General features: G+C 49.8%; 30 protein-coding genes (2 of these 30 running past the window's edge). 25 read left to right on the top strand and 5 right to left on the bottom strand.

Annotated features, from left to right (window positions below; all coding sequences use genetic code 11):
• From P9H32_RS02840 to P9H32_RS02855, 4 genes are all read left to right on the top strand, one after another.
• On the top strand, positions 1 to 3,165 hold the 3' portion of the coding sequence (locus tag P9H32_RS02840) for a WD40/YVTN/BNR-like repeat-containing protein (protein WP_322607351.1). It extends 360 nt beyond the left edge of the window; 3,165 of the gene's 3,525 nt are visible here — the last part of the coding sequence; its start codon lies beyond the left edge, outside the window; the stop codon is at positions 3,163 to 3,165.
• Between the two features lie 85 nt (positions 3,166 to 3,250).
• Entirely contained in the window at positions 3,251 to 4,801 is a 1,551-nt protein-coding gene (locus P9H32_RS02845; RefSeq protein WP_322607352.1) for a sialate O-acetylesterase, read from the top strand.
• A gap of 15 nt (positions 4,802 to 4,816) precedes the next feature.
• On the top strand, positions 4,817 to 7,432 hold the full coding sequence (locus tag P9H32_RS02850) for a VPS10 domain-containing protein (protein ID WP_322607353.1): 2,616 nt from the start codon (positions 4,817 to 4,819) through the stop codon (positions 7,430 to 7,432).
• Positions 7,432 to 8,628: a right-handed parallel beta-helix repeat-containing protein gene (locus P9H32_RS02855; RefSeq protein ID WP_322607354.1), complete on the top strand. Its 1,197-nt coding sequence runs from the start codon at positions 7,432 to 7,434 to the stop codon at positions 8,626 to 8,628. The genes P9H32_RS02850 and P9H32_RS02855 overlap by 1 nt, the downstream gene beginning before the upstream one ends.
• Before the next feature lie 178 nt (positions 8,629 to 8,806).
• Here P9H32_RS02855 and P9H32_RS02860 read toward each other — a convergent pair whose 3' ends face one another.
• Both P9H32_RS02860 and P9H32_RS02865 read right to left on the bottom strand, forming a co-directional pair.
• Positions 8,807 to 9,442 (bottom strand): response regulator transcription factor, encoded by a 636-nt coding sequence (locus P9H32_RS02860; RefSeq protein WP_322607355.1) that lies wholly within the window; start codon positions 9,440 to 9,442, stop codon positions 8,807 to 8,809.
• Positions 9,439 to 11,370 carry a sensor histidine kinase gene (locus P9H32_RS02865; RefSeq protein WP_322607356.1) on the bottom strand — a complete coding sequence of 644 codons (1,932 nt, stop codon included), beginning with the start codon at positions 11,368 to 11,370 and terminating at the stop codon, positions 9,439 to 9,441. The genes P9H32_RS02860 and P9H32_RS02865 overlap by 4 nt, the downstream gene beginning before the upstream one ends.
• A 304-nt stretch (positions 11,371 to 11,674) precedes the next feature.
• Here P9H32_RS02865 and P9H32_RS02870 point away from each other — a divergent pair, with 304 nt between their 5' ends.
• On the top strand, positions 11,675 to 14,053 hold the full coding sequence (locus tag P9H32_RS02870) for a glycoside hydrolase family protein (RefSeq protein WP_322607357.1): 2,379 nt from the start codon (positions 11,675 to 11,677) through the stop codon (positions 14,051 to 14,053).
• A 23-nt stretch (positions 14,054 to 14,076) separates the two neighbouring features.
• Entirely contained in the window at positions 14,077 to 16,506 is a 2,430-nt protein-coding gene (locus tag P9H32_RS02875; RefSeq protein ID WP_322607358.1) for a DUF5703 domain-containing protein, read from the top strand.
• Between the two features lie 20 nt (positions 16,507 to 16,526).
• Here P9H32_RS02875 and P9H32_RS02880 read toward each other — a convergent pair whose 3' ends face one another.
• Positions 16,527 to 17,351 (bottom strand): AraC family transcriptional regulator, encoded by an 825-nt coding sequence (locus P9H32_RS02880; protein WP_322607359.1) that lies wholly within the window; start codon positions 17,349 to 17,351, stop codon positions 16,527 to 16,529.
• A 137-nt stretch (positions 17,352 to 17,488) separates the two neighbouring features.
• Here P9H32_RS02880 and P9H32_RS02885 point away from each other — a divergent pair, with 137 nt between their 5' ends.
• The 6 genes from P9H32_RS02885 to P9H32_RS02910 all read left to right on the top strand — a co-directional run bounded on the left by P9H32_RS02885 (position 17,489) and on the right by P9H32_RS02910 (position 28,121).
• Positions 17,489 to 18,985, top strand: coding sequence for an alpha-L-fucosidase (locus P9H32_RS02885; protein ID WP_322607360.1), 1,497 nt, complete (start codon positions 17,489 to 17,491; stop codon positions 18,983 to 18,985).
• 275 nt (positions 18,986 to 19,260) lie between these two features.
• Complete coding sequence (locus tag P9H32_RS02890) at positions 19,261 to 21,111, top strand: sulfatase-like hydrolase/transferase (protein ID WP_322607361.1); 1,851 nt, start codon at positions 19,261 to 19,263, stop codon at positions 21,109 to 21,111.
• A gap of 9 nt (positions 21,112 to 21,120) precedes the next feature.
• Positions 21,121 to 22,782 (top strand): sulfatase-like hydrolase/transferase, encoded by a 1,662-nt coding sequence (locus tag P9H32_RS02895; RefSeq protein WP_322607362.1) that lies wholly within the window; start codon positions 21,121 to 21,123, stop codon positions 22,780 to 22,782.
• Positions 22,783 to 22,804: 22 nt separating this feature from the next.
• The gene (locus tag P9H32_RS02900; protein ID WP_322607363.1) at positions 22,805 to 24,625 is read left to right on the top strand and encodes a sulfatase-like hydrolase/transferase; all 1,821 of its coding nucleotides are present in this window, start codon (positions 22,805 to 22,807) and stop codon (positions 24,623 to 24,625) included.
• 149 nt (positions 24,626 to 24,774) lie between these two features.
• Positions 24,775 to 26,592 (top strand): sulfatase-like hydrolase/transferase, encoded by a 1,818-nt coding sequence (locus P9H32_RS02905; RefSeq protein ID WP_322607364.1) that lies wholly within the window; start codon positions 24,775 to 24,777, stop codon positions 26,590 to 26,592.
• A 23-nt stretch (positions 26,593 to 26,615) separates the two neighbouring features.
• Positions 26,616 to 28,121, top strand: a complete 1,506-nt coding sequence (locus tag P9H32_RS02910; RefSeq protein ID WP_322607365.1) for a sulfatase family protein — start codon at positions 26,616 to 26,618, stop codon at positions 28,119 to 28,121.
• Between the two features lie 95 nt (positions 28,122 to 28,216).
• On the opposite strand, the gene P9H32_RS02915 is transcribed toward P9H32_RS02910, so the two are convergent.
• Positions 28,217 to 28,861 (bottom strand): response regulator transcription factor, encoded by a 645-nt coding sequence (locus P9H32_RS02915; protein WP_322607366.1) that lies wholly within the window; start codon positions 28,859 to 28,861, stop codon positions 28,217 to 28,219.
• Complete coding sequence (locus tag P9H32_RS02920) at positions 28,858 to 30,843, bottom strand: sensor histidine kinase (protein ID WP_322607367.1); 1,986 nt, start codon at positions 30,841 to 30,843, stop codon at positions 28,858 to 28,860. The genes P9H32_RS02915 and P9H32_RS02920 overlap by 4 nt, the downstream gene beginning before the upstream one ends.
• 196 nt (positions 30,844 to 31,039) lie before the next feature.
• On the opposite strand from P9H32_RS02920, the gene P9H32_RS02925 reads away from it, so the two are divergent.
• From P9H32_RS02925 to P9H32_RS02985, 13 genes are all read left to right on the top strand, one after another.
• Positions 31,040 to 33,004: a hypothetical protein gene (locus tag P9H32_RS02925; RefSeq protein WP_322607368.1), complete on the top strand. Its 1,965-nt coding sequence runs from the start codon at positions 31,040 to 31,042 to the stop codon at positions 33,002 to 33,004.
• A 103-nt stretch (positions 33,005 to 33,107) separates the two neighbouring features.
• Positions 33,108 to 35,123, top strand: coding sequence for a glycoside hydrolase family 127 protein (locus P9H32_RS02930; RefSeq protein WP_322607369.1), 2,016 nt, complete (start codon positions 33,108 to 33,110; stop codon positions 35,121 to 35,123).
• Positions 35,124 to 35,185: 62 nt separating this feature from the next.
• Positions 35,186 to 36,709, top strand: a complete 1,524-nt coding sequence (locus P9H32_RS02935) for a sulfatase family protein (protein WP_322607370.1) — start codon at positions 35,186 to 35,188, stop codon at positions 36,707 to 36,709.
• A gap of 39 nt (positions 36,710 to 36,748) precedes the next feature.
• Positions 36,749 to 38,872 (top strand): hypothetical protein, encoded by a 2,124-nt coding sequence (locus P9H32_RS02940; protein ID WP_322607371.1) that lies wholly within the window; start codon positions 36,749 to 36,751, stop codon positions 38,870 to 38,872.
• Positions 38,873 to 39,008: 136 nt separating this feature from the next.
• The gene (locus tag P9H32_RS02945) at positions 39,009 to 40,445 is read left to right on the top strand and encodes a Gfo/Idh/MocA family oxidoreductase (protein WP_322607372.1); all 1,437 of its coding nucleotides are present in this window, start codon (positions 39,009 to 39,011) and stop codon (positions 40,443 to 40,445) included.
• A 272-nt stretch (positions 40,446 to 40,717) separates the two neighbouring features.
• Positions 40,718 to 41,530 (top strand): 3-keto-disaccharide hydrolase, encoded by an 813-nt coding sequence (locus P9H32_RS02950; protein WP_322607373.1) that lies wholly within the window; start codon positions 40,718 to 40,720, stop codon positions 41,528 to 41,530.
• Between the two features lie 272 nt (positions 41,531 to 41,802).
• A complete protein-coding gene (locus P9H32_RS02955; protein WP_322607374.1) occupies positions 41,803 to 43,662 on the top strand; it encodes a glycoside hydrolase family 2 protein in 1,860 nt (619 codons plus the stop codon).
• A 172-nt stretch (positions 43,663 to 43,834) separates the two neighbouring features.
• Positions 43,835 to 45,676, top strand: a complete 1,842-nt coding sequence (locus P9H32_RS02960) for a sulfatase-like hydrolase/transferase (RefSeq protein WP_322607375.1) — start codon at positions 43,835 to 43,837, stop codon at positions 45,674 to 45,676.
• Positions 45,677 to 45,686: 10 nt separating this feature from the next.
• Positions 45,687 to 47,123, top strand: a complete 1,437-nt coding sequence (locus P9H32_RS02965) for a sulfatase-like hydrolase/transferase (protein WP_322607376.1) — start codon at positions 45,687 to 45,689, stop codon at positions 47,121 to 47,123.
• A 142-nt stretch (positions 47,124 to 47,265) separates the two neighbouring features.
• A complete protein-coding gene (locus P9H32_RS02970; protein WP_322607377.1) occupies positions 47,266 to 51,084 on the top strand; it encodes a VPS10 domain-containing protein in 3,819 nt (1,272 codons plus the stop codon).
• A gap of 152 nt (positions 51,085 to 51,236) precedes the next feature.
• Positions 51,237 to 54,740 (top strand): VPS10 domain-containing protein, encoded by a 3,504-nt coding sequence (locus P9H32_RS02975; protein WP_322607378.1) that lies wholly within the window; start codon positions 51,237 to 51,239, stop codon positions 54,738 to 54,740.
• Positions 54,741 to 54,816: 76 nt separating this feature from the next.
• Positions 54,817 to 56,757 (top strand): hypothetical protein, encoded by a 1,941-nt coding sequence (locus tag P9H32_RS02980; RefSeq protein ID WP_322607379.1) that lies wholly within the window; start codon positions 54,817 to 54,819, stop codon positions 56,755 to 56,757.
• Positions 56,758 to 57,032: 275 nt separating this feature from the next.
• Positions 57,033 to 57,671, top strand: the start of a protein-coding gene (locus P9H32_RS02985; RefSeq protein WP_322607380.1) for a hypothetical protein. Its footprint extends 1,272 nt past the window's final position; only the first 639 of its 1,911 coding nucleotides appear in the window; it begins with the start codon at positions 57,033 to 57,035; its stop codon lies off the right edge, out of view.

The raw sequence follows: 57,671 nt of genomic DNA on the forward strand, positions 1-57,671 counted from the left end.
TCTACGGCGGTTGGCGATATCCGGCCGAAATTTACCTTAAACGGTACGGCGGCGGCAGATCTGACCGACGCAAGTATGGCAGTGCGTACTGCCGGGCAGTATCATATTGAATATTCCGGATTGATTTCGGATTTTCTGAATACGGATGTGAATGCGGCAAGACCGTTTATCGGTATCGATCAGGGCGGCACAGCACTCAGTGATTATCTATATGTGGATAATATCTATTTTGAAATCGGAACTTCGGCAGCAACGCCGGAAACATCACCTATTGATCCGGCATGGTTTGCCGATCTCAAAAGCGGGCGTGTGGAGTCCAGCCCGTTAGTGCAGTGGCAGCATTTCGGTCCGGGAATGTCCGGTTATATCGATATGTTCTGGATTAATAACGGCGATCCGAATGCCATGTATGATTCGCTGGATATGGGCAACAGTCAGGTGACGCTTAATGGCGGTAAGTTTTGGCGGAGTATGCGCGATTCTGATGGCTGCGGTTATCATCCCGACTACTTCGTAGCGATGGATTTTTCGTTTACGGATCCTGATTTCGGTTTGGCCGTGCGGCGTAATGTGAAAACCAACCGGGGCGAGCTGTTCCAGAGTACGGACCGCGGTGCATCCTGGACCTTTTTATGCGAGCCGATCCCCGGCAGTGATAAACGGCATAATGTAATTGCAGTTGATCCTTCCAACGATAACAACTGGTATATCGGCGCCGGTGGGGGTGCCTTCATTAAAGATGCGCATTACACGAAAAGCGGAATTACGAATACCTCGCCGTGGAAGACCTATATGTCTGAGGGGTTCATTATGTACTCGAAAGATCGCGGTACAAACTGGACTCAGGTCTCATCTCCTTTTCCGACAGATTCGAGTTTCAGCCGGATCATTGTCGACCCGCGCGATTCCAATAAAGTGTATGCCTCCTGTCAGCATGGGGTGTATAGAAGTTCAGACGGAGGGCTGAGCTGGTCAAAAGTTCCGGGGAATGGTCTTCCTTACAATCAGCCACGCTATATGGATTCGTATTTTGATCCGGAAGCCAACGGTGGAGCCGGGGAGTTTCTGCTCTATATTGTAGAAATCACGCACTATGATCCGGTCGGGAGCGAGATTGTGACATCGGGCGGTGTTTATCGCACGGCCGACGGAGGAGATTACTGGGAAAATTTAACGGGTGATCTGGCCATTGATTTTACACAGATTTCCCGGTTTGGATGGGATTATCACAACCGGTTTTATCGGGCGGTGGCTTTCTGGATGGAAACAACCGCATCGGATATCAGCAATAATTATAATCTTCCGGCATCCACCTTCAGCCAGTTTCATCAGATTGCCGTGGACCCGACTCAGAAAGACCGGGTGTATCTGGTTCATAATTTCAAGCATGACTACGCTTTTCCTCCGGGAAATATCTGGATGACGGAAAACGGGGGAACCAACTGGTTTGCAGCTGCACGTGAGGGGCCGTACTGGATTAACGGTTTGGATGATGACTATTGGAATTCCCGGGCGGTTCAGCCGTTGGGGATGAATACAACTATGGCACATGTTGACCGGGACCACCGATTATATGATGCCATTACGGTTGGTCCGCGTTTTATAAAGGTGAATCAGCTGGGCCATGTCTATACGGCATTTGCTCAGCAGGTCATGCGCTCCACCGACAACGGTGCAACGTGGATTCAGGTGGATGATGACGAAACGTCACCGGGAAGCGGGCACTGGGTCGGTCGGGGAAACAGCAACCTTCCGGGAGAATCGATCTGTTTGCAAACCGGGACACCGGGAACCTATCTTTGGGGCAGCGGTGAACATGGACTCTGGCGTAATACGCATGACGGAGATCTGGTTTATCCGGGAGCCATTGCGGTGAAACAGTTAACGGGGCAAAGCATTGATAAAGACGATCCGACCTCTATTGCAACGATTGCTGTGGATCCGAATGACACCAATAAAATTTACACGCTCCAGTTCCGGCAGGATAAAAGGAACCATCTGCGCCATTCATCCGATGGCGGTGAAACGTGGATGACTCTTTCCCAGCCGTTGCCGGATATCGATATTCGCTCCAGATCCCTGATGGTGGATCATCAAAATTCCGATATCCTCTATTTTACAATACCGTACAGCATCTGGCAGCCGTATGGAGGAGCCGGTAAATACCGGGGAAACGGTTCCGCGGATATGGAGGTTTACGGGGTGTATAAATCAATAGACGGCGGGGTGACCTGGACAAATCCAAACAGCGGCCTGCCTTCCGGTTCCAGTGTCTGGAAACTGTTCATGGATCCGGTGGATTCCCGGATCATTTATGCCGCTTTGGCCTATACGCATACCGGAACGTCTGGCGGACTGTATAAAACTGACGATGGTGCGGCAAACTGGTTCCCCATGACCGTGCCGGCCGGGGTAACGTGTGTGAACGATGTGATGGTTCATAAAACTACCGGAGATCTCTATATCGCATGCGGCCGACGAGAAGGGGATGGCTCAACCGGAGGGGCCTATGTGAGCCGTGATGGCGGGGAAACATGGGTCCTTATTTTTGATTTTCCGAATGTCCGGGGTGTGAATGTCTGTGCTGCAAATGATCAGGTTATTGCTGTGATTGCAGGTGAAGATGATGATGTAAATGATTTAAATCCCGGGGCCTATGTGACGGTTGATGGAGGACATAACTGGCATAAGATCAACCGGCGTCACGGCCAGCCGGAAAAAATACGGGAACTTCAGGTGGATCCCTACGATGAAACGATTCTCTGGTGTTGTCTGTCCGGAACCGGCTTCTGGAAAGCGGATATCTCCGGACTGACGACCGGCGTGGCAAAACCCTTTTTCTGGGACTGGATGGAGGAGCATGGTCTGGCAGATCGAACAGGCAATGCAGATGGTGATGTGATGAGCAATATTGAGGAGTACATTGCGGATACAGATCCGAACAATATGCAGGAATACTTTGCTGGTGAACCGGTCGCCGGCGGTGTCGGTGTTCAATTCCGCTCCGTGCTCAGTCGAAACTACAGCGTGGAGAAAACGGATAATCTTACCGGAGACTGGTTCGTCTGGACCAATGGAGTGGCCGGCACGGGTTCGCTCGTCGAACTGACCGATCCTGAAGGCACAAGCAATGTGTTCTATCGGGTAAAGGTTCAGATGAACTAGCCTTTTGCAGGGCAGATTAGATGTCCTGTTTTTCGGCTGATAAGCGTTTGATTGGCCGTATATAAAGAACAATAAATGAAAGTGGATGATGAAAACCGTTAAAATCATATCGTTGTTGGCTCTGGCCTGTATGGCTGCGGGCGCCGAGGTGGTGCTGCCGAATATTTTCAGTGATTATATGCTGCTGCAGCAGCAACAGAAAAATCCGGTCTGGGGCATGGCTGATCCGGGCGAGCGGGTTACCGTTGAATTTGCCGGGCAGAAGAAAACGGCTGTGGCGGATGAAGAAGGGCGCTGGAAGGTTGAACTCGACCCTTTGGAGGCCAGTTTTGAAGGCCGAAGCATGAAAATTTATTCATTCGGTAAGCTTCAATCAGAAATCTGCAACATTCTGGTTGGAGAGGTCTGGATGTGTTCCGGTCAATCGAACATGGCGTGGTCGATGAATGCGATCAACGATTATGATATGGAGGTTGCGACGGCGAACTATCCGAACATTCGTCTGCTGGCCGTTCCAAGGGTTGGAACGCAGGAGCCGCAGTTTAATATTGAGGCCGCCTGGACCGAATGTACGCCGGAAACCGTGAAGAATTTTTCGGCACCGGGATTCCTGTTCGGGCGGAAGCTGCATCATGCATTGAAGGTGCCGGTGGGGCTGATTTATAATGCCTGGGGCGGTTCTGATCTGGAAGCCTGGCTTCCAATTCATGTGCTTGAGGAAGCCGGACAGGATGAATATCTGGCGGAATGGAATACCTATCTTTCGCGGTATTCTGATGAATATCTGGAAAAACAGAAAATTGAATACAAACAGTGGGTAGCAGACGGAAAGCCCGGGAAAAAACGGTTCGAACCGCGGGATGTGCGCATCGGACAGAAAAGACCTGCAAATATTTATAATGGGGTTCTTCATCCGACCATTGGATATGGGATTAAAGGGGTGATCTGGTGCCAGGGTGAAAGCAATATCGGACGCGCTTATGAATATCGCTCGCTCTTTCCTCTATTGATTACCACGTGGCGGGAATGGTGGGATAATGATGATCTGCCGTTTTACTGGATTCAACTGGCGGACCATAATTATGAGAAGCCGGAACCCGGCGAAAGCTACTGGGCTGAACTGCGCGAGGCGCAGACCATAACGCTGAAACTTCCGCATACCGGAGAGGCGGTGGTGATCGATCTGGGGGAAGCGCGGGATATTCATTATCGGGACAAGCAGACTGCGGCGGCCCGCTTGGTGCGCCATGCGTTGGGCAAAGATTATGGATTTAATATTGCGACCGAAAGTCCGCGTTTCCAATCCTTGGAAATTAAAGGAGATAAAGCGGTGGTAACGTTTGATCATGTGGCCACGCATCTGTACGCCTTTGATGTGCCCGAAGTGAAAGGGTTCGCTGTTGCAGGTGCGGATAAAAAGTTTTATTGGGCTGAGGCAAAGATTATCGGAAAAAATAAAGTGGAGGTTTGGTCGGACCAGGTTCCTGAACCGGTTGCGGTACGCTATGGCTGGGCGGATAATCCGGTGGTTAATCTTTATGACCGGAACAGTCTGCCGGTTACGCCATTCCGTTCCGATGACTGGCCGGTGGGAACAATGGGTAAAAAGACGCTGTATCGTCTGATGCCTGAATAAAATCGAGGTTTATGTATGACGATCAAACCGTGGTTTCTAGTACTGCTTCCGCTGGTTGCCTACGCAACTCCGGATTCTGATTTTTTTGAGCGTATCCGGACGGAGCGGGTGGAATCCGATCCTTCCGTGGTCTGGAAAAATTTCGGACCCGGGATGTCGGGTTACTGTGAGAATTTCTGGTGTCATCCAACGGATACCAACGTCATGTTTATGGGTCCTGATATGCACGTCAGTTACGGGACGTGGGATGGCGGTAACTCATGGCATACGTTGAAGGATTCGGACGGTTTGGGGCTGGAGATGAAGCGGGTGCTGGACGTTGAGTTTTCCCGGCAGAATCCTGATTTCGGTATGGCGATTGATTGGAATGGATGGGTGTATGAAACCATCGATCGCGGTCGAAACTGGACGAAAAGATCTGAACTCAGCCGTAGTTGGAAAGAGGTGGGTATTGACCCGAATGATCCGGAATCCTTTTCCAAAGGCTGGTATTATGAACAGATGGGAACACGGCTGAGTGAGCTTGCGGTGGATCCTTCAAATGATAATATCTGGTACATTGGTGCCGGTGATTTCCGGAACATTAAAGCCAATCATAAATCGGCGGCCAATCTCCATGGCACTCGATTTGATTATGCTGATTATGGCTATATCTGCAAATCGACGGATCGCGGTAAAACGTGGCGGAAAATCCGAAACGGTTTGCCGGTGGATCTGGATGTTGCCCGTATTATTGTGCACCCGGAAAACAGTCAGCATATTATTATGGCTACGAGTCATGGAATAATGCTCAGCAGGGATGGAGGCCTGACCTGGACCAACAGGACCGATGGACTGCCGAATAATCTGCCGAAAGACCTGACCTCTTTTTATGATAAAGCTACCGGAACATTTGTGCTTTATCTGGTTGAACAGACGGTTTATTTGCCGAAAGAGAACGGCATTGAATCGGTTGGCGGAGTTTTTAAAAGTACTGACGGCGGGGTCAGCTGGATCAATATCAGCGGCAATCTGTTTCTCGATTTGAATGCGGTAGATAGCCCGTGGGAGAATGACCGGTTTTATAAAACGGTGGCTCATTGGCTTGGACTATCCAAAGCGGAGGCGATGAAGCGGTTCAATGTGCTGCCGAAACGGGCATTGCCTACGTTTAACCGTATTGTGGTAAATCCGAATAAGGCGGATGAGATTTATTTGACCTATAACAGGAAGCATGATCGGACATTCGGTCCCGGGGATGTCTGGCGTACGCTGGATGGCGGCCGTACGTGGAGTGTGGTTGCCCGGTATGGGGCTTATTGGAAGAGCGGGCGCGGGGCTGCATATTGGAAGTCCCGCAACAATCCCGTTGGAACCAATGTAACATTTGCGCACCTGCAATCCTATATGGATACGAATCCGGGATATTCAGGGAACCGTATGATGAGCATTAATGCTGCCGGTGAATTATTCATCGGGCTCGATCAACAGACGCTTAAGTCGACCGATAAAGGGGAATCCTGGAAACAGGTGGATGATTTTGAAACGGCACCGGGAAGTGAAAAATGGATCGGGCGCGGCGGGAGTAATCTGCCGGGCCGTTTCATGCTGCTGGAAACCGGGATTCCGGAGCGGAAGCTGTTGTGCAGCGGTGAACATGGATTATGGCAGACCACGAAGCTGGAAAACTGGCCGGATAAATCTGCGGTGGCGGTTGAGCAGATTGAAGGTCAGATTCATCTGGATGGTGCACATTCCATTTCCACCGTTGCTGTGCATCCCAACAATCCCGATATGATCTATTTTCTAAGTTGGCGGCAGGAGCACCGGGGTAAGCTGCGCCGTTCTACCGATGGCGGGAAAACATGGAAGAATATTTCGACGATCTTTGAGGCGGATAACGGCATCTGGGAAAATGTGGCTTCGCAGAATTCATTGATTATTGATCCACAGAATCCGGACAATATGTATTTCTGTTCGACATATCAGCGTATTGCTGAAATTCATAACGGTCCGGGAGTTGAGCTGACTGAAGGCGGCTATGGTTTTTATCGATCGTTTGATGGCGGTTATACCTGGGCGTTGAGTAATACCGGATTGCCTGAGGGTGCAAGCGTACGACGAATTGCCATGCACCCGGACAACCCGGCGGTTTTCTATGCCGCGCTTAATCATGACCATGGTGGGCTTTATGTTTCTCATGACCGGGGAAGTCATTGGGAGCCGCTACCTGTTCCTGCTGTAATCCGGGCGGTGAATCATGTGTTTATTGATCGCAATACGAAGCATCTGTTTATTGCTGCGGGCCGGAATAACGGAAGTTATGAAGAGGGCGGCGTATGGCGCAGTGTGGACGATGGAAAAAGCTGGGAGCAGATTTTCAAGGCTCCGTTTGTCTGGCAGGTGGAAACGTCGCCGGTTAATCCGGATCGGATGGTGATCAGTGTGGCCGGTCAGATTGTGCGTCGGTCACACGAGTTTATGAATCCGGGAATCTACCTCTCAAACGATGCGGGAAAATGTTGGAAAAAAATCAATCGGGGGCTTGGTCAGCCCGATAAAATTGTGGATGTGAAACCGGATCCTTACGATGAATCTGTACTCTGGTGTGCATCGTGGGGCTGCGGCTGGTTTAAGGCGGAAATTAAATAATGATGAAGTCGGTGAAAATAATCGCAGCGGGTCTTTCAATGGTATTGGCCGCGGTAGGGGGAACCCGGGATATGGCACAGGAAACCTATTTGAATATCAGGAGTTTCGGGGCGAAGGGGGACGGAAAAACAGATGATACGCCTGCGCTCAATGCGGCGATGAAAGCGGCGGCAGATGGAAATGGTGTGGTTTATTTTCCGGCCGGAACGTATATGATACATCCGGTTAAGGTGCCGTCGCATATTGCGCTGAAAGGGGACTCCAACTGGGCCTATGAAAATAAGACGGGAAACGATCCGGACTTTGAGGGGCGTACAACCTTAAAAGCCTTGTCCGGTAATGCCCGCGCACTGCTCGATTGTCATGATTCGCGCGGAACCCGAATCATCGGTCTGACGCTGGATGGCAACAGACAGGGTGAGGCCATGCACGGTATTTATGCCCGTCACACGGGGTGCGAACTGCATCTTGTGGTGGAGGACTGTCGGATTAACCACTTTACGGGGGCGGGGATTCGTTTGGAAAAAGCCTGGGTTTTTGCAATCCGCCGATGCCTGATTATGTGGAACGGGCAGCACGGTATTGACTGCACCGGCGGCTACGACGGCTGGGTTATGGATACGATGCTGACGGCCAATACGGGTGCCGGATTTTATGCCTGCGGCGAGGCGCCTGAAGGCCTGAGTGAGCAGGAGAAAAAGGAGATAGGATTTTTCGGCTGTGCGTCGGTGGCGCTTACTGCAAACCGGATCGAATGGAATACCGAGGGTGGAATTATGATTTCGAATTCAAATTCCATGCAGGTGAACGGGTGTTCGATTGATCACAATTTCGGGCCGGGTATTAAAATGATTCATTCAATCGCCAATACAATCACGGGCTGTAAAATCCGGACAAACGGAGTGGATGCTGAGGGGCTGAACAGTTCGCAGATCTGGCTGGAGGATGCGCAGGGTGCCGTGGTTACCGGGAACAATCTCTGGGGCTGGTTCGGGCGGAAAGAACATGATTATAAAGATGCGGATCCAAAATATGGAATGATTGTGAAAAATCTGTCCGGCAGTGTGATTGCCAATAACGCGATGTTTGAGAGCTCAAGTCTTGCTGGAATTCATGATTTAGGCGGACATGATGATGCCACGGCAATTAAGAATAATGCCTATGTTAAACCGCAGGTCGGACTAAAGAAAAAATGATCAGCCAAAGCCTCCTTGGAGACCTGTTTCTGGTTCTTTATTTATCCTGCCGCATGGCAGACTGAGACCGGTGGGGGTGGCCGGCACTTAAATTTGGATTTTGTGCATGGTGTGCATGATTATAAAACGACCGGAGATCGGAAATACCTCCGTTTTTTCGCAAGCGGGGTTGGATGGTTTACTCTTCCAACCGGAGGAGACCCTGTTTACAGGCGATGACAACGGCCTGGGTGCGGTCCTGAGCACCGAGCTTTTCACGAATGTGGACAATGTGCATCTTTACGGTGGGCAGGGAAATATTCAGTGCATCGACGATTTCCTGATTGCTTCGGCCTTCAGCAAGTTGTTTCAGAACATCGCGTTCGCGCGGGGTCAACTCCGGTTTTTCTTTTCTGCGCTCAATTTTTCGAAGCATTCCGGCCGGGAAATAGGTTCCTCCGCGGGCCACTTCATGAATAGCTTCCATCAACTCATCCACTTCACTGGCTTTTTTGGTCAGATAGCCGCGCACTCCGGCCTGTACGGCATTCCAGATATCCTCTTCCGATTCGAAAACTGAAAAGAAAATAATTTTTGCTTCGGGATCCTCCTTCAAAATCCGCCGGGAACAATCCACACCGCTTTCGTACGGCATCTGGTAGTCCATAATAACAAGGTCCGGCCGGAGCGCGAGGTACATGTCAAAGGCCTCTGCTCCGTTGCTCGCTGCACCGACCGGGGTGACGCCAGGTTCAACGGTCATGGTTTGCGATAAACCGATTCGCATCATGGCGTTATCATCGACAATCAAAACGGAAATTTGCGGTTCACTCATGACAGGTTCCATTGTTTGGATGACGGCAGGCTGATTTCAATGCTCGTTCCGGTTCCGGGGGTACTGCGGATTGTCAATTTTGCGCGAAGGCGGGCGGCCCGTTCGTGCATGCCCTGAATGCCGAAACGGTTTGTATTTTGGGTGACATCAAAGCCGCAGCCATCATCCTGAATCCATAGACGCAATTCATCGGGTTTAAATGATAACAGAATTTGAACCTGCTTCGGAGCGCCATGACGCAAGGCATTCGTTGCAGCCTCTCGTGCAATCAATAGAAGATTACGTTCTGCTTCCGCTTTCAGTCTGAACGGAAGGCCTTCTGCAGAAAAACGGACCGCAGCTTCGCTCTCTTCATTCAGAGCGAGGGTCATATCCATGAGGGCTTCGGACAGGGTCATGGTTTCTAAAATTCCGCCACGGAGATCATGGATCGCACTTCTGGACTCGGCGCTGCAGTGTTCCAGCATGTGCTGTGCAAGCTCAAGGGTTTGCCGAAGGACTTCGGTGTCGACCGGGTCGGTGGTTTCCAGCATACGTTGTCCGCTGCGCATTTGAAGTGCGGCACCAACCAGTCCCTGATCGAGATTATCGTGCAGTTCCCGTGCAATGCGCTGGCGTTCATCCATTACCGCGGCTTTCTGAATCTGTTGAGATATGATTCGGGTCTGGCGGCTGACGGTGCGGCGCAGGAGCGATACCCAGAGGAGGCAGAAGCCGGCCAGCACAAAAACAGATAGCGATAAAGCGACTAACTTTTGTGTGGTCCACCAGGGGGCTTTTTTTAAGATGATGACGTCATCGGCATTTCTGAGTTGAAGAGAAAAATGATCGGCCAATACGCGCCACTGTTCTTCAGGATGCTGTTTCAGTAGGCATATGCCGGTAAGCATCAGTGTTGCCCCGGGCTTTACTGCTGATCCGACGGTATAACGGGCAGGCAGGATGGCTTCGAAGCGATAGTTGCCGGATCGGCACAGCAGGGTGGTCTGCTGCATATTCTGATCAGAAGGGCGCTTGATATCCAGTAGCCGGGCATGAAGAGAAACCAGCTCTGCGTTGTATTTATCGCTGAGCTCCTGCTCGAGTTTCATGGTTTTGGGTTGGGGAGAATCCGTCGATGTCTGTTCAACCTCAAGGGTGCGTGCACGGAAGGCCGGTCCGATCGGCTTCGGCCAGACATAGCCTTCCAGCAGCACCCGGTCTCCAACGCGTACATCAGGATCCGATAAGAGGCTGGCCTGCAGGCTGGCCTGTTCACCGCGAAGGGTAAGCGTGCGGCCGAGGACTGACGTTACGGTTCCATGGATGCGCACCGGATTGTTGTTGTTGAAACCGATGCGCATGAGTTCATGGATGGGGATGATGGCGGTTCCTTTCTCCGGTTTCAGTTGATCGGAAAGAATGAAATCATCCGCCGAATTGACAAAAAAGACGCGCCCGGCAACCTGTCGGTTCTCATTATAAAGCGTGCCGACGACGGCATTGAACGAAACCTGCTGAAGCATTTTGTCGGATAGTTTTTCTTCCGTTTCAGGGGAGTACGGCATCTGCAGGGCATAGCGCAGGTTGTCCTGTTCCAGTTCGATGACAATATTTTCAGTAACGACGATGGTCCGTTTCATGGAAATCAACCGTCCGCTGACCGATACCCAGTCGCAATCAATGACAGTGGAATAGAGTTCTTTTGATGAAAAGGGTCGGGCATTAGGTAACGGTTTTCTGCCCGTGATTTCGATGGTTTCCGCATAAATGGAGGGGGCAAATCCTCCCGGAGTGGAATAGCCCTGAATGCGAACGATTTGCCCCGGAACAATCTTTTGCAGTGTTTTTTTATGCTGAGGCGCATTCACATAGATTCCCTCGCGGCCGTCGAAGAGAAAAAGGCCGTTGCCCATATGATTCCGGGTCACTTGGGCTTCAATGTTCACGGGTTGCTTCCGGGCCGCGGTTTCCGGGCTCAGGTGTTTGATTGCGGAGATGGTCTTAAGCGGGGAGGTCGCATAGGCTATGCCGGCGAAACACACAAATGCGATAATGGCGAAGGTCTTGAGGATTCCCGAAATTGTCAGCGATCTATTCACAGCAACTATATTTGCGGAATGCAAATTCAGATACAAGTTTTCAGATGATGATCCCGCCGTAAAGGATACATCCTTTAGGATACTAGAATTGCGGTTTGACTGAATCTAGTTTGTTCCTTTGCTTGGATCAAATAAGTACAGGACGGACGAGATGAAAAATAAACTAATTTTAGGGCTGTTGTGCGGAGCTGCGCTGGGCGGGGCTTCGCGAGCGAATGTAACTCTGGTCGGCAGTGATATTCCGAACAGGAGCGTGATGGATGGCGATTTTGAGTCCTTTCGCGCAAACTGGCGGTGGCCGGAGCCGTCGTCCGACTGGGTCGTTGAAATCGTAAAAGGCGGTGGAAGGGCCGGTTTTGCAGAGCGGTCTATGATGATAAACGGTCCTCTGGAAGCCACGTTTGAAAGTCGGGTGCTGGATCATACCGCGGTCAAATCGCTGAATAAAGAGGATGTGCTGCACTGGCGTTTTTCATCGAATACGGAATATCCCTGTGACGGCCGGGTTACGTTGGCGTTGGTTTTCGGAGATGATGAACGGGTGGTTGCGTCGCGGGTGAAGGTGCCGAACGGACCGGATGAACCGAAGACCTATGAAGGGTTTTATACGCTGACTGCGGCGGATGCCCGGCAGGGAATGCCCCGGCTGAAATTCACACTGGAATCGACACATGGTATTATTGTGTATGTTCACTGGGTGGATCTGAAACTCCTGAAATCCGAACCTGTTCAATTGGCGGCCAATGCGGTTGCAGAAGGGATTGAACTGTCGTGGAACCGCCCGGTTTTTTCTTCCGGTGTTACGATATACCGAAGCGAAAATGAACGGGCCGGATTTACGAAAGTCGCTGAAGATATTGAAGGTACGCACTGGACCGATTCCTCGATTATCAACGGCAGGGAATATTTTTATGTGCTGAAACGGGGAGATGCCGTTGCGGAGATTTCCAGTGTTCGGAAAATAGATTCAGTTCCCCCCGCCGCCCCCTTAGATCTTAAGGCTTTTGGTGAAGACTGGGTGGTGAACCTGTATTGGAAAACGAACGATCGTGATATTGCTTTTTACCGGGTTTATCGTGATACCGGCGATGGGCTGCAGTGTATTGCGCAGCATGTCGGAGGGGAACATTTTGAAGATATGCTGCCGGAGAAGGGCGCTGAAAACCGTTATGCAGTGAAAGCGGTGGATCACAGTGGTAATGAAGGTCCGTTCTCAGGAATTGTTTCGGCACATGTTAAAGCTGTCCGGGGCGCTTCGTTCAGTGATCTGATTCTGAAAATGCCCATTCATAAACAGTTGCGTAATGATGTTTGGGGTGCGGATAATGTGCGTCCGCGCGATCCGGATAACGGAATAGAGGATTCGTTCTGGAGTTACTGGGGCGGCAAGGCGATTGAAGAAAACGGGAAATACCATCTGAATGTGGTGCGCTGGCAGGAAGGACATCGTAAAGGGCATTGGGCTTGGCCGGAATCTACTGTGGCCTATGCGGTTTCCGACCATCCGGCAGGGCCGTATGAGGTGGTTCGGGATCGGTCGTATGACTATAAAAAAGGACTGGGTCATAATGCCAATATCATTCCGCTGAATGACGGCACCTATGCGATGTATGCACTGGTTGACTGGAAGCCGACGATCTTTACGTCGGTATCGATGGCCGGTCCCTGGAAACTGCTGGGGGAAATGAAGGTGAATGTTCCTGCAAATTATAAGAACGCCTATCGGCTGCAACGGAATCTTTCCGGCGTTCAGTGTGATGACGGAAGCTTTCTCTTTGTCACTAAGGCGGGTGCGATGATTCGCAGTACGCAGGGCATTCTGGGTCCTTATGATGTGGTAAGCGGGATTACGCAGGAGAATGAGACGATTCCTCAGAAATATCGGCATTCAAATTATGAAGATCCGACCATGTGGTATGACGGGGTGCAGTATCATATGATGATTAATGCCTTCCTGGATTACCGTGCTGTCTATCTGCGCTCGCCGGACGGGATTCACTGGAAGTATGAAGACGGCCTGGCTTATACGCCGACCTGTACGGTCTATGAAGATGGAACCCGCACATTCTGGTATAAAGTGGAACGGCCGAATGTGATTCAGGATGAATATGGCCGGGCCACTCACCTCCAATTGGCGGCAATCGATGTGCCGAAAGCGGATGATTACGGAAACGACCGCCATAGCTCAAAGCATCTGATTATTCCGCTGACGGTTTATAAACGTTTGACGATGCTGAATAAAGAGCCGGTAAACGCAGAAACAAAAGAGGTTCGTGTGCTGATGCATTCTGAAGAAGGCTTCGATGCCAGGACCGACCTCGATTTTAAATCGCTTCGCTTCGGAGCTTCGGAAGCGGTTAATTTCGGGGGCGGAGCAAAATTGAAACGAACGCTGAAACATAAAGACGGGCTGATACTGATCTTCGGGGAAGGTAATGAAATCAGCGATAAAAACTTTGTTGGAAAACTGATTGGTCAAACCAAAGAAAGCAAGCTGGTCGTCGGCTATTCGAAGCTGGTTTCGGAATAGCTGTAAATAAAATGGTAATGGTTATGAGGTTTTTCGGGGCTCTTATCGGTGTGCTGATCAGTAGTTCGGCGAGGGCGAATTTGGAGTGGCTGGACGAGTTTAATGTGGTGTGGGACTCGCAGAGTGCAAATTCGGGCGAGTCGATGCCGTGTGGCGGCGGGGATATCGGGCTTAATGTCTGGGTGGAGGATGGCGATCTGCTTTTTTATATTGAGCGCAGTGGCAATATTGATGAAAACGATCAGTTGCTGAAAACCGGCAGGGTTCGGATTCAGATGGAGCCGAATCCTTTTTCCGCTGACGGGAAAGATCTTTCATTCAGACAGGAGCTGGATCTGAAAACGGGCAGTGTACTGATTACCGGCAGGTCGGATGAGAACAACGCGGATATCCGGGTATGGGTGGAGGTGTGTCGCCCGGTCGTTCATGTCGAGCTGGATACGGAAAAGAAGTCTGAAATCACGGCATCGTTTGAGTCGTGGCGGAATCAGAAACAGCTCATTCCGAAAGGAGACGGGCGGGATTATAATCGCTGGGCGATGTATGGATACTGTACGTATAACGGTGACGTATTCTCCTATCCGGATCAGGTGGATTTTGCTGAGGGCGGGGTATTGTTTTTTCATCAGAACTGCGGTGATGATCTGATTGAAAAAGAAATTGCACTTCAGCGTCTGGACGGGGTTATCGATCAGATGTATCTGCCGACGAAGAACCGTATTTTCGGCGGGGTGATGCTGGGGAATAATCTGGCTTCATCAGATGTTACGGGCGGGAGCTATGTCTTTACGCCTTATAAGGCGTGGAATCTGAAGAGTGTCAAGCCGGTGAGGCAGCATCATATCCGGTTAGTTCTGCATACCGAACAGACTGAACATCGGGACAAATGGATGGCCGGTCTCCGGAAAAGCACGGCGGAGGTTTCCGGGGTCTGGGAGAGGAATGTTCAGTGGTGGAGGGATTTCTGGAACCGGAGTCATATCATCATTAATAAGGGCCGGGGAGCGGATGATAAGGGCTGGCAGGTCGGGCGGAATTATCAGCTGATGCGCTATATGCTGGCGAGTAATGCCTTCGGCGAATTTCCAATACATTTCAATGGCGGTCTTTTCATCTATGACCATTTTTATGTGGATGGGAAGCGGGGGATGAATCCCGCATTCTATAATGCGGATTACCGGAAGTGGGGGGCGTGGACAGGAATGAACCAGCGGCTGGTTCACTGGCCTATGCTTAAAAGCGGTGATTTTGAAATGATGCTCCCTCAGTTCGAATACTATCGGAAAAACCTGCGTAATGCCCAGTTGCGCAATGAGGTGTCGTTCGGCATTAAAGGGTGTTCTTTTGCGGAACAGATCAATAGTGCAGGACTGCCGAACGGCTATCACTACGGTTGGGAGCCGCCGTTCGGTACGCGCAATCCGGAGCATGAGGTCGGTATGCAGTATCATCACACGCACTATTTTCATACCCAGCTGGAGTTCGCTTTCATGATGCATGAATGGTACCGGTTCACCGGTGCGGATATTTCGCCCTATATTCCGTTTATGAAAGATGCGGTTATTTTTCATTTTGAATATCACAGAATGCTGCAGCGCCGCCGGACCGGCCGGGACTGGGATGAAAACGGCAGGTTGGTCATGAAAGGGATGCAGGCTACTGAAACCTATAAGACGGGAACGAATCCGATTCTGGAAGCGGCCGCATTGCGGAAAAATCTGGAGGCTCTTTTTGCGCTGCCCGATAAATGGGTCAGCAAAAAGGAGAAAGAGCTGTTTCGGGATTGGGCCGCCCGCGTTCCTGAGTTGAATTTCCGCATGCGCAACGGGCATCGGACGCTCTCACCGCTTCTGGAGGAGAAGCCGTCGAGTCGGTTGTGCAACCGGGAGCTTGCTCAGCTTTATCCGGTTTTTCCGTATGGGATCTATGCGCTGGGGTTGCCTGGTTTGGATACTGCTGTTTATACATGGAAATATGGGCTGGATCCTGCGGGGGATACCTATCTGGGGAAAGAGTTCGGTATAAACGGCTATCCTCAGCGAGAGGCGTGGTGGGGCTGGGGGCAGCAGGTGCCTATGCTGGCCCGTATGGGCCTGAGTCATGAGTCAAAAGAGTATATCGTGAAAAAAATGAGTGATGCAATGGGAGATCCTCGCTCCGGCAACTTTAAAGCACGGTTTCCTGCCTTTTGGGGACCGGGCTATGGTTGCATGCCCTCGATGGAATGGGGGGGCGTCGGGATGGTTGGTCTGCAGGAGATGTGTCTGCAGACGATTGCCAAAGACGGCCGGGAGATCCGGATGCTGCCCGCCTGGCCTGCAGATTGGGATGTGGATTTTAAGCTGCATGCGCCGGGCCGAACGATCGTTGAATGCGTGTTTTCAGATGGTGCTCTGCAGTGGCAGCAGGTAACGCCTTTATTGCGCCAGGCTGATGTTGTTATCGGACAGTAGCTTTTTCCGGTTTTCGAAATTTACGATTCGCAATTTCCGGAATTCGGTTCCGTCGGCTTCTGCGGTTCTTCCGGCTGGTTTGGTCTGGGTTCGCGATCGCGATAGGCTGCGGGAGCGAGGCCCATTCTTTTTTTAAATGCTTTTGAAAAATGAAAACGATCATTGAAACCGGTGTGCTCGGCGATCAGATCGATCGGTATGGTATCGCGCGTCAGCAGATCGCACGCCCAGGCGATGCGGGAATCCATGAGCCAGGCATAGGGTGTTGATCCGGTCTCTTTTTTAAACAGCCGGATGAAGGCCCCTTTGCTGAGGCCGACTTTTTCTGCGACATATTCCAGATCGATCCGCTGGCGAATGTGATCGCAGAAAAATTTCATGGCTTCCTCAATACGTTCATCCAGCGTTTCGGATTGTATATCTTTTTCAGGAATCCGGGTCAGGCAGATCGCTGTAAGCGCTGTGGCATACATGGCACCGCTCGCCGTTAGAAATCGGGGATAGGGTCGGGTTTCACGCAGCGTTTGCTTCAGCAGTTTCAGGAGCAGATCATTCAATGGTACGGCATAAATCCGGGTTGCTGCACGGTCGTACGGTTCCGAGGCATGGAAATGAATGCCGAGCTGTTTCGGATTGTTTTCTGACATAGCCCGGAAGGAAAGTCGCGGCGGTGAAAGATAGATCCGGTCCGGTGACATATCGACTTTTTCATGACGGGTAATCACCCGGGCTCCGGGAGTTTCATTATAGAACAATCTCCACGTAGTACCGTAATAAGTGGTTCCATCCCAATAAGGGGCAATATGCTGATATACGCCGTAATGGAGAGTGATCTGAGTATTCATAGGTTCCGTTAATGTACACCGGAATCGATGAAATGTAATCTGAATGTTTATATTTTACATATATGTGAGCGTTTTATACATAGCGTGATCCGGCCGTGACGCACATATTTTATACCTCTAACAGAAGGAAGGTTGATATGAAACGAAGGATCACAGCCGTTATGCTTGTTGCGGTTTCGGCGCTGCAGGTTTCGGCGCTGCAGGTTACGGCGGAAATTACGTATGAAGCAACGTTTGAATCGCTGGACCGGCATCAGACTCCCGAATGGTTTAAAGATGCTAAATTCGGTATTTACACGCACTGGACCCCGACGACAGTAGGGAATGAGATTGCGGGAGTCGGCTGGTATCCGTTCTACATGTATGCCGATGTGACGATCAACCGGCACCCGCCGATGATGGGGCATCCGTCAGAAACCAACGAAGGACCGCACTGGGCTTATACCGAACATGTGAAACGGTTCGGTGAACCGAAGGATTTCGGATGGAAAGATCTGTTGAAAACCTTTCAGCCTAAATCGTTCGATGCCGCCGAATGGGCGGATCTTTTTCAGGAAGCCGGTGCACGGTTTGCCGGGCCGGTGGCCATTCATCATGACGGTTACGCGATGTGGGACAGCGAAGTCACCCGCTGGAACGCGAAGACGCAGGCCGGGTTTGACCCGTCGAAAGATCTGGAACGGGAAATCCGAAAACGCGGGATGAAGTTCATTGCCTCTTTTCATCACAGCCATACCTGGCGTTACTTTGTTCCGTCCTACCGGCATGACGGAACCGATCCGGCCTATGTGGATCTCTACAATGAGCCGCACAGCTATGGTGATCCGCTTTCTCCGCGTTTTAAAAAATGGTGGCGGGGGCTGCTGGACGAATATATCGAAAAATATGATCCCGACATGATCTGGATGGATATGGGAACACGCGATATTCCGAATGATCTGATGTATCCGTTTCTGTCTGATTACTACAACCACGGCGAAAAATCCGGTAAAGAGGTGGCAACTACGGTGAAGAGCTATTCGCCCTATCTGCCCGGTGCCATCGTTGATTATGAAAAGGGCCGCGTGAAAGACCTTGAACCGAAGCCCTGGCTGACGGATGACACGGTTGCGCCGGGCTGGTTCCATTCCAGCCGTCCCGGAGTGAAAACCGCTAATGATGTGATCGATATTCTGGCGGATATTGTCAGTAAAAACGGTTGTCTGCTGTTGAATGTGGGGCCGACCTCCGACGGGGTTATTCCGGAATCTGAAAAGAAGATTCTACGCACGGTCGGTGCCTGGTTGAAGGTGAATGGAGAGGCCATCTATAACACCCGTCCGTGGCATACGGCCGGAGAGGGTCCGACAGTGATTGAGCAATCGGGCGGGTTCCTGAAAAAACTGCATTATACAGCGGAGGATGTCCGGTACACGTGTTCCAAAGATGGGAAAATTGTTTACGCCATTGTGCTGGATCGGCCCGACCGGCAGCTGTTGCTGAAATCGGTATCTTTGGAAGATTCCATTTCGACGGTTTCGCTGCTGGGATCCTCGGAAAACATAGAATGGGAGCAAACGGCGAAAGGGTTGCGGATCGAGGTCCCCCAATCATTGCACGAAGCACATGCCTATGTTTTTGAGTTGAAGCAATAAAAATGATTTTCCGCCCCGGACTCTCGGCACACGATGCGGTGCTGAAGGCGCGGGACAGTAAACGCGGGTGATCAAATCGACAGACGGCGTGGTTTACGCAGATTATTCCGTCTGGGAGCATACAGGCATAGCTGTTTGGATAAACGGCTATGCCTGTTTTATTGAAGCAGGCCATTTTCATAGCCTTTTAGTCAGGTCTTTTTTATTCCAAAAAAGGGAAGAGTGAACGTTACCTTTTTCAAGATGTGAAATATTCATTATTCAGGAGAGGACGTATGAACAACACAGGGATCATGGGGGCTGCATTTTTACTGACTGCGGTCGCGGGGGCAGCCGAGATTGGTGCTCTCGATAAACCGAATATTATTGTCTATTTTTCCGACGATATCAGCGCACGCGAAGTTCCAATCTATGGAAGTTCGGTCTGGACGGATCCTTTGCGAGAAACCACTTCGGATCCAACGTTGCGCGCAAAAATGCCGGTATTGGATCAATTGGCGACAGAAGGCTGCTGGATTAAAACCGCCTGGGCGGGATGCGTCTGCAATCCGAGCCGCGCCATGATGATGAGCGGTCGCTATGGCTATCAGACCAAATGGTGGAACAATAAAGACAAGGGCTGGGGCCCGGATGAAAATGGAAAACTGGGTACCTGGCCGGTTTACATGAGTTCTCCGTTGTTGCTGGGTCATGTTGCGAAACAGGCCGGTTATGGGACTTACTGGGCCGGCAAAACCCAGATGGCCGGAAGCTGGGCACGGCATGGTTTTGATGAGGGATGTTTCACGCCGGGCAATCTGGAACAGCGGGATAATCCGTTTACTGACTTTAAGCATGAATACAAAAAGGTCGACGGCAAACGTCAGCTGGTCTGTCTGGATACCGGAAAAGTCTGCGATACCTATCTGCAGCACAGTTGGTACTGGTATCCGCATGTGAAACTGATGAATGACCCCAGTGCGCCGGGTAAAATTGTCTGGTGGCCGAATACGCCGGAGTCGATTAAAGATTTTGGACTGCATACCTATGGTCCGGACGTGGAAATTCAATTTGCGATGAATTTCATGGAACGCAAACATGCCGAAGGAAAACCGTTCTTCATCTATCATACCACTCATCTCGGTCATGCGGCCTGGGATTGGTTCGATCCGCAAGGAAAAGGACAGAGCTGGCCCGGCACACCGATCGTTTCCTGGGACGGCAAAAAATATACGCGGCGGGAACCGAAGATCACCGGGGACAAAGGAAAATACGATACCCACGGAACGGTCACCGAATCGGGCATGCATAGTCATCTGAATTATATCGACTACCAGCTTTGGCAGTACCGTGAAAAGCTGGAGCAGATGGGCGTGGCGGATAATACCGTGATTATTTTCGCCGCGGATAACGGCAGTGCAGGCTACGGCAAAAACAGCGGCGAAAAACAGAAGGGATGCCACGTTCCATTTGTGATTTATGCGCCGGGAATGACTAAACACGGGGAACAGGATGTGCTGGCGAGCGTGGTGGATGTTTTGCCGACGATTGCTGATCTAACCGGCGTTGAACTTCCGGAGGATTATATCGTGGATGGAGAAAGTCTGATTCCGTTTATCTTTACGGATAAACCGGAGCATCGCGACTGGATCTATTCTCAGCGGGGTCCGGAACAATTGATTCGCGGAAAAAGAGTGCTGAAAGACGGACGGGATGAATGGTTCGATGTTTCCTCCGATCCGGATGACCTCATCAGTTTTGAAAAAATCGAAAACTGGGGCGGCGTTTCTGAAGCCCATCGTGAGGAATATGAAAAGCTGCGGGAAATTCTCCCGACCTATGATCTCTATTACGATGCATATAATGCACCGGGCGTCGATTATGAGCCGGCTAAACGGCCGCGGTATTCCCGTAAACCGCCGGCAAAAAAAACGAAGGCACCCAAAAAGGATTCCGGAAATAAATCTTCTGCCGGAAATGCCGGCGGTAAAACCTTGGAAGCATTCTGTGCGTACAAAAAAAGGGAAATGGAAAAGAAGGGGAAAGCGTATGATCCGGTAAAGGTTGAAGCGCTTTTCAATACGATCGATGCCAATCGGGACGGGCTGGTAAGCCGGCAGGAAACGCAGACATATTACGCTAAATAGGAACAGAACATGAACATGGTGAAATATTTTATTTTTGCCGCACTTTTTGCGGCCTATTCATCGGCATTCGGTGGCCAGCCATCCAAAACAGATAAACCGAATATTATTCTCTATTTTGCGGATGATATCAGTGCGCGTGAATTTCCAGTCTATGGAAGTTCGGTCTGGACAGCCCCGGATTCGACGAATACATCGGACCCGAAATACCGGGCCCGAACGCCGGTGATTGATAAACTGGCGGAAGAGGGGTGCTGGATTAAAACGGCGTGGGCAGCGACCGTGTGCAACCCGAGCCGAGCCATGATGATGAGCGGCCGCTTTGGCTATATGACTAAATGGTGGAACAATAAAGATCGGGGGAACGGGCCGGACGAAACCGGTAAAGTCCGCGGCACCTGGCCGGTTTATATGAGCTCTCCGCTGCTGATCGGCCATGTGGCGCAGAATGCAGGCTATGGCACGTATTGGGCCGGAAAAACGCAGATGGCCGGGAGTTATGCAAAACACGGGTTTGATGAGGGCTGCTTCACGCCCGGAAATCTGAGCGACCGGGATAATCCTTATGCGGATTTTAAGCATGAATATAAGAACGTCGGTGGAAAACGGGTTCTGATTAATTCGGATACGGGACAGATCTGCGAAACTTACATGCAGCACAGCTGGTATTGGAATCCGCATGTCAAACTGATGAATGATCCGAGTGCTCCGGGAAAAATTGTCTGGTGGCCGAATAGCCCCGAGGCAAAAAAGGACTTCGGCGTCAGTACTTACGGGCCCGATGTGGAACTTGATTTTGCATTGAATTTTCTGGAGCGCCAACATCAGCGGAAAAAGCCGTTTTTCATCTATCACACGACTCACCTCGGTCATGATGCGTTCAACTGGCTCGATCCGGACTACAAGCAATGGGGAAAATGTAAATGGCCCAACGCACCGATAGTGAAATGGGACGGCGAAAAATATATACGGACAGAGCCGCGGATTACCGGCGATGAAGGAAAGTATGATACGCATGGAACCATCACGGAACCGGGTATTCATAACCATATCAATTATATCGACTATCAGGTCTGGCTCTATCAGAAAAAACTGGATGAACTGGGAATTGCGGATAATACGATAATCATCATCTGTGCCGACAACGGTACCAGCGGATACGGAAAAAACAGCGGTGAAAAACAGAAGGGCTGTCACATTCCGATGATTATCTATGCGCCGGGTATGCATAAGCATGGCGAACAGGATGTGCTGATGAGTGTGGCGGATATGCTCCCGACGATTGCGGACCTCGTTGGCTATGAGATTCCGGCCGACTATAAAATTGATGGTGAGAGCCTGGTTCCGTTTCTCTTTACTGATAAGCTGGATCATCGCGATTGGCTGTATACGCAACGTGGACCTGAGCAGCTGATCCGCGGGAAAAAAGTGCTGAAAGACGGATGGGATAAATGGTGGGATGTTTCAGATTATCCCGAGGATCTGATCCGTTTTAATGAGATTAAAAACTGGGGCAAGGTATCTGAAGCGCATCGCGATGAATACGAAGAGCTGCTGGAGATTCTTCCGAAATACGATTTGTATTTTGATGCCTACAACGCGCCGGGTGTGGAGTATGAGCCGAAGAAGCGGCCGAACTATGCCCGTAAATCCAAAGAACAGCGCGTTTACTGAATTTTTAATGACGGAGAAAACAATGAAAAAAATGATGACCACCGCACTTTTCGGGATTCTGGTTTTCCAGGGTGTCGCCAAACCGGCTCAACCGAATGTATTGTGGATTTTAACGGATGATCATCGTTACGATTCGATCCGTGCATTTAATAAAATGCTGACGGGCGAAGAGATGAGTCCGTTAGGTTATGTGGAATCGCCGCAGACGGACCGGCTGGCCGAAATGGGCACGACCTTTATCAATACCTACTGCCAGGCGCAGGGATGCGCGCCGTCGCGGGCTTCGATGCATTACGGCCGTTATCCGTTCCGTTCCGGAGTGTATGAATTTGAATATCATAATAATAGTGCGGAACATTGGAAGCCGTCGCTGCCGGAACAGATGGCCAGGCTGGGTTATCAGACCTTTCACGTTGGAAAACTGGGCGTACGCCAGAAAACCCTGTCAGGAAAAGGTGCCGGGAAAGCATCGCTTTATCAGCAGGATGTTGATTTTAAAAAAATGGCTAAAGACGGTATGACGGGCTGGGGCAAAGACTGGTTCTTTGAGCTGAAGGGTGAACGTCTGAAGCCGCCGATTAAAAATGTCCGTTTTTTTGTGACTCCGGAAGGGGAGTTCGAATACGCCAGCCTTGAACTGGAAAAACGTTTTCCGGAATATGCAGGCTCAGCGGAAGCGACCATGAAAAAATATGATCTGCTGCGGCACTATAACGCAAAAAAACCGAAACAGCCGGACAACGGATCCATTCTGGCCGGAGTGAGTTCACAACCGGCCGGAAAAACGCGCGACGGCTGGTATACCACGGTTTTCGGCGAGTATCTGAAAAATGAAGACAAGATCTTCCTCGTGGGATCGCAGACGGTGAACGGGGTTGATCCGTCGAAGCCGCTGTTCACTCATCTGGGCTATGATTTTCCGCACACCCCGGTGCTTCCGCCTGCGGACTATCGGGCGCGTTTCCGGAAGCATACGTATACGGTTCCGGAAACGAGCCGGGAAGAGTTTGATACGATGCCGAAACAGTTGCAGAAAGCGGTTACAATGGGCGCTTCCGATCATTTTACCGATGAAGAAAAACAGGCGATGATTCAGGATTATTATGCTTTCTGTGCGTATGGTGATTCGCTGGTGGGACAGGCGGTGGATGACTTTATTGCCTACAGTGAGAAACATAAGCAGCCTTGGATGATCGTTTACGTTTGCGGCGACCACGGCTGGAAACTGAATGACCACGGTTCCGTATCCAAATTTACCCCCTGGGATATCGACAGTCATAATCCGATCATTGTGGTTTCGTCCGATAAAAAGAAATTTCCGGCGGGAAAAGTGATTCGGGAGTTTACGGAATTTGTTGATATTGCGCCGACCTGTTTGGCGGCCGGTGGAGCGGATCTGGAAAACGATCAGTTCAATTATCTGGATGGGTATAATCTGGCAGAAGTGACGTCGGGTCAAATTCCGCCCCGCGATTATGTTATCGGCGAGAGCCATGCGGTCACGGGCCCACGTGCCTTTATCCGGACGAAGGAGTATGTATTCTCGATGCAGACCCGGCCGGATAAAAACCGGGGGAAAAATATGGAGTGGGCTCGCTCAGCATCCTGGGAAGAGCTTGATCCGGCACTGTATCACATGATTTCCGACCCGGGTGAACTCAACAATCTGGCCCATAATCCTGAATACAGAGCAATTGCTGAAACGATGCAGAAAAAGCTGTTGAATATTGTGCTGGGCGACAACCGGGTTGAGGTCGATTGGGGCGGTCCTCAGGCCATGGGCACGAAGGTTTACCGAAGTAATTTTGCGCCGGGTGCGGATGATAAAAAACTGAAGCTGTAATGCGGCAGGTTCCAGTGCGTTATAACCGGTCACAAGTGGGCTTTTAGAACCATAGCGGTTCCGACCGAAACAGGTAGTATCTGGAATTTTGCCGGCTGATCGGAAATGCAGAAGTGGCCGGTTAGACGCAGTAACATAATGAGGAAATCATGAAGATCGTAAAAACTGCAGTTCTCACAATGGTCGTGCTGTCATCGTTGTCCGCCGTTGCAGCACGTCAGCCGAATATTCTCTGGGTGCTTACCGATGATCATCGGTACGACTCGATCCGGGCGTTTAATAAAATGATCACCGGAGAGGAAAAGAGTGCGCTCGGTTATGTCGAATCGCCCAATACCGATAAACTGGCCGAAATGGGTACGACCTTCATTAATACCTACTGCCATGCGCAGGGATGTGCTCCGTCGCGGGCATCGATGCACACCGGGCGTTATCCTTTCCGTTCCGGAATCTATGAATTTGAATGGTTTAATAACAATGTAGAGCATTGGAAACCGTCGTTACCCGAACAGATGGCTGAACTGGGCTATCAGACTTTTCATGTAGGTAAACTGGGATTCCGGATTCGTTCCACCTATCCGAACGGGCGTTTCGGTACGTATCAGGTCTATGAACAGGATATCAGTTTCCATAAAATGTTTGATGAAGGCTTTACCGACTGGAGTAAAGGCATTGTAACGGAAGTGAACGGCATAAAACTGGAGGAGCCGCTCCACTGCGACTGGTTGCGCACGCCGGAAGGTTCCTGGGACTATACCGGTTATGCACTGAATAAAATTCCGGGGCTTGAAAATCACAGCCGCATGATCGATGAAAAGTATGACATTCTGCGTAAATACAGTTCGCCGGATCAGCAGCAGCACGGCTACGGCGAAATCATCGGCGGCGTTTGTCCGGTACCGGCCGGCGATAGCCGCGATGGCCGTTACACGACGGAACTGATTAAGTTTCTGAAAAATCCGAATGAAAAGCTGGAGATCGGTTCGCAGACCTACACCGGGGTTGATCCCGACAAGCCGTTGTTTGCCAATATCGGGTATGATTTTCCGCATACCCCGGTGCTGCCGCCTAAATCGTTTCGTGACCGTTTTGCAAAAAAGACATACACGATTCCGGAAGTAGACAAAGATGAGTTCGGCAAACTGCCGCCGCAGCTGCAGGGATTGATCAAAAAGGCGGCGTCCGATCACTATTCCGATGAAGATAAACAGCAGATGGTTCAGGATTACTATGCGTTCTGCGCCTACGGCGATCATCTGATCGGTCAGGCCGTTGAGGCTTTTGTGAAATATTCAAAAAAACAGAAACAGCCCTGGATGATTATCTATGTCTGCGGCGACCATGGCTGGCGCCTGAATGAACATGGTTCGATTTATAAATTTGCTCCATGGAAAACCGATGCGCTCGATCCCATCATTGTGGTCTCTTCGGATAAACAAAAATTTCCGGCCGGAAAAGTGGTTACCGACCTGACCGAATTTGTCGATATTGCTCCGACCTGCATGGCGGCCGGCGGTGCTGATCTGGTGAAGAAGGAATATGACTATCTTGACGGCTTTGATCTCGCGCAGGTAACGGCCGGAAAGGTGGAGCGAGATTACATCATCGGCGAAAGCCATGCAGTAACGGGTCCGCGTGCGACGATGCGTACGAAACAGTATATGTTTTCCATTAAATCCCGCCCGAAAAATAGAATGGGCGGAAAGGATATGAAATGGGCAATGAAGGCTTCGTATAAAGAGCTGGAGCCGGTGCTGTATGACCTGAACCGCGACCCCGATGAATTGAACAATCTGGCGTTTAATCCCGAATACCAGGGCATTGCCATGAAAATGAAAGAAAAACTGCTTAACATTGTTATTGGCGATAATCGCGTTGAAGTGAATTGGAATTCGAACGGCGACGGCACTGAAATTTTCCGCAGCAATTTCGCTCCGGATGCCGATGATAGAAAACTGAACCTTTAAAATCCACCCCCAGGAAACGATCCATGAAAAAAACTGCTCTGATTTTATCGCTCACCGTTGCATCGGTTTTTGCGGCGGATAAACCGAACGTCGTCTTTATTCTGGCCGATGATCTCGGGTTGGGGGATATAAGTTTTTATGCAAAACATATCACCCAAACCAAACCGTTTACGGAAACGCCGAATATCGATGCGCTGGCTGAACAGGGACTCTGGTTTACCGATGGGCATTCCGCAACGGCGCTGTGTGCGCCGACGCGGTATGCGGTGATGAGCGGGAATAACAATTACCGCTGTTATTCGCCGGGCGGGATCTGGAGCACATTTGCGCCGACCGGGTTCAAGCCGGGTGAAGTCACGCTGGGTTCCGTAATGCGCGATGCCGGATATTATACCGGGATGATCGGAAAGTGGCATCTGGGCGGCGATTTTTATGTGCCGGGGACCCAAACCATTTACCGGGGGGCGAAATCGGGCGATATTCTGGACAAGGTGGATGTTTCGCAGTGGGCCGGAAGCGGACCGCGATACTGTGGATTTGAATATGACTTTATTACGCCCTGCGGCATTCAGGGGCCGATGTATCTGCTGTATGAAAATGAAAAGTGGTATCCGTGGGCCGAGGGATCGGAGCTGGTGTTTTTTAATAAGGAAAATGCCATTAATCCGAAAGATGTAACGGACAAAGGTCCGGGGCCCGGTGATTCGAAGTGGGATGCGCGTGAACTGGGTAAAAAGCTTTCCGCCAAAGCAGTGGAATTCATTAAAACCGGTGCGGAAAAAGACGAGCCTTTCTTTTTATATTACTGCTCGCCCATGGTTCATCTGCCGCATGTGCCGACCGACGAATTTGACGGACAGAAAGTGAAAGGAAGCAATGTATCGCCGCATCTGGATGTGTTGACCGACCTTGACCTGCAGGTGAAGCGTATTGTGGATGCGCTTAAAGCTGTCGGTGAATTTGAGAATACGCTCATTGTTTTTTCATCGGATAACGGCGGGCTGAAAGACGGGACGGCGACTAAAGCGATCGGTTATCAGCCGGGCGGAGAATGGAACGGCTCAAAAAATTCACCGTTTGAAGGTGGACACCGGGTTCCCACGTTCGTGATGTGGCCGGGTAAAGTAAAGGCGGGGGTATCCGACGAACTGGTATCGAATCAGGATTTTGTGGCCACCTTTGCGGCATTGGTCGGTACTGAAATCCCCAAAGGGCAGGCACAGGATTCCAATAATATTCTGCCGCTGCTGACCGGAGACGGAGTTTACATGTCCCGGGAATATTTTGTGAATCAGGCGGGAGCCAATCAGGAGCTGATGTATCGAAAGATGCCGTGGAAGCTGATCATTCAAAGTAATTTCAAGCGGACAAAATATGAGATTAAGTCGCTCTATAACCTAAGGGATGATCCTCAGGAAAAAAATGATCTGGTGAACAATCCGGAGTACAGATTGACTGCTGAAAAAATGTTCAGGGAATATATGAAGATTATCGAGTCCGGTATGCCGACCGCTCCGGGCCGTAATTGAGAATTATACGCACGAACCCCCGGAAGAAAATGGGGCTCCGGCTGACTCCCGCAGGAAAAAGATCTTTTCTCCAGAGTCACGCGCCGGAGCCGGAATCAGATCAGACCTTTTCGAATGGCTGTGGCGATTGCCGCGGCGATATTGGGAACCTGCAGTTTACTGTAAATTCTTTCGGTATATTGTGCGACGGTCCGATAGCTCACGCCCATCTGCTCAGCGACCTCTTTTTTGACATAGCCCATGGCCATCAGCTTTAATGCCTGGCTTTCGCGTTCGCTTAGCATTCTGTTTTCACTGTCATCTTCAGCGGTTAAGGTGTGAAGCAGCAGTCCGGATAGCCGCTGGTCAATAATGTATCCGCCATCGTGTACATCATAAATGGCACTGCGAATGTCGGAAATGGCTGAGCTTTTTAGAATATATCCATGAACGCCCAGACGGATGGCTTCCAGCGTTGTGAGATAGTCATCATTCTGGGTCAGAATCAGTATTTTTGTATCCGGCAGGGCATTCTGTATGGAAGGAACGAGGGTAAGTCCGTTTTTTCCGGGAAGATGGAGGTCCAGCAGAATGAGATCGGTTGTCTCTATTTCCTTCCTGGTCAGGTATTCCGCAAATAATTCCGCGCTATTGAACAGATGCCTGAATTTCATACCGGGTGTGCAGTCAATCACCTGTTGAAGGGATTTTGCATAGGCCTGATTATCTTCAATAATTGTTATCTGTACGGGTTCGTTCACGTCATCTTCCATCGGGTTAGTGTTAGTGAAACCGTGGTTCCTATGTTTTTTCCGGTTTGAACATCAAGTTCTGCATGCAGTCTTTTGGCCCGGTTTTCGAGATGGTGCAGAGAAACGGGTGCGGCGGAAATGCCGCAGCCGTTATCTGATATAGTGAGGCGGGGACAGGGGCCCGCACTTTTCAATATGATTTCAACCTGGGTGGCTCCTGAGTGTTTGATGATGTTGTTCAGAGTTTCTTTTATGAAAAACATCAGGTCCCACTTTGCGGAGGGAGGCAGTTGGTTGAGAAAACATGTTTCGTCGATATCAAATAGACAGGTCCTTTCGCCGAGGATTCTGAGTGCCGTATTTTTAATATGCTCCGTAAGGTCCGCTGCGGTTTCTCGATTTTCCAGAAGGCGGACAAACTGGCGCGTTTCGGCGGCCGTGATACGTGCGGTGTTCAGTGTGTCTCCGAGCAGTTCTTTGATCCGGGGCGGAGCGTCCGGAAGAGATTCGGTAATTAATTCTGTGGATTGAGCAATGCTGCTGAGGTTGGCACCGACTTCATCGTGCAGATCTTCAGCAATCTGATCTCTTATTTTCATCCAGCGTTTCTGCGCAATTAAGCGCACCAGCCAGATCATTAAGACGAGAAAAATAATCAGAAATAATGTGGCAATCGCCAGATACTGAATCCGGCGTTTGTCCTGACCGCGTGCAAAATCGAGCTGCGATTCCAGTGCTGCGAGTTTGCGCTGCAGAATCATACGTTGCCTGAACAGCTCTACCCAGTCCCGGAGCGGAAGAATATGACCGTCATTGCTGTCACCATCGGTAAGATATACGGGGTCGGCTATATAATTTCTTGCCTGCTCACTCGGACTTGGATTTTTCACTTCAACGCTTAATGGTAATCCACGGGTAATGACTTCGCCTTGAGAGCAGAGTTCGATTTCGGCTAATGAGATGCGTGTGACATCCGATAATCTGAAATCCGGAAGGGGCTCGGATAGGGATATTCTGAAGTATCGGCCGGTGACGGGGCCGATTCGTTTTTCAAAAGGCGTGGAGCCCGGACGGGGTAATTCGGGGCCGCTTTGGTAGATGATTTCGGGGGCCGAATCATCGGGAGAAATCAGTTTTTCAAGACGGATGTTTCGTGGAAAACTGGTTCCGTCAACCGTGGGGGGTTGAATGAAGATACTGAAACGAATCGGCCAGATGCGGAATTCATCGATTGTTTTTTCTGTTTTGAGGTCAACGGTAAGCACAAGCTCTTCAGCATAGGCATGGAAAAAAGATTCTGCTTGAAATTCATGCTGGTCCAAATGGGAGAAGAACATAAATCCGTCGGTAAGGCATTCCGGGGCCCAGGACTTTCCGAACCGGAAGATGTCGGGGGCATTGACGGTTGCATTCAATGCGATGTTCTGTTGGCCGGAAAAAACCAGTATTTCATTTAACGCAATCATTCTGGAGAGCTGCCTGAGCCGGTTGTTTATGGAAAGTTCATAGGCCGTGTAGCGCAGTCCTGTACACCGGTTGGTTTCCTGTGGATAGAAAAGCTGGGGTTCAATTCCTTCAAGGTGATAAGCCGATTTTCTGTGATCGGCAACCCGTTCAGATGTGCCGTCAGCGTGTAGAAGCTCCAGGGTAAATCGTTTAGAAAATCCCGCCGGTTTATGATGTCCCTGTTCATTGATATAGGTAACCGGTATCAGCGCGATTAGATCAACCGGTTTAGTTTCGGCGAAAGTTAACTCAATCACCACCGGAAGCTCGGCTTTTCCGAAATCCAGATAGTGATAACCAATGGTCCATGGTGATGCGCTGTGGCTGGTTATGGGAAGATGTTCAAGCCGATTTTGAATATCGGCAATTTTGTGTTCAGTCGCAGAGACGGCCGAATTGATAAAAGCTGTTCCACTCTGGGGAATAAGAATTCCCGACAGCAGGATGAGTATGAGACCGGACCGTCTGGATGGTGAACTAATCATGCGTTTATTCTGCCCTTGGAGGGCATCCCATTAAAGAACAATGTTTTTTAAGGAGATCGGTTTCGGTCAGCAAGACGGACGTTTGGCCGTCTTGTGCCTTTAAGTGGTCCGTGAGAACTTTACAGGACGATACACAGGATCAGCGCGTGTGGTAAGCCGCATGCGGAATATCAATTAATAAAAGGAGACCGTTATAATGAAGAGGCAGCTAATAACAGCCGCGTGGGGGATTGCGCTGGCGTTTTCTGTATCAGCGGAAGCGATTACCTATGAGTTTGCTCAAGTTGAAGGGTTTACCAACGGGGTTCTTTCCGGTCAGGCTGGATGGAGCGGAGAAGCGTATTCAGTGAATACAAATGACAGCGGCTCGATCATGATTGATAATGATCCCGCTCAACAATGGGTTGCAGCTTTTCCGACGGAGTCGTTCGATGCAGAATCGAATAACTGTTTTTTTGTTTCCAATGTCGTTTCCTGGACACAGGTTGAAACGAACGGGGATAATTCGATTTTCAACGTAATTATTAATGATTCAAAAAGTGGAGGAACACCGTGCCGGTTGAGCCTCGAACGCAGAGCAAACTTTCCGCAATATGTACTTAATCTGAAAAGTGATGATGGAAGCAATAATGGGTGGAATTTTTTCCCGGAGAACCTGTTTGGAGTTAACGGTTCAGCGGATCCTGACAGTGATGAAATCGGCTTCGGTTTTTCGCTGACCAAGGGACGAGTTCAGAATGAGTGGATGTATTCAATTACATTGGAAAACATCACCTCGAATTCAATCCTTTATGCGTTGAGCGGATCGATGACTTCGACTTCGAATCTATACGATTCCGCAGTACTCTATGCCGGCATCTCTTCAGGGATCAGCTCGGAAATAAATGGTACGTCAAACCGTGTGATCAAGTCTTTTTCAATGGATCAGTCCTATATCAACTATGACATTATTTTTGATATCGACTTTCAGGATATGCTGGGGCCGATATGGAATCAGTATCATACCGCCCCTTTACGCGCTTGGGTTTATGGCCATATTACCACCAATGGTAACGGTGTTGCGGATCCGTCAGATCGGTATCTCGAACATCGCCCCGGTTTTTCAACGAACAATGCGGCATGGGCCGGAGACCGAGATCAGGTTCGTCGGGGTATGCTGTTCACCAATTCGATTCCGGAAATGGATATATCCGATATGTATGAGTTCAGTATGGATTATCGAATGTTCGCAGAAAACAGTGTGACCGATCAGAAGTTCGTGGATGTCATTTTAACCACGAATAATTATACCGGAAATTGGGGGACACCCAGTTCCGAACAGTGTTTCGGTCAGGGAGCGGAAGGTCTGGATCCAGCCATTGGCGCCTATCAGCTCGGCTTCCGTCTGGAACAGGATAACTGGACCGGTGTCGGGGGAGCCTGGCCGGATGGGGGGATGAAGATCCGCCTGAATCCGGTTAATGCAGAAGCACATGCCGGGGTTATCAACCTGAATGACCTCGGTATTACAAATATTACCGATGTGGCGGGGGATTCGGAAAGTGACACGTTGCACCTCAGGTATGTAGCGGAAAAAACAACGAACGTTAATGTCTGGGCGTGCAGTCTCACCGTTTCCAATCCGGTGAACCAGCTGTCATGGACTTTTTCGGAAGATCTGACTAATGCCATTGTATATGAAGCCGCTGATCTTTACCTTGGGCTGGCATCCCGGGATGGATTTGATGGTATCGCCGGTTATGAACTGGATAATCTCTATAGTCGGATTGTTAACGGAACCTACGTTCCTGTTATTGACTGGAGCTATGCTTTGTGGGCCGATGAAAAAGGGGTGACGGGAACGGCGACCGAAGATGATGATGGCGATGGGCTGAACAATTATGGTGAATATGTATTCGGCGGCGATCCCGTACCGCCAAATGGTTCGGGAGACCAGGGAATATCGCCGGTGTTCAATGTTGAATCAGGAGCATATATTTTCTCCCTGGTGGGGGATGACACGGTTGTTGCACACGTTCTGTCTACCGATAATCTGATCATCGATTCCTGGGAAACCAACGAAACGGTTAGGGTCGCTGAGACCGATGGATTGATGTATGCTTATACCAACCTGAATGGTACAGCGGCAGAGCGGAAATTCCTGAAGGTTGAAGTGGAATAGGATTATTTCCAGTCACTGGAATAAAACGGGCTTGCGTATGCCGGCAAGCCCCGAATAAGGCATCCGCATGGATGCCTTTACAATATGTTTAACGAGGAAATTTATGAAAAAACAGACGTTGATCATCAGTGTTTTTACACTCGTATTTGCTACGCAGGCACAGCAAAAAGGCATACTCAATAATGCCGACAGTCCATATGTGGCTTTTAAAAGTATCGATATCGGGGATTGCCGATGGACGGATGGTTTCTGGGGGGATAAATGGCGCCTGTGTGAAACGGTCATGGTCCCGCACATGGGTGAAATTCTTAAAGGCGATATTGGCCATGGCTACAACAATTTTAAAATCGCTGCCGGCCTGATGGAGGGCGATCACAAAGGCTGGTGGTGGCATGATGGTGACTTTTTTAAATGGATGGAAGCGTCTGTTTATATTTATGGCATCAACCGGGATCAAAAGATTCTCGAGGAGTTGGATGAAATTATTGCGGTGATCGGCAAGGCTCAGCAGGCTGATGGATATCTGTCTACACCGGCTATTATTCGGGATGATATCGATAAATATGAAAACCGTCGTTATCACGAAATGTACAACAGCGGGCATCTTTTCACGACCGCCTGCATTCACTACCGAGTAACCGGTCAGCGGAATCTGCTGGATATTGCGATAAAGCATGCGGATATGCTGTATAGAATCTTTAAACCGGAGCGGCCGGAGGTGGTTCGTTTCGGATTTAACCAGACGCAGATTATGGGATTGGTGGAGCTCTACCGCACGGTCGGTGATGAGCGTTACCTTGAACTGGCGGAAATATTTATCAATCGCCGGGGTAAATATAAGATGGAGGATATTCCAACAACGAAGGGTTATCCCATTGGCGATATGGTGCAGGAGCGTGTTCCGTTGCGAAAGGAAACGGAAGCCGTCGGGCACGCGGTGCTGGCTCTTTATTTTTATGCGGGCGCTGCCGATGTTTATTCGGAAACCGGTGAGCAGGCGCTCATTGATGCATTGGATCGGCTGTGGAACAATGTGACGCAGAAAAAGATGTATGTTACCGGAGCGGTGGGTCAGGCCCATTATGGCCGTTCATCGCGAAAGGATAAGATCGAGGAAGGTTTCATTGATGAATATATGATGCCGAATCTAACGGCTTATAATGAAACCTGTGCCAACATCTGCAATGCGATGTTCAGTTACCGCATGCTCGGGATTCACGGGGAAGCGAAATATGCCGATATCATGGAGCTGGTGATGTATAACAGCGGTATTTCAGGCATCAGCGCTGATGGCACACACTATTATTATTCCAACCCGCTCCGTAAAATTAAAGGAGCCATTAATTATAAGAAGATGGTTACTGAATTTCCGCAGCGACAGCCCTATCTGAAATGTTTCTGTTGTCCGCCCAATCTGGTGCGAACGATTGCTAAATCATCCGCCTGGGCCTATTGCAAAACGGAAAATGGCATAGCGGTAAATCTCTATGGTGGAAATGAACTGAATACGGCATTGCTCGACGGATCCACGATTAAACTCAAACAAGAAACTGCCTATCCATGGGAGGGTACCGTCAATATCACTATTCAGCAGTGCAAAGAAAAAGCATTCAGCATCCTGTTGCGTATTCCGGGATGGGCCGTTGGGACGACGGTCAAGATCAATGGAAAGGCGGTTGATGTTTCGGCCGGCAGCTATGCAACGATTGAACGCGCATGGAAAACCGGAGATGTTATCCGCATAGACATGCCGATGGACGTCCGGTTTGTCGAAGGGCATCCGCGAATCGAAGAGGTGCGCAACCAACTCGCCGTCAAACGCGGACCGGTCATCTATTGTGTTGAATCGCCGGATTTGCCCGAAGGGACTTCCATGCTGGATGTTTATCTGCCGTACAATGGAACGTATAATACGGAATATAAAGCCGATATGCTGGGCGGGTTGACCACCATCAATGGAGAACTGAAAATTCGTAAGGATCATGGCAACGGGCTGTATCACACCGTGCAGAAACCTGAGTGGCAGAAAATTAAGACGCAGTTGATTCCTTATTATGCCTGGAGCAACCGCGGTGACGCCGAAATGAGCGTGTTTCTTCCGGTAATCTGGGAGGACTGATCCAATCCGGTGAAAACGAGAAATCGAAACGGTCTGTAATCAAGAATAACGGGAAACTAAAAATGAAGAACGTACTGAAAATCGGTTTGTTATTATCTTTAACAATTAGCGCAACGGGGGTCTTAGCCGGCGGGAAACAGCCGGTAAAACAGCCCAATATACTTTGGATTATTTCGGAGGACCTTTCTCCTTTTATGGGATGTTACAACGATCCCGTTAATACAGGGCACACACCGAGTATTGATCGGCTGGCTGATTCCGGCGTGCTGTTCACCAGAGCCTTTGCCACAGCACCGGTTTGCTCCGCCAGTCGTTCGGCGTTGATTACAGGAGTCATGCAAACCACGACCGGAACACACAATCACCGGTCGAGCAGGGCAAACGAGGGGGAAGTTGTTCCGGAACCGGTGCGTATCTATCTTCCGGAAGGGATGAAAACGCTGCCGGAGTTAATGCGGGAAGCTGGATACTTCACCTTTAATTCAGGCAAAGACGATTATAATTTTCATTATGACCGTCGTGCATTGTACAGCGTAGGAACCATGGAAGATTATAAGGCGGGAATGAATGGCTGGCAGGGAAACCGTGCGGTTGATTATATTTCCTTCACGGTTGCAAACTGGTCGGACCGGCCGGATAAAAGTCAACCTTGGTTCGGTCAGATGCAGATCAACGGCGGAAAAGTCTGGGATAACCGGTATGTGCGCGAAGGTGAAATGCTTGATGACTATGATGTGGAGCTGCCTCCCTATTTTCCGGATACACCGGCGCATCGCAAAGCCTGGACAACCCATTACAATGCCAACCGCGGGGCGGATGTGCGCGTGCAGCAGATTCTGGATCAGTTGAAGGCAGATGGTGAACTGGACAATACGATTGTCTTTTTCTTTTCCGATCATGGCAGCAATACCTCTTTGCGTCATAAACAGTTCTGCTACGAGGGCGGGATGCATGTGCCGCTGATGATTGCAGGGAATCATCCCTGGTTAAAAGCGGGAACCGTACGCACTGAACTGGTTTCATTGCTGGATGTATCGGCCACGACTATTGCCTTGGGAGGCCTGAATGTACCTGATTATTATGATGGTCAGAATCTGTTCGGCAATGCCTACGAACCGGCGGAATATATTCTGGGAGCACGGGATCGTTGCGACTTTACGATTGATACTATCCGAACGGTTCGTTCTGAAAAGTTCCGTTATATCCGGAACTATCATCCGGAACGCACGATGTCTCAGCCGCAATACCGTGATAAGCAGCCGGTGGTAAAAGATATGCACCGTCTCCATGAAGAAGGCGGACTGACTGCCTATCAGGAAGAACACTGGTTCGGAAGAAGACCGGAGGAAGAGTTGTATGAACTCGCCTCGGATCCTCACCAAACGAACAATCTGGCGGTTTTGCCGGCATATGCGGATATATTGAAGAAGCATCGGTCTGTATTGGAGGATTGGCAGCAACAGCATGGCGATAAAGGGCTGGAACCGGAACCGGCCGTCAGTCTGCAGGGAACCTATGAACTCTGGAAAGATAAACCGGTGTTCAAACATGCAGATGTGAATCCGGAATATAATCAGTTTAGATAAATACGATTAAACGGCCCGGCCGGGAAAAGGGACTGTAGAATGAAAACATGTGGAATGCTTTTTTTTGCTGTATTGATCTTCGGAAGCCTGCAGGTTTCAGCGGATGAACAACTGTTATTTGATTTTTCAGAAGTCGACAGTATTAAAAATGCGGAAGCCAAGGGCGCTTCCTTTTCCCTGGTGACAAACAACGTCGGAACGGCTGTGCGGGTAGATACCGGTTCCGTCAGTAAATGGCCGGGGATGACGTTGTCGCTGGGAGGAGGGCTGGATGCCTCTGCCTATAAAACCGCGACCGCGCAGATCACTAATCAGGGCGATGTCCCGTTAACGGTCTACTGGCGTATCGACAGTGAGAGCCGTGCGGATAATGGGGAGAAGAATCAGAGATCCGCGAGCAAATCCATTGCGCTGGCGGCCGGGGAAACGAAGCGGCTACGGTATCCTTTGTTTCCGCATATTGACTATCCCGGCGTGAATCCTGATGAGTTTTTCGGGATGCAGGGTAAGCCGTTTTCCAACCGGCATGCTCTGTACCTGGAGCACTTGCGATCCTTTACTTTTTATCTTATTCAGGATGGTGTATCGCGGAGTTTTGAAATAGGAAAAATTCAGCTTGAGGATAAGCGGCCCGACGGAAACCGCGGGGTCAAAAAAGCGGTTATTCCCAAGAAAATGTTTCCGTTGATCGATGAGTTCGGTCAGTTTAAGCATGCGGACTGGCCGGGAAAAACGCATTCACTAAAGCAGTTGAAGCAGGCGCGAATTAAAGAAGATCTTTTTTTGAATAAAGCCGGACGTCCTGCATCCTGGAACCGTTTCGGAGGCTGGAAAGACGGTCCGCGGCTTGACGCAACGGGCTGGTTTCGTACGGAAAAATATGAAGGAAAATGGCATTTTGTAGATCCCGCAGGAAATCTTTTTTTCTCCCTCGGCATTGATGGCGTAAGTTTTCCTCCGGGTACGATTCTTGATGATCGCGAGCATTGGTTCGAACGTGTTCCTTCGGATTCTCCAAAAACCGCTGAATTCTGGTTCGGCTATAAACCGGGGCTTAAACGTTCACATTGGTATAATCGTGATGTTCGGGCTTTTCGTTTTCATAAGTTCAATGTCAGAAGGAAGTATGGAGAAAATTATGAGGAGGAATTTGCTGAAACCGCCTGCAGAAGACTGCCGGCATGGGGAATCAATACGCTGGGAAACTGGAGCGCACCGGATGTCTACCTGAAAGGTAAGCTGCCTTATGTGGCTTATCTTCGTCCGCAGTCAAAACGGGTGGAGGCATCGCAGGGTCACTGGGGTAAATTCTGCGATGTTTTTGATGAGGATTTTGTGATGAAGCTGGAAAAGCAGCTGTCGAGGTATCCAATTGCCGAAACCATAGATGATCCGATGTGCATCGGTTATTTTGTGGATAACGAACTCAGTTTCGGCGACACGGTTTCTCTTGCGCTGGCCTCCCTTTGTTCGCCGGCGGATCAGAAATCGAAACAGGTTTTTATTGCGGATCTTCAAAAAAAATATGGGGACATTGAAGCATTGAATTCGGTCTGGAAGTCTGAGCATGCCTCATGGAATGAGCTTCTCGATTATACCGAAGCGCCTGATCTGGACGCGGCGCGTGCGGATCTGGAAGCCTTCTACACAAAATTTGTCCGCACCTATTTCAAAACTGTGCATGATGTTTTGGAGGAGTTTGCGCCGAATCATCTTTATCTGGGCTGTCGTCATGGATCTCATGCGGCGATTAATGATGTCGTCATGCAGGCCAATATTGAATACGCCGACGTGGTGAGTTTTAATATTTATGCGCGATATCTTTCTGATAAGGCTTCCCGTCTTGCTCTCGCCGGCAATAAACCGATTCTGATTGGCGAGTTCCATTTCGGTGCGCTGGACCGTGGTATGTTTGACGGCGGTCTGGTTCCTGTTGCGGATCAGATGGAACGGGCTGACGCGTTTTCTCAGTATGTTTTGGACTGCGTCAAACATCCCAACGTGATTGGTTGTCATTGGTTTCAATACGTCAACTCGCCTACAACGGGCCGGGTGTGGGATTTTGAAAATTATCAGATCGGTTTCACAGATGTATGCGATACGCCTTATTCGGAGCTGATCGAAGCCAGTCGCGCAGTGGGTGAGCAGTTATATGGACCATAAAAAAGGGCATGCTTTTCACGGCCTCAGGTGCACTTAAACTACACCAAGACGACCGTTTTTTACAAGACATGACTTCCCGCCGTCCGTACTGTCTTAAACTATAAACTATAGTCATTATATATTCTAAGGAGCGATTATGAAGAACACGGACGGCAGGGGCACTCAATCCAGAAGAAGTTATTTAAAACGTTCAGCTATCGGAGCGGGTGTTACAGTTCTTCCGTCCTACCTGACCGCAGCCCGGAAAGAGGGCGATAAGTTGCCGCCAAGTGAGCGGATCAATCTGGGATGTGTCGGTGTGGGCGGGCGCGGCAGTAATGTTATTCGGAGCCTTGCTGGTAGTGGGGCCCGGCCGGTTGCATTCTGTGATTTGGATTTTGAACTTCCGCGTGCTGTTAAATCGGTGGTGAAGGCCTATCCCGACGTTCCGCGATTTAATGATTTCCGTGTGATGATCGAAACCATGGATAAGGATATTGACGCGGTGAGTGTTGCGATTCCGGATCACTCCCATTATCCGGCGGCCATTCTGGCGATGTCGATGGGTAAACATGTATATGTTGAAAAACCGTTGACGCGTACATTTGAGGAATCTGAAATCCTCATGCGTGCCGAAAAAAAATACGGTGTGGTGACGCAGATGGGTAATCAGGGTCATACGGGTAATGGAATCAACCTGTTCGGCAAAATGGTGGATATGGGACTGTGCGACGGAATCACTCGGATGGCCGCCTGGAAGACGCCGGGGCTCTGGTTTATGAAAAAGAATGAACGTATTTCTCTGCCTCTGGTTAAGGGTACGGTTCCGGCATCGCTGAATACCTACGATCTGTGGTGCGGTCCGCGCAGAAAACTGCCGTATAATGATTTGTATCATCCATTTAATTGGCGGGGATTCTATGAATACGGTATGGGCATGCTTGGGGACTGGGGAGCACATATTGTCGATTTTCCCCATGATAAACTCGATATGGGACTGCCTACCGAAATCAAAGCAATCCATATGGAAGACCATAATAAAGTATTTTATCCGCTGGAATCCTACCTTTCCATGCATTTTCCCGCGCGTGGGAAAAATCGCCCGGCGATTGATATGACCTGGCACGACGGACCGAACTGCTGGCCGGAAGTGCCGAAACAATTCTGGGAAAAAGATCAGAATGGAAAACCGCTGCGGCCGCGCTTGAATGGGGGAGGGACCCTGTTGTACAGCGATGAAGGTGACCTGGCCATTCTGCGGGGAAATCATGCAGATATTCCTCGTCTGATTCCAAGAGATCAGCACATCAGATATTATGATGAGTTAAAAGAAGGCAGCAAAGCGGATAAGGGTTCCGGGAAACATTTTTCTTCCTTTGTTCGGGCTTGTAAGGGCGAGGGGCAGACAAATTCTCCCTTCAGTATTTCGGGTAAATTGTCGCAGGTTCTTGCGCTGGGAACGATCGGGCAATATATGAATACCGAGCTGGAATTTGATCCTGTTAAAAAACAGTTTATCGGAAATGATGAGGCCAACCTGTTGCTTAATCCCCCGGCTCGTGCTGGATGGGAAGAGTTTTATAAGATGGCTTAAGCATGACCTCCTACCGGGCTGAGAAGGCCGGCGCGTATCTTTTATCATGCGCATCGTGAACTGAGAGCGCGCCAGTATACCGCCATGCCCGGTCAGCAGTGTACACTTCTCCTCCTGATGGATACTTCCTGATTATACTCCTGCCGTGGAAAAGGATAACGAATTATAGAACAGGGTGTTGAGGAGAGGGAAAGGGCGCGCCGGTTGATGTTCCGGTATTGTAAAGCAGTCTGAACAATACGAAAAATGAACGGATAAGGACGGGAACGAATATGAAAACAGGTATCGTGTTAATGGCGGCAGCAACATTTTCCTTCGGGGTCATGGCGGAATGTTCTTTTATTCCGATCTTTGATGGGAAGACCATGAATGGATGGCATATTTTAGATGTTGCTCCGGAAGATAAATATTATGCAACGGATGAAAACTTTTTTGCAAAGGATGGTGCCATCCACTGCTTTCAGTCGGAAAGTAAGAAGGGCGGATTGGTGCTGTCGGATGGAAAGTACGATGATTTTGAACTGCTGTTTGAATTTAAAAATGCTTGGGGTTGCGATTCGGGCATCATGATTCGCTGTAACGAAAAAGGGCAGGGCATTCAGATTTTGAATGACTATCTGAAAGACGGTGTTGTCGGCTTTCCTTTCGGGGAAGGAACCGGTGGTTATTTTTCACGGCCCGTTGTTTTGAATATGCATGATGGCAAGGTTATTGGGGAAGATATCTATGATGCGGTTGATAAAGATAACCTTTTGTATTCAATCGATGCCAAGGGCTGGAATGCTCTCTGGAAGCATGGGGACTGGAATCGGATGAAAATTCGTTGTGTTGGCCCTGAGCCCCGGATTGTGACCTGGATCAATGGCGTGAAAATTATGGAAATGGATGGGGCAACCTATAAAGCACGCGGTTTAAAAGATGCAGTAAATATGAATTGGGATGCCAAATCCGCCTGGAACAGGAAGAAGATTCAACAGATTACCGGGGGTAAAGGATCCATTGCTTTTCAGATTCATCAGGGCGGTCGCTGGGCGCAGGGCGAATCGGTGCAGTATCGAAATATCCGGATTAAAGAGCTGAAATAATCAAGCGGGCTTTGACGGGGCGGTCAGAGTTGGCGGCTGGTACGGCCGGTGTTGTTGAAAGGCCGGACGTCGTGGTGATTGCTAGTGATGATCCGGGGTATGCCGACGTCGTTCTTGAGGTGTCCGATAATCAGGGTTGTTAAAATTACAGATTCTCTGTTCGGATTTTCGGAGGAAAATGTCTGATGTTATTTTAAAATAAAAAGAACGTTATGTGCCGGAATAAACAGGGGAAGCGTTCCTGTTATTTAACCATAATCAATGGAAATTTTATGAAAGTACAACAACTGCTAATGAGTACGCTGGTGTATGCGGGAGCCGTTGCGGCGGAATGGGAACCCGTGAAGAATTCAATGTTAACCGTGTGGGGGAAAAAGGTTGATGCATCCAATGTCTGGAACGAATATCCCCGCCCGCAACTTGAGCGAGAAAACTGGGTGAACCTAAATGGAATGTGGCAATACGAGGTGGTTGGTATAGATCACGTTCAGCCGGTTTTTGGAGAGAAGGAGATTTTGGTTCCTTTCGCGCTGGAGGCCCCATTGTCCGGAGTGGGTCGAAAGCTTGGGGTTGATGAAGCCTTGTGGTACCGGCGGGTGTTTGATTATCGCGAAAATAAAAATTCCCGGCTATTACTTCATTTTGAAGCCGTTGATTATAAAAGTGAAATATGGGTTAACGGCACGCGGGTGGGAATGCATGTCGGAGGAAACCTTCCGTTCAGCTTTGATATCAGCAGTCACGTAAAGCCTGGGGAAAACGAGATTGTTCTAAAGGTTGTTGATGCTACAAATCAACGTGGAAAGTATCAGCTGCGCGGTAAACAGGTGCTTCAGAATGGGGGAATAACCTATACGCGGGTTTCAGGAATCTGGCAGACCGTATGGTTGGAAAACGTGCCGGAAAATTATATTGAATCGCTTAAGATCGATACTGAGCTTTCCGGAAATATTTTTATTAAACCCTCAATTATAGGGAAGGGATCGATTCGCACATCGGCCTCTCTTAATGGAAAAAAAGTGGCTGAAGGCGGCGAGATTCTGAATATTCAGAATCCGCAATTCTGGTCCCCGGAATCCCCGGTACTTTACGATCTTAAGATTGAGCTTCTCTCCTCAAACGGGGAGGTTATGGATTGTGTGAAATCATATGCCGGCATCCGTGAAGTGGGCAAACGCATCGATGAAAACGGGAATTGGAGATTAACTCTGAACGGGAATGATATCTTTCATTGGGGACCGCTTGATCAGGGATGGTGGCCGGATGGACTGCTAACGCCTCCTTCAGAAGAAGCTATGCTGTTTGATATGAAGTACCTTAAGGAGGCCGGCTTTAACATGATTCGGAAGCATATCAAGGTAGAGCCCCGTCGATTTTATTATCAGTGTGACAAAATGGGATTTCTCGTTTGGCAGGATCATGTTTCCGGCGGCCAGAGAGCCGGAGCACCCAAAGATGCAACGGAAGATGAGAAAAAAGCAGCGTTGGCAAGAAGTGAGTGGCCGGAGTGGATCCGTCTTCATGATAAGCCGAGCGATGTTGAGCCGGAAAAAGTCTGGCCGGACTGGGCGCATAAACAGTGGATGATTGAACTGAAAGGAATGGTTGATCATCTTTATAACCATCCTTCAATTGTGGTTTGGGTTCCATTCAACGAACGTTGGGGGCAGCACTGTACTATGGAAGTCGGACGATGGATCAGCCAGTATGACCCTACCCGTACGATTAATATTGCCAGCGGTGGAAACTTTTTCCCGATCGGTGATATAGCTGATGAACATGCCTATCCGCATCCGCGATTTCCGCTGGATGATTCCCGTTATAAAAATTATGTAAAAGTCATTGGTGAGTTTGGAGGACATGGCTGGCCTGTTAAGGGGCATCTCTGGAAAGAGCAGAAGAAAAACTTGGGATATGGCGGACTGCCGAAAACCATTGAGGAATTTAAAGAACGGTATCGTAAATCCATAGAGCTTTTAAGTGATCTGAAACGAAAAGGTATTTCGGCGGGAGTCTATACTCAAACTACGGATGTTGAGATAGAGATCAACGGTCTCCTGACCTATGATCGTAAGGTATTGAAAATTCCTGCTGAGGAACTCAGAAAACTGAATGCAATTTTAAATGAATAGAATGGGAGTCCGGTTCTTATAAGAAGCGCGGGTTTATTCCGGTCGTCAGGGTGGGTGTCGTAAAGGTTGGTGAACCTGTTCATAATATAGCCCATTAGACAGGTATTTTTTCAGGCTGAGATCCATCAGTTTATTCGTTCCTTGCTTACAGGTAAACCTATACAGGAGCGATATGAAAAACACGTGGAAACTGATGTTGTGGATGCTGGCACTTGCCGGTTCTGCGGCGGCAAATGAACAGCCGAATATTCTGTGGATCATTACGGATGATCATCGGGCGGATTCGGTTCAGGCCTATAACCGGGCAACGACCGGTAAAAATTACAACCCTCTGGGTTTTGTGATGTCGCCGGAGGCGGATAAACTGGCGGAAGAGGGTGTTCTTTTTACGCGGGCCTATTGTAATTCGCCGGGTTGTGCACCGAGTCGCACATCGATGCATTACGGCATGTATCCGCACCACAGCGGTCACTATGGGTTTGAGACATCGCATCGCGATACCGCATTCAGCAAACCGTTTCTTCCTGAAATGATGGCGGACCTTGGTTATACGACGGCCTCCTTCGGCAAAACGGGGTTTTATGTTTTTAAAAACAGTCCGCGGAAATATGATAAAATCGATTTTTATCAGCATGAAGTCAGTATGCGCCAGATCACCGATAGCGGCCTTTCGGACTGGAGCAAGTACAGCAAATGGGCGGAGGGTAAAAAAGCCGGATCGGGGGTTCGGTGGCGTTTCAAGAACCGGGTGCTTGATTATTATATTCCCGTTGACGGTGAAATGGATGCTGAAAATGCCCGGGTCAGGAAACAAGCCGAAGAAGAGCTGGATATTCTCTATGCCTACAAACGGAATAATGCCGGTCTGATTATCGGCGGGCAGAGTCCGTCCTCCGCTGAAAATACGATGGATGGACACATTGCAGGTTCGATGATTGATTTTCTTCAGCATGCCGGAAAGAAATACAACACGCCTTATGATACGGCTATGGAAGGACCGAATCCGGATAAACCGTTATTTGTTCACCTCGGATTCCATTTTCCTCATACCCCGACCTTGCCGTCGAAAGAGTTTCGTGACCTTTTCATGGCAAAAGAAAAAGAAATTCCGTACCGGGTTCCGGACTTCAGTAAAGAGGAGCTCGAAAAACTGCCGCCGCAGATGCAGCTCTGGTTTGAAAAGACCAACTTTGCGGATATGACCGAAGCGGATAAAAGGCAGTCGATTCGTGACTATTATGCTTTTTGTGCCATGGGCGATCACCTCGTTGGGCAGTCTGTGGAAGCGTTCAAAGCGTACAGCAGAAAACAGGGGCGCGACTGGCTGATTCTGTATGTGATCGGCGACCACGGATGGCATTTGGGTGAGCAGGGCGGAACATCAAAATTTGCACCGTATGATAAATCGAATCACTGTGCGGTTATTGCCGTTTCTTCCGATAAACAACGGTGGCCGGCCGGGAAGGTCTGTCGCAACTGGGTGGAATTTGTTGATATTGCGCCGACGCTGCTGCAGGGCGGCGGAGCTGATCTTTCTGAAGAAGCATTCGCTCATCTTGACGGTGTTTCAATGAAGGATGTGCTGGCCGGCAAAAATACCCGTCAATATGTCATCGGCGAAATGAATCATGTGATCGGTCCGCGCTGCTATCTGCGTTGCGACGATTTTGCTTTTTCCATGCGTAACCGCGAAAAGAACGGAAAGGCTTTCGAAAAGTGGGGGGATAAACCGGGGGTAAATATTAAATGGGCTCTGGAGGCGCCGCGCGAAAAAGTGGAAATGGTTCTTTTTGATCTGCGTGTAGATTCAGGGGAACAGAACAATGTGGCTTATGATCCGGAGTATGCCGCTCTGGCAGACTGGTTCCGTAATAAACTGGGACGTATTACGCTGGGTGACGGCCGGGTGGAATGCGACTGGAAGCATCCCGATGATTATATGATTACTGACTTTGCCAAGGGGGCCCATGACGGGAAACTTGATATTCCGGCAGAGCTTATTCCAACCATTTAAGGAGAACATAATGAAAAAACGGTTACTGCTTTTTGCGCTGGTTTCAGCCGCGGTTTATGCTGCGGACAAACCTAATATTGTTGTGATTATGGCCGACGATATGGGCTTTGAGGACACAGGTTTCACGGGTTCAGAAGATATCCGGACTCCGAATCTTGATCGGCTGGCTGCGGAAGGTGTGGTGTTCGAACAGGGCTATGCCAACCACCCGTTCTGCGGGCCGAGTCGTGCGGCGTTTATTACCGGCCGGTATCAGCACCGCTTCGGTTTTGAAACCAATCCGGCCTATGACCCGGCGAATACGGCGCTGGGACTGGACCGGGATGAAATTACTTTTGCACGTCGTCTGCAGGATGCCGGCTATACGACCGGGGTCATCGGAAAATGGCATCTGGGGTCCGCTGAGGATTTTCATCCGCTGAACCGGGGCTTTGACTATTTTTACGGTTTTCTCGGAGGCGGACATGATTATTTCCGGATCGACCTGACCGCTCCCGTTAAAGAGGGTTATCTGCAGGGGCTGGTGCGCAATAAACAGCCGGCTGGTTTTGAAGGCTATCTGACGACCGCCCTCAGTCGGGATGCGGTTCAGTTTGTGGAAAACAACAAGGAGGATCCTTTCTTTCTGTTTGTGTCGTTTAACTGCCCGCATGCACCGCAGCAGGCCCCGAAGGAGGATATTGCGCGGTATGCGCACATCCAGGATTCCAAACGCCGTGCGTATTGCGCCATGGTGGATATCATGGATCAGGGCGTCGGCGAAATTATCCAGGCATTGGAAAGAAACGGTGTGCGGGACAATACCTTGGTGGTCTTCACCGCCGATAATGGCGGACCGCAGCCGAGAGATGGAAAAACCGGGGGATGGAACGGATCGTCCAATGCGCCGTTTCGCGGAGGAAAGGGTAATTTGTATGACGGCGGTGTGCATGTTCCTTTTATGGCGAACTGGCCCGCTAAATTTCCCAAAGGAAAACGTTATCGCTATCCGGTAATCTCGCTGGACATCGGCCGGACTGCGGTTGAAATCGGGGGAGGCGATCCAATGACGGGAAAACCGATGGAAGGCGTCAATCTGCTGCCGTATGTGACAGGACAGAAAAAAGGGGCTCCGCATGAGGCGCTGTTCTGGCGTGGAGGAAGCAACTGGTCGGTGCTGGCGTCCGACGGAACCAAGCATCTGAAGGACCGCGATAGTAAGAAGCCGCAGCTTTTTTATCTGCCCGGCGATGTTTCTGAATCCAATGACCTGCTGAACAAACAGCCTGAACGTGCTGCCGCGTTGCGGGCTGCATGGGAAAAGTGGGATGAAGGCAATGTGGCCTGCCGACTGCTGGGCTATAAAGATTATCATAAAAAACGCGATGCATTTTATGAACAGGCCGTTCCCGAAGCGTCTAAAAAGGAAGGCTATAAACCGCAACTGAAAGACACCTTTAAACCCTAGCAATATACTGTTTTTCGGGAGATGTATGAGGCGTACGGCTTGACCGTGCGCCTTTTTTATAGACCATTGGATAGGTTGCTGATGTTAACGTTTCCATTTAGATTGTTTCTAAATTAGGGGAATATAAAAAAGAGGGTGATTTATGCGACTGGACATCAACACAGCACTGGTGTTGTCTGCCTGTATTTCCATTCAGGCGGCTGTGATTTGGGAAGAGGATTTTGAGGCGGTAGCGGTTGGCACTGTATCCGGTAATAATCAGACGCTTGCGGGATCCGTCGTTCAGACCGCCAATGGGGCCTCCGGTACCGTGGTGAATGCGGCAACGGATCCGGTTGCGGCCGTAGCTTTTTCGCTGGCTTCGGGAAACTTTTTACGTCTTTCCTGTGATGATAATGCTTTTGCCGCAATACGTCCTTCATTGAATCCGATTGAATTTGATCCGGTATCAAACACCAATACGTACACCCTGTCATTTGATCTCTATCTGCCCTCGGCAGTCGGCATTCCTGTGGGGGATATCCAGCCCCGTTTCAAGTTGAACGGTGCCGGGGGAAACGGCGCTGTCGACGATACGTTTGCGACCAATACGGCAGGACAGTATCATGTGGTGTATACCGGACTGATTTCTGATTTTATTGCCACGGATGTGGATGAGGCGCGTCCCTTTATTGGAATTGATCAGGATGGAACGGTGCTCAATGATTTTCTGTATATTGACAATATCCGTTTTGTTCTAGGCGCTGAGACGCCGCTTTCCAGCGATGCCTGGTTTGAAATGCTGCGAACGCAGCGGGTGGAGTCTGATCCTTCGATTGTGTGGCGCCAGTTTGGTCCGGGGATGTCGGGGAACAATTATCGCATTTACTGGCATCCGACCGATCCGGATGTCGTTTTTCTTGGTCCGAATATGGGCAATGGCTTCCGTTCCGAAGACCGTGGTACGACGTATGAGGGCATTCTTGATTATGATGGGAAAGGGCATGCGTTTGATGAACGGGGACCGAGTGAAATCAATTCCCCCGATTTTTCGCGGCAGCATCCGGATCTGGGTTTCTGTTCCCGCGAAGCGGAATCAAAACTGTATAAAACGACGGATCGGGGAAAAACATGGACCCGTATGACGTCAACCGAACCGGTTTGGGACGGTAAGCGGCTGAACACAATTGCCGTTGCGCCGTCGAACGATCAGATCTGGTATATTGGATCGGGCGATATCAATGACCGGAATAAATATTTTTTCACGGCGGCACAGCCCCACGGCTACGGCAGTGCATCCGGGCATGAGGCTAAAATATGGAAAACATCGGATCAGGGCGTAAACTGGAGCGATATCACTCCGGCGGGAATCAATCCGAATGCCTGTATAGTCCGGATTATTGTTCATCCTGAAGATGCGGATACGGTCTGGGCGGCGACCACGTACGGCCTGTATAAAACCACGGATGGCGGTGTGAGCTGGACGGCGAAAACCGGCACAGGACTCGATAACGATATCATCCGTTCATTTGATATGCATTATGATGCGTCCTCCGGCGATGTCACCTTATATGCCGTTGATCAGGTGATCTGGGCGGATGCCGGAAATACAGTAACCAATGCCGGCGGCGGGATTTTCCAGAGTCTGGACGAAGGAGAATCGTGGCAGAATATCAACGGAAATCTCGGAGTGGATATTTCGGTACTGAAATCCGACTATCAGCTTAAAAAATCGTATTTCAGCGCGCTTGAAAAATGGTTTGGCATTTCTGATGCGGAATCGGTTTATACTGTTTATCCAACCAATCTGATGAACAATTTCAGTATGGTTCGGGTTGATCCGAACGATGCCGGGAAAATCTTTATTCTCAACGATTATAAACACTATGGCGGTTCAACGACGTTTCGCGGCGGAATGGTCTGGCGGACGGATGACGGCGGCGCACATTGGTATGCCACGCTTCGTAATGGAACCGCCTGGGCGGGAATTCATAAAAGTTACTGGGAAGGGCGGGGTACTCCGACCGCACACAATATGTTCCTGCGCGGCCAGAAAAAGTGGGAGCAGCGCGATTCCTATGAGCGCAAGGCCGGTTCGGCCATTGAGTTCAATGCCGACGGCTCCATGCTGATGTTTCAGTGGGCAAAAACGCTGGTGGTGTCGCTGGACGGTGGGGATACCTGGGAGGAAATCGATGAAATCGAAGTGACCCCGGGTTCGGAAATCTGGGTGGCGGCGGAGAACAGCAATTTGCCGGGGCACGGGCTTAAACAGGATCCGCGTTTCCCGAACACCGTTTTTCTGCCCAGTGGTGAAAATGATTTCTGGGTTTTGGAACCGGGCGGAGATTCCGTGCGTTCCGGATATCAGGCCGCGCGGCGTGTGGAAATGGGCAGTTCCGAATATTCCTGTTCGGATGTTGCGATTCACCCAACTGATACCAATATTATTTACACGCTGCAGTTTCGGCAGGCATCGGCCGGGGATCTGCTCAGATCCACCGATGGCGGAAAGACGTTTGCGGAGCACGGTGTTGCTTTGGAATGGCCTCCCGGAGAATCGGAAAATACAAGCATCGATCAGCTCTGCCTGACGATACATCCGGATGATCCCGATTATATGTTTTTCTGCGTGCCGGATGATGCGGCGGTGCATGGTTATGTCTGGGACCCGCAGATCAGTTTGACGACCGGCGTGCGGCGAAGTACGGATGGCGGTCTAAACTGGGAATGGGCCAATAACGGACTGCCGTCGGAGGATGTGGTTGGTCTGCGGCTGGATCCGAATAACAGTTCGAATCTCTATGCCTGCGTATACGGAAACAATGGAGGCCTTTATATTTCCACCGATTATGCGGCATCGTGGTCAAAATATACTAAACTGCCGGAACAGATTTACAGTGTATCGGATATCCATTTTTCCAATGACGGGAAAATCTATGTTTCCTGCGGGAAACACAGCGATTATGACGTGGATGAAGGCGGGGTCTGGATGAGTGCTGATGGCGGTGACTCCTGGACTCAGATTTTTAAAACGCATTGGGCGCGGATGACAAAAACCGCCGTTTATGACCCCGATGTGATTCTGGTGCAGATGAACAGCAAGGGAGCATCCGATATTCAGAATCCGGGAACCTATCTTTCTAAAGACGGAGGTTTGAGCTGGATTAAAATCAATACCGGCAATCCGCAGTCGGACCGCGTGAATGATATCGCCATCGATCAGGTGGTTCGCGACCGCTATTATGTTTCAACTCAGGGATGCGGTTGGCTGCGCGGTGATCTGGTGGACACAAATAATGCGGCACCGGTTTTTGTCCGGACGCCGATCGTTCATTCCAATGCGGTCCCGGAGGTATTGTATTCCGATTCGCTGAACGGGGAAGCTTCGGATCCGAACGGGGATGCGATTGATTATTCATTAACGCTTGGTCCGGACTGGGTCAGTGTGGCGGCGGACGGTGCGCTCAATGTTTTCCCGCCCGCCGGTGCAGTGGGCCGATATCTCTGCCAGATTCAGGCGGATGACGCTGCAGGCATGAGTTCGCGTGAAACCCTGTATGTGACGGTCAGCACAAATGCATCGGCTTATTTTGCATCCTGGTTGCGGGACTATCCAGGCATTGGAATTCAGGACGGTACAGTCGACGACCCGGACCTCGACGGACTGGATAATCTGCATGAATATGCTTTCGGCGGAAATCCAGCGGAAGCTGATGTCCCTGCGGGGATCGTTCCAACCTTTGGAACGGGATCTTCCGGCCTTGAATATGTTTACCGGCGAAGAAAAGACGCCGAAGTCCGCGGACTGGTCTATACGTTGCAAACGACAACCAACCTGATGTCCGGAAGCTGGACGAATTCGGGATATACGGTCGGAGGAGTCGGCGATCTTACCGATTATTTCGATGCGGTTACCAACTCGGTTTCCGCGGCCGACGCCGCACGTTTTCTGCGTCTTGAACTTAAATGGTCCGAATAAATTCAGGTTTTTTGAAAATAGAACCTATTCTATTGGATAGATGTGAACGTAAACATCATGTACTAAATCTAACAAACCATATATACTGGTGTTCACTGGATAGCGGCGCATGCATATGCCGTTTGTGATGTCGGAAAATAAAGAGGGTTTATATGAAGACGGTGAGTTTGGCATTTTTATCGGTCATGATCTGTGTTGACGTTTTGGCACAGGTAATCTGGAGCGAAGACTTTGAGGGAGCAGCTGTGGGCGAAACCTCCGGAAATAATCAAACGCTGGCGGGTACGGTTGTTCAGACGGCTAACACGGGGAGCGGCGTGATTGTGGACGCAGCAACGGATGCTTCGGCAGCGACGGCTTTTACGCTGGCATCCGGCCGATTTCTTCGGCTTTCAACCGGTGATAATGCATTTTCCGCTTTGCGTTCTTCTTCAAAACTTACATTTGACCGGCTTTCACCCACCAATACGTATGTTTTCTCGTTTGATATTTATATTCCGGTGGAGCTGGGTGTGGCGGTTGGAGACATTCAGCCGCGTTTCAAGCTCAGCGATGTTGGCGGAAACGGGCCGACGGATTCGAGTTTGGCCACGCTGAGCGCGGGACAGCATCATATTGAGTATACCGGCACAATTGATGATTTTATCGGAACGGATGTAAATGAGGCTTATCCGTTTATCGGGATTGATCAGAATTCGACCGTTTTGAACAACTATCTTTATATCGACAATATTTATTTTGAACTGGCACCGGAAGGGGTCATGCCGTTGCCATCGCTGAATACCGCCTGGTTCGATACCTTGAAGAGTGAGGTTGTCTTATCCTCCCCGCTGGTAAAATGGCAGCATTTCGGGCCGGGCATGTCCGGCTATATCGATAAATTCTGGATCAATAACGGAGATCCGGACTGTATGTATGATCAGCTCGATATGGGCAATGGTCACGTTACACTGAATCGCGGTGAATACTGGCATACGTATAAGGACACTGATGGCAACGGTCTTCCCGGCGGAATCACCGGAATTGAATTTTCCTATCAGAATCCGGATTTCGGGCTGATGATGGCGAAAGAGGGAATTTATTCCACAACCAATCGCGGGCTGAACTGGGATTTTGTTCTGGATATTGAAAGCAATAATTCGCAGATGCACAGTGTGCTTACGGTGGATCCGAACAATGATCAGGTCTGGTACATCGGTGCGGGCCAGCATTGGATGATTAAATCCACCCATTGGACTAAAGACGGACTTCATTATTCCAACGATGGAAATTATTCCGCCGGATATATTCGTAAATCCATCGATGGCGGATTGACCTGGTCGAAAATTAATTTTCCTAACGGAGATGAAGATTTCAGTAAAATTGTTGTGGACCCTAGGAACTCCGACGTGGTTTTCGCCGCCTGCCAGTATGGATTGTTCAAAAGCACGGACGGCGGTGCGAACTGGACTCTGCTCAGCGGGGGCGGACTGACCGCAAACCCGCCGCGCGATCTCGGATTCTATTACGATGGAGCTGATGAATTTCTGCTCTATTATCTCGCCGTTACAGGATATGAAATCTCCGGATCTGAGATTCAGACCACGGGGGGGATTTACCGCAGCGCGGACGGCGGGGCCAGCTGGGAAAATCTGACCGGGGATCTGGGGATTGATCTGTCACAGATCAGCAGTTGGGGGTATCGCGATAAATTCAGGCGGGCGGTGCTGTGGTGGAATAAACTGACAATGTCGTACAATGATTTTTATGCGGCTTATGATGAACCCACGAACACCTTCAGTCAGTTTACCCGGATTGCCGTTGACCCGACCAATAAGGACCGGATTTATCTGTCCCATAATTACAAGCACGACTATGCGTTTCCGCCGGGAAATATCTGGATGACGGAAAACGGCGGGACCAACTGGTTCGCCGCGGCCCGCGAAGGGCAGTACTGGGTGAACGGCGTGGATTCAGATTACTGGAACGCCCGGGCCATTCAACCGATGGGAGCCAATGTGCAGATGGCCCATGTTCACCGGGAACACTATGAGCATGACAATACCCAGTCCGGCCCGCGCTTTGTTTTTTGTAATCAGCTTGGTGAAGTCTACACCTGTTTTGCCCAGCAGATGATGCGCTCGACCGATCATGGTGAAACCTGGAAGCAGATTGATGACGATGAAACCGTGCCGGGTTCAGGCCATTGGGTGGGCCGGGGAAACAGCAATCTGCCGGGCGAAACCTTCTGTCTGGAAACCGCAACGCCGGGCACCTATCTCTGGGGTAGTGGCGAGCATGGCCTTTGGCGGAATACCGACGACGGCGATCTGGTTTATCCGGGAGCAATTGCGGTGGAGCAGCTTACCGGGCAGAGTATTTCCGATAACAGTGCTCTTTCCATTTCAACCATCGCATCGGATCCGCAGAACCGGAATCATGTATATATGATTCCTTTCCGGCAGGATTATAAAGGACAACTGCTGTTTTCCGATAACGGCGGCGATACCTGGAATTCAGTTTCCGCTCTGATCAGTTTTCCGGGCGGAAATGACGTGCTTAATTTCCGGTCATTAATGATCGATCATCAGAATTCAGATCAGATCTATTTCTGTATTCCTTTTTCTGAATGGGCCCGCTGGTCGGGTAATTTTGTGAATAACGGGCGCCAGTTCGGTGACGGGTCTGATGCATTCCCGCATGGTATTTATAAATCCACTGACGGCGGCTTGAGTTTCAGCACAATCACGAACGGTCTTCCGGCCGGTTGCAGCGTCTATCGCATGGCGATGGATCCGGCGGATTCCCAGACGATTTTTGCCGCTTTGAACGAAACGCATAACGGACTGGCGGGCGGGCTGTATAAAACCACGAATGGCGGAGCAAACTGGCAGTCGGTGGACATTCCTCCCGGCATTCGGAGTGTGAACAATGTGAAATTCCATTCAAACGGAAATATCTATATCGCCTGTGGAGATTATAACGGAACGACCGGCGGCGGATACGTGAGTCAGGATGGCGGGGCAACGTGGCATCTGTTGTTTGATATGCCGTATCTGCGATATTTTGAAGCATCGGAAGCGGATCCCGATGTGGTGGTGGCCTGCGTTCATAAAAACACCTTGGTGGGACAGCGTAATCCCGGAGGATACGTTTCTGTGAATGGCGGGGCAAACTGGTTTAAAATCAACAACCGTCATGGACAGCCGGATGGTATCCGTAAAATTCAGCCGGATCCGCATGATCCGGATATTCTGTGGATGTGTCTGCATGGTACCGGTTTCTTCCGGGCCGACATCTCCGGCCTGCGCACCGAAACGGCCCCGGAACCGTTATTCTGGGACTGGATGAAAGAACAGGATCAGAAAAGTATGTTTGCAGATTTTGATGCAGATAGTTTTGACAGTCGGGAGGAATACATCATCGGCTCTGATCCAGCGGACACCACATCGGCTTTTACCATTGCTTTATCTTCAGGCATTGGAGCACAAAATGGAAGTGAGGTGCTTTTTGAAACCACCGAAAACCGGTTGTATGACATTGATGTTTCCGAAGACCTTTTATCGGGCTGGGATGTGTGGAAAGAAAATATTCCAGGGACAGGAAATACCGTGATCATTGAAGACCCAGAAGTGGTGACAAACCGGTTCTATCGTGTGCGCGTAAAATTGGATTAAGATAAACCTTTTGGACAGGTGACCCGTATGGTATCTGATATTATGTTAACGTTAACTAATCGGAGAGGTAGAGTTGATGCGAGACAAGAATAAAAAGCTAAAGGTGAATAAGGGCGGGCCAAGTGGTTTTGTTCTCAGTTTACTTATTCATGCGGCAGCTTTTTCCCTAGCCGGTTTACTGGTTGTTTTCAGTGTTGTTCAGAAAGAGGAAAAGAAATTTGTTCCTCCGAAGCCGGTTGATCGGCCGAAAATGAAGCTGAAGAAACCGAAAGTGAAGGTTAAAAAATCGGCCAAGCCGAGATCGACAACCCGTATTGTCACAAAAGTGCAAAAAGCCAGTATGCCGGACATTCAGCTTCCGGAAATGAGCGGTATTGGCGACGGACTGGTGGGGGATATTGGCGGATTCGATATCATGCCCAATCTGGCTGATGTTACTATTTTCGGTTCGGGGCAAAGTATCGGGAATGATTTTGTCGGCACATTTTATGATACAAAGCGGTTTCGCAGTGGGTCTGACAATGCGGGCATAAGCCGAGAAGAAACCATTCAGGCGATCTTGAGTTTCATGAAAAGAGGGTGGCAGCCGTCTGCCTTCAGTAAATATTATAAATCCCCTAAAAAGCTTTATACCACCACGTTTATGTTTCCTCAGGTACCTGCCACGGTGGGCCCCGAGGCCTTCGGCGAAAAAGATATTCCGGGATACGGCTGGATCGCGCACTACAAAGGGCAGTTGGTCTATCCGGAGGACGCCCGTATTCGTTTCTGGGCACAGGGTGACAACCTGATCTGCGTCCGGGTTGACGGAAAAATTGTGAATCTAGCCTCCTGGCCGGGATGGAACGGAAATAATGAAAATGTGGAATCCCATTTTTTGAGCCAATGGGATACGCCGGATCCATCAATGAGTCGGCGCTATCCGCTGGGGAATAACTATGCTGTTGTCGGCGACTGGATTGATCTCAAGGCGGGCCAGCCTCAGGACATGGAAGTCCTTGTTTCTGAAATGAGCGGAGGGATCACCTGTTTCCTGCTTTGTGTGGAAGTAGAAGGGAAAGAATACGATAAGAATCCATTTGGATTTGGTCCGAAACTTCATGCCTTCAAAACCGAACGACTGAGCCTCGATCTCAAGGAGCAGATCTGGTCCAAGTTGCATGAAACCGATGCGTTGCTGGAAGGCGGCCCGGTTTTCAATGACATCAATGGGGGCTGGGTCGAGGTGGAAAATTCCGATATTCCAGAGCATCTTCGGTATGAGAAGATTGAGATTCCGGCAGATGCTGTCGAGCCGACCGTAGCGCCGGAAAGCGGAATACAGGCGTGGTCTCTGAAGAATGGAAAAGTGATCGAAGCCGAATACACTGTAACGATGGGGGATAATGCGGTCTTTAAAAGCATCAAAGGGAAGCAGATCAAGATTCCATTAGGCACACTGTCCGAAGCATCCCTCAGTCAAATTCAACTGCTCAGTCCACCCGAATTTACGCTCGATTTTCGGCGTACCACCAAACAGTTGCCAACGGTTGAGGTTACTCCGTATTGGGATGCAGATCCTCTTCCTCCGGATCAGGAAAATATCTTCGGGGTTAGAGTGAAAAAACGAGGGGCTCTGCAATATGATCACCCGCTGACGATTAAATATTATGCGATTGGCGCCGAGGTGGATGGGAATAACTGGGTATTGCTCGACCGACAGGAAGAAACCATTATTCCTACACAAATGAAAAATAACGAATTTTCCTTCAGCGGCGCACCGGTTCGCACTCGGATTATTCCGATCCGGGATGATGGCCGTGCTCCTTTACGCGGTGTTGAATACGGTGGGCACCTGGTGACAGTGACGGATGAGCGGGGTGTGATTATTCAGCAGCGTTGCTCGCCGACTTGGCTGATTGATATAAAACCGTATCTTGATGTGCTGCCAATCGGTAAGCATTTCGATAAAATGGGGAATCGAGTAAGCCCGCCACGACCGAATGATTTTGATCGACCGGAACAGTTCTGGAACTGATGGGGTTTAAGGGTTTAGAACGATAACATAAAGTCCCTGTATATTGCCGATAAATGAAGCGGGCGAAATGCCGCAGACTAAAGAGGTTTGAGCAATTAGATCGGGCAAATTCGGTTTAGTCAGCTGCGTAATCATATGCAGTATAGCAAAAAGCGATATATGGAACCTTATTTCAAGGCTCTGTCGACCTTATAAAAGAGCGATTGACAGGTTGAAAAGAATTGAATATTTTCCTTCTAACTGTTTGTTAATGTACTCACAGAAGAAGGGCGATAATGAAAAAAAACAAGTCGTTGAGGGTAAATAAAGGCGGACCGAGTGGTTTTCTACTCAGTTTGATCATTCACGCGGCTGCATTTTCTTTGGCGGGGTTACTGGTTGTCTTTTCTGTTGTGCAGAAAGAGGAAAAAAAGTTTATTCCTCCGAAACCGGTAGATCGCCCGAAAATGAAGCTTAAAAAGCCGAAAGTGAAGGTGAAAAAAACCGCGAAGCCGAGGTCAACTACGCGCATTGTGACCAAGGTTCAGAAAGCGAATATGCCCGATATTCAACTCCCTGAAATGAGCGGAATGACAGACGGGCTGGCCGGAGAAATTGGCGGATTTGATATTATGCCCGATACGAGCGACCTGTCGATTTTCGGAACCTCACAGAGCATTGGAAACGATTTCGTCGGTACATTTTATGATACAAAACGTCTGCGAAGCGGAACCGGAAATCCGGGAATCAGTATTGAGGAGACCTGCGAGGCCATTATTAAATTTGTTAAAAACGACTGGAGATCATCTGTATTGAACAAATATTACCGGTCTCCCAGAAAGTTGTATGCAACGACCTTTACCTTCCCGACAATGCCGGCGGCAATGGCCCCGGAGGCTTTCGGAGAAGAAGATGTTCCGGGATATGCCTGGTTT

Source organism: Pontiella agarivorans, assembly GCF_034531395.1.
GTDB classification, from domain to species: Bacteria; Verrucomicrobiota; Kiritimatiellia; order Kiritimatiellales; family Pontiellaceae; genus Pontiella; species Pontiella agarivorans.

Excerpts from the sequence above, each read along its gene's own strand:
- P9H32_RS02845 (WP_322607352.1), top strand. The coding sequence starts at position 3,251 with ATGATGAAAACCGTTAAAATCATATCGTTGTTGGCTCTGGCCTGTATG.
- P9H32_RS02850 (WP_322607353.1), top strand. The coding sequence starts at position 4,817 with ATGACGATCAAACCGTGGTTTCTAGTACTGCTTCCGCTGGTTGCCTAC.
- P9H32_RS02855 (WP_322607354.1), top strand. The coding sequence starts at position 7,432 with ATGATGAAGTCGGTGAAAATAATCGCAGCGGGTCTTTCAATGGTATTG.
- P9H32_RS02860 (WP_322607355.1), bottom strand. The coding sequence starts at position 9,442 with ATGAGTGAACCGCAAATTTCCGTTTTGATTGTCGATGATAACGCCATG.
- P9H32_RS02870 (WP_322607357.1), top strand. The coding sequence starts at position 11,675 with ATGAAAAATAAACTAATTTTAGGGCTGTTGTGCGGAGCTGCGCTGGGC.
- P9H32_RS02875 (WP_322607358.1), top strand. The coding sequence starts at position 14,077 with ATGAGGTTTTTCGGGGCTCTTATCGGTGTGCTGATCAGTAGTTCGGCG.
- P9H32_RS02880 (WP_322607359.1), bottom strand. The coding sequence starts at position 17,351 with ATGAATACTCAGATCACTCTCCATTACGGCGTATATCAGCATATTGCC.
- P9H32_RS02885 (WP_322607360.1), top strand. The coding sequence starts at position 17,489 with ATGAAACGAAGGATCACAGCCGTTATGCTTGTTGCGGTTTCGGCGCTG.
- P9H32_RS02890 (WP_322607361.1), top strand. The coding sequence starts at position 19,261 with ATGAACAACACAGGGATCATGGGGGCTGCATTTTTACTGACTGCGGTC.
- P9H32_RS02895 (WP_322607362.1), top strand. The coding sequence starts at position 21,121 with ATGAACATGGTGAAATATTTTATTTTTGCCGCACTTTTTGCGGCCTAT.
- P9H32_RS02900 (WP_322607363.1), top strand. The coding sequence starts at position 22,805 with ATGAAAAAAATGATGACCACCGCACTTTTCGGGATTCTGGTTTTCCAG.
- P9H32_RS02905 (WP_322607364.1), top strand. The coding sequence starts at position 24,775 with ATGAAGATCGTAAAAACTGCAGTTCTCACAATGGTCGTGCTGTCATCG.
- P9H32_RS02910 (WP_322607365.1), top strand. The coding sequence starts at position 26,616 with ATGAAAAAAACTGCTCTGATTTTATCGCTCACCGTTGCATCGGTTTTT.
- P9H32_RS02920 (WP_322607367.1), bottom strand. The coding sequence starts at position 30,843 with ATGATTAGTTCACCATCCAGACGGTCCGGTCTCATACTCATCCTGCTG.
- P9H32_RS02925 (WP_322607368.1), top strand. The coding sequence starts at position 31,040 with ATGAAGAGGCAGCTAATAACAGCCGCGTGGGGGATTGCGCTGGCGTTT.
- P9H32_RS02930 (WP_322607369.1), top strand. The coding sequence starts at position 33,108 with ATGAAAAAACAGACGTTGATCATCAGTGTTTTTACACTCGTATTTGCT.
- P9H32_RS02935 (WP_322607370.1), top strand. The coding sequence starts at position 35,186 with ATGAAGAACGTACTGAAAATCGGTTTGTTATTATCTTTAACAATTAGC.
- P9H32_RS02940 (WP_322607371.1), top strand. The coding sequence starts at position 36,749 with ATGAAAACATGTGGAATGCTTTTTTTTGCTGTATTGATCTTCGGAAGC.
- P9H32_RS02945 (WP_322607372.1), top strand. The coding sequence starts at position 39,009 with ATGAAGAACACGGACGGCAGGGGCACTCAATCCAGAAGAAGTTATTTA.
- P9H32_RS02950 (WP_322607373.1), top strand. The coding sequence starts at position 40,718 with ATGAAAACAGGTATCGTGTTAATGGCGGCAGCAACATTTTCCTTCGGG.
- P9H32_RS02955 (WP_322607374.1), top strand. The coding sequence starts at position 41,803 with ATGAAAGTACAACAACTGCTAATGAGTACGCTGGTGTATGCGGGAGCC.
- P9H32_RS02960 (WP_322607375.1), top strand. The coding sequence starts at position 43,835 with ATGAAAAACACGTGGAAACTGATGTTGTGGATGCTGGCACTTGCCGGT.
- P9H32_RS02965 (WP_322607376.1), top strand. The coding sequence starts at position 45,687 with ATGAAAAAACGGTTACTGCTTTTTGCGCTGGTTTCAGCCGCGGTTTAT.
- P9H32_RS02970 (WP_322607377.1), top strand. The coding sequence starts at position 47,266 with ATGCGACTGGACATCAACACAGCACTGGTGTTGTCTGCCTGTATTTCC.
- P9H32_RS02975 (WP_322607378.1), top strand. The coding sequence starts at position 51,237 with ATGAAGACGGTGAGTTTGGCATTTTTATCGGTCATGATCTGTGTTGAC.
- P9H32_RS02980 (WP_322607379.1), top strand. The coding sequence starts at position 54,817 with ATGCGAGACAAGAATAAAAAGCTAAAGGTGAATAAGGGCGGGCCAAGT.